This is a genomic window from Pseudomonas entomophila (assembly GCF_013523125.1).
Taxonomy (GTDB): Bacteria; Pseudomonadota; Gammaproteobacteria; order Pseudomonadales; family Pseudomonadaceae; genus Aquipseudomonas; species Aquipseudomonas entomophila_B.
In genome coordinates, this window is the sequence record NZ_JAAMQJ010000042.1 from 1 (window position 1) to 40,409 (window position 40,409).

General features: G+C 63.5%; 37 protein-coding genes and 1 tRNA gene. 6 read left to right on the forward strand and 32 right to left on the reverse strand.

The window, feature by feature from the left end; all coding sequences use genetic code 11:
- Positions 1-211 precede the first annotated feature (211 nt).
- Together G7007_RS18265 and ilvA are read right to left on the reverse strand one after the other, a co-directional pair.
- The gene (locus G7007_RS18265; protein WP_181104007.1) at positions 212-607 is read right to left on the reverse strand and encodes a DUF2269 family protein; all 396 of its coding nucleotides are present in this window, start codon (positions 605-607) and stop codon (positions 212-214) included.
- Between the two features lie 34 nt (positions 608-641).
- A complete protein-coding gene (gene ilvA, locus G7007_RS18270) occupies positions 642-2,177 on the reverse strand; it encodes a threonine ammonia-lyase, biosynthetic (RefSeq protein ID WP_308852312.1) in 1,536 nt (511 codons plus the stop codon).
- A gap of 122 nt (positions 2,178-2,299) precedes the next feature.
- Here ilvA and rpiA point away from each other — a divergent pair, with 122 nt between their 5' ends.
- Positions 2,300-2,980, forward strand: a complete 681-nt coding sequence (rpiA, locus tag G7007_RS18275; RefSeq protein ID WP_181104013.1) for a ribose-5-phosphate isomerase RpiA — start codon at positions 2,300-2,302, stop codon at positions 2,978-2,980.
- Between the two features lie 49 nt (positions 2,981-3,029).
- Here the strand turns inward: rpiA and G7007_RS18280 are convergent, their stop codons facing one another.
- The 3 genes from G7007_RS18280 to G7007_RS18290 form a co-directional block, all read right to left on the reverse strand.
- Complete coding sequence (locus G7007_RS18280) at positions 3,030-3,932, reverse strand: SdiA-regulated domain-containing protein (protein WP_181104016.1); 903 nt, start codon at positions 3,930-3,932, stop codon at positions 3,030-3,032.
- Between the two features lie 91 nt (positions 3,933-4,023).
- Entirely contained in the window at positions 4,024-4,950 is a 927-nt protein-coding gene (locus G7007_RS18285) for an SdiA-regulated domain-containing protein (RefSeq protein WP_181104019.1), read from the reverse strand.
- 157 nt (positions 4,951-5,107) lie between these two features.
- The gene (locus G7007_RS18290) at positions 5,108-5,773 is read right to left on the reverse strand and encodes a fumarylacetoacetate hydrolase family protein (RefSeq protein WP_181104022.1); all 666 of its coding nucleotides are present in this window, start codon (positions 5,771-5,773) and stop codon (positions 5,108-5,110) included.
- Positions 5,774-6,120: 347 nt separating this feature from the next.
- On the opposite strand from G7007_RS18290, the gene serA reads away from it, so the two are divergent.
- Both serA and G7007_RS18305 read left to right on the forward strand, forming a co-directional pair.
- Complete coding sequence (serA, locus tag G7007_RS18300; protein WP_181104024.1) at positions 6,121-7,350, forward strand: phosphoglycerate dehydrogenase; 1,230 nt, start codon at positions 6,121-6,123, stop codon at positions 7,348-7,350.
- Positions 7,351-7,635: 285 nt separating this feature from the next.
- Positions 7,636-8,124, forward strand: a complete 489-nt coding sequence (locus G7007_RS18305; RefSeq protein WP_181104027.1) for a transporter substrate-binding domain-containing protein — start codon at positions 7,636-7,638, stop codon at positions 8,122-8,124.
- A gap of 39 nt (positions 8,125-8,163) precedes the next feature.
- On the opposite strand, the gene G7007_RS18310 is transcribed toward G7007_RS18305, so the two are convergent.
- The gene (locus tag G7007_RS18310; protein ID WP_181104029.1) at positions 8,164-8,796 is read right to left on the reverse strand and encodes a 2OG-Fe(II) oxygenase; all 633 of its coding nucleotides are present in this window, start codon (positions 8,794-8,796) and stop codon (positions 8,164-8,166) included.
- Positions 8,797-8,909: 113 nt separating this feature from the next.
- On the opposite strand from G7007_RS18310, the gene G7007_RS18315 reads away from it, so the two are divergent.
- On the forward strand, positions 8,910-9,662 hold the full coding sequence (locus tag G7007_RS18315) for a DUF2059 domain-containing protein (RefSeq protein ID WP_181104031.1): 753 nt from the start codon (positions 8,910-8,912) through the stop codon (positions 9,660-9,662).
- On the opposite strand, the gene G7007_RS18320 is transcribed toward G7007_RS18315, so the two are convergent.
- The 25 genes from G7007_RS18320 to G7007_RS18440 all read right to left on the reverse strand — a co-directional run bounded on the left by G7007_RS18320 (position 9,663) and on the right by G7007_RS18440 (position 37,130).
- The gene (locus G7007_RS18320; RefSeq protein ID WP_181104034.1) at positions 9,663-10,598 is read right to left on the reverse strand and encodes an alpha/beta hydrolase; all 936 of its coding nucleotides are present in this window, start codon (positions 10,596-10,598) and stop codon (positions 9,663-9,665) included. It abuts the gene before it with no gap.
- 78 nt (positions 10,599-10,676) lie between these two features.
- The gene (locus tag G7007_RS18325; RefSeq protein ID WP_181104036.1) at positions 10,677-11,240 is read right to left on the reverse strand and encodes a sugar O-acetyltransferase; all 564 of its coding nucleotides are present in this window, start codon (positions 11,238-11,240) and stop codon (positions 10,677-10,679) included.
- Positions 11,241-11,391: 151 nt separating this feature from the next.
- Positions 11,392-11,799 (reverse strand): hypothetical protein, encoded by a 408-nt coding sequence (locus tag G7007_RS18330; RefSeq protein WP_181104038.1) that lies wholly within the window; start codon positions 11,797-11,799, stop codon positions 11,392-11,394.
- Positions 11,777-13,216: a PAAR domain-containing protein gene (locus G7007_RS18335; protein WP_181104041.1), complete on the reverse strand. Its 1,440-nt coding sequence runs from the start codon at positions 13,214-13,216 to the stop codon at positions 11,777-11,779. Before G7007_RS18335 ends, G7007_RS18330 begins: the two co-directional genes overlap by 23 nt.
- Positions 13,217-13,504: 288 nt before the next feature.
- Positions 13,505-14,290, reverse strand: a complete 786-nt coding sequence (locus G7007_RS18340; RefSeq protein WP_181104044.1) for a MetQ/NlpA family ABC transporter substrate-binding protein — start codon at positions 14,288-14,290, stop codon at positions 13,505-13,507.
- Between the two features lie 139 nt (positions 14,291-14,429).
- Positions 14,430-15,371 carry a sigma 54-interacting transcriptional regulator gene (locus G7007_RS18345; protein ID WP_181104046.1) on the reverse strand — a complete coding sequence of 314 codons (942 nt, stop codon included), beginning with the start codon at positions 15,369-15,371 and terminating at the stop codon, positions 14,430-14,432.
- Between the two features lie 60 nt (positions 15,372-15,431).
- Complete coding sequence (locus G7007_RS18350) at positions 15,432-16,013, reverse strand: alpha/beta hydrolase (RefSeq protein ID WP_181104049.1); 582 nt, start codon at positions 16,011-16,013, stop codon at positions 15,432-15,434.
- A 448-nt stretch (positions 16,014-16,461) separates the two neighbouring features.
- A complete protein-coding gene (locus G7007_RS18355) occupies positions 16,462-16,863 on the reverse strand; it encodes an ExbD/TolR family protein (protein WP_181104052.1) in 402 nt (133 codons plus the stop codon).
- Between the two features lies 1 nt (position 16,864).
- Positions 16,865-17,587, reverse strand: a complete 723-nt coding sequence (locus G7007_RS18360; RefSeq protein ID WP_181104054.1) for a MotA/TolQ/ExbB proton channel family protein — start codon at positions 17,585-17,587, stop codon at positions 16,865-16,867.
- 39 nt (positions 17,588-17,626) lie between these two features.
- Positions 17,627-18,430: an energy transducer TonB gene (locus G7007_RS18365; RefSeq protein WP_181104057.1), complete on the reverse strand. Its 804-nt coding sequence runs from the start codon at positions 18,428-18,430 to the stop codon at positions 17,627-17,629.
- Positions 18,431-18,661: 231 nt separating this feature from the next.
- Positions 18,662-19,651, reverse strand: a complete 990-nt coding sequence (locus G7007_RS18370; protein ID WP_181104060.1) for a sulfate/molybdate ABC transporter ATP-binding protein — start codon at positions 19,649-19,651, stop codon at positions 18,662-18,664.
- A 3-nt stretch (positions 19,652-19,654) separates the two neighbouring features.
- Positions 19,655-20,527 carry a sulfate ABC transporter permease subunit CysW gene (cysW, locus tag G7007_RS18375; protein ID WP_181104063.1) on the reverse strand — a complete coding sequence of 291 codons (873 nt, stop codon included), beginning with the start codon at positions 20,525-20,527 and terminating at the stop codon, positions 19,655-19,657.
- A 13-nt stretch (positions 20,528-20,540) separates the two neighbouring features.
- Positions 20,541-21,359, reverse strand: a complete 819-nt coding sequence (cysT, locus tag G7007_RS18380) for a sulfate ABC transporter permease subunit CysT (RefSeq protein WP_181104065.1) — start codon at positions 21,357-21,359, stop codon at positions 20,541-20,543.
- 87 nt (positions 21,360-21,446) lie between these two features.
- Positions 21,447-22,454, reverse strand: coding sequence for a sulfate ABC transporter substrate-binding protein (locus G7007_RS18385; protein WP_181104068.1), 1,008 nt, complete (start codon positions 22,452-22,454; stop codon positions 21,447-21,449).
- A gap of 47 nt (positions 22,455-22,501) precedes the next feature.
- Positions 22,502-22,684, reverse strand: a complete 183-nt coding sequence (gene oscA, locus G7007_RS18390) for a sulfur starvation response protein OscA (protein WP_060395365.1) — start codon at positions 22,682-22,684, stop codon at positions 22,502-22,504.
- Positions 22,685-23,418: 734 nt separating this feature from the next.
- Complete coding sequence (locus G7007_RS18395) at positions 23,419-26,514, reverse strand: efflux RND transporter permease subunit (RefSeq protein WP_181104070.1); 3,096 nt, start codon at positions 26,512-26,514, stop codon at positions 23,419-23,421.
- On the reverse strand, positions 26,511-27,587 hold the full coding sequence (locus tag G7007_RS18400) for an efflux RND transporter periplasmic adaptor subunit (RefSeq protein ID WP_181104072.1): 1,077 nt from the start codon (positions 27,585-27,587) through the stop codon (positions 26,511-26,513). Before G7007_RS18400 ends, G7007_RS18395 begins: the two co-directional genes overlap by 4 nt.
- Entirely contained in the window at positions 27,584-28,687 is a 1,104-nt protein-coding gene (locus G7007_RS18405) for an efflux RND transporter periplasmic adaptor subunit (RefSeq protein WP_181104073.1), read from the reverse strand. Before G7007_RS18405 ends, G7007_RS18400 begins: the two co-directional genes overlap by 4 nt.
- Positions 28,688-28,884: 197 nt before the next feature.
- Entirely contained in the window at positions 28,885-29,772 is an 888-nt protein-coding gene (locus G7007_RS18410; RefSeq protein ID WP_060395369.1) for an ABC transporter permease subunit, read from the reverse strand.
- Positions 29,769-30,689, reverse strand: coding sequence for an ABC transporter permease subunit (locus tag G7007_RS18415; protein WP_060395370.1), 921 nt, complete (start codon positions 30,687-30,689; stop codon positions 29,769-29,771). Before G7007_RS18415 ends, G7007_RS18410 begins: the two co-directional genes overlap by 4 nt.
- Positions 30,686-31,831, reverse strand: coding sequence for a polyamine ABC transporter ATP-binding protein (gene potA, locus G7007_RS18420; protein WP_181104075.1), 1,146 nt, complete (start codon positions 31,829-31,831; stop codon positions 30,686-30,688). Before potA ends, G7007_RS18415 begins: the two co-directional genes overlap by 4 nt.
- A 59-nt stretch (positions 31,832-31,890) precedes the next feature.
- A complete protein-coding gene (locus tag G7007_RS18425) occupies positions 31,891-32,985 on the reverse strand; it encodes a polyamine ABC transporter substrate-binding protein (protein ID WP_181104077.1) in 1,095 nt (364 codons plus the stop codon).
- Between the two features lie 159 nt (positions 32,986-33,144).
- Positions 33,145-34,242, reverse strand: coding sequence for a polyamine ABC transporter substrate-binding protein (locus tag G7007_RS18430; RefSeq protein WP_181104078.1), 1,098 nt, complete (start codon positions 34,240-34,242; stop codon positions 33,145-33,147).
- 127 nt (positions 34,243-34,369) lie between these two features.
- On the reverse strand, positions 34,370-35,731 hold the full coding sequence (locus tag G7007_RS18435) for an aspartate aminotransferase family protein (RefSeq protein ID WP_181104080.1): 1,362 nt from the start codon (positions 35,729-35,731) through the stop codon (positions 34,370-34,372).
- 40 nt (positions 35,732-35,771) lie between these two features.
- Positions 35,772-37,130, reverse strand: a complete 1,359-nt coding sequence (locus G7007_RS18440) for a glutamine synthetase family protein (protein ID WP_181104082.1) — start codon at positions 37,128-37,130, stop codon at positions 35,772-35,774.
- Between the two features lie 655 nt (positions 37,131-37,785).
- Here G7007_RS18440 and G7007_RS18445 point away from each other — a divergent pair.
- Together G7007_RS18445 and G7007_RS18450 are read left to right on the forward strand one after the other, a co-directional pair.
- A complete protein-coding gene (locus tag G7007_RS18445) occupies positions 37,786-39,162 on the forward strand; it encodes a glutamine synthetase family protein (RefSeq protein WP_181092343.1) in 1,377 nt (458 codons plus the stop codon).
- 146 nt (positions 39,163-39,308) lie between these two features.
- A tRNA-Arg gene (locus tag G7007_RS18450) sits at positions 39,309-39,385 on the forward strand.
- Positions 39,386-39,504: 119 nt separating this feature from the next.
- On the opposite strand, the gene G7007_RS18455 is transcribed toward G7007_RS18450, so the two are convergent.
- Positions 39,505-40,302, reverse strand: a complete 798-nt coding sequence (locus G7007_RS18455) for a hypothetical protein (protein ID WP_181104083.1) — start codon at positions 40,300-40,302, stop codon at positions 39,505-39,507.
- Positions 40,303-40,409: the final 107 nt, after the last annotated feature.

A 40,409-nucleotide genomic window follows, 5' to 3' on the forward strand; every position in this document is an offset into this window, starting at 1 on the left:
GCATTCCTTATCGGCGCTTGGGTGAAGGGAGGAGGGGCGAAATCTCCCACGGTCTGTACTGCGCGAACAGTCAGAAGCGGATCTAGTCCCTCCTCCTCCCTTCAAGTCCTACCATACAAGCGGCCCCAGTGCCGCGATCGGCGCCGCAGGAGCCGTAAAGTCCGCCACGCCGAATCAACAGGTCCAACTCAGAGCCGTCAGCGCTCGACCCTCATACCGGGCCTATCACCATCAGCACGGCCATCGCCACGCAGCACCCGAGCAGGCCCACGGCCAGCACCCGCTGGGTACCCACACGCGTCGGCCGGCACAGGTACCACCCGATCACACCGCACAGCGCGACGGTGTACAGCACGCTGGACCCCAGGACCCAGGCCTGGCCCAGCGGCCAGCCGTTGAGATGGACCAGCCACCAGCCGGTGAACGGCAGCACGGCCAGGCTCACGAGCAGCACGAGCCAACTCGTGACACGCAGCCAACGCCTCGACCGCCCCTCATGATCGGCACGCCCCACGCCCCCTGGGGCACAGGCCAGGCCGAGTGCGCTGCCGATCGACAGCGCCATGGCCACGGCGTGCACGTGACCGAGCTCGGTCAGAAGGTCCATGCCGTCAGGCCTCGCGCATCAGCCAGATCGCCATTCAGCCGAGGAAAAGCCGATAGGCTGGGTTGTCGGTCTCGTCCCAGTAGGGGTAGCCGATCTTCGCCAGGGCCTCCGGGACCAGGTGGCGCTCCTCCTCGGGAACCTGCAAGCCGGCGACCACGCGGCCATCGGCAGCACCATGGTTGCGGTAGTGGAACATCGAGATGTTCCAGTGCCCGCCCAGCTTGTTGAGAAAGTTGAACAGCGCCCCCGGTCGCTCGGGGAATTCGAAGCGCAGCACCATCTCGTCGCCCGCGCCGGCCGAATGCCCGCCGACCATGTGGCGAATGTGCAGCTTGGCCAGCTCGTTGTCGGTCAGGTCGATCACCGGGAAGCCCTGCTCGCCCAGGTGCCGGACCAGGGCGGCGCGCGGGTCGGTGTCCGGGTGCGTCTGCACGCCGACGAAGATGTGCGCCTCGCCCGCGGCATGGTAGCGGTAGTTGAATTCGGTGATCTGACGCTTGCCGATCGCCTCGCAGAAGGCTTTGAAGCTGCCCGGCCGCTCGGGGATGGTCACCGCGATGATCGCCTCGCGCCGCTCACCCAGCTCGGCACGTTCGGCGACATGGCGCAGGCGGTCGAAGTTGACGTTGGCGCCCGACTCGATCGCCACCAGGGTCTGTCCGACGGCGCCCTTGAGCTCCACATAGCGTTTGATGCCTGCCACCGCCAGCGCCCCGGAAGGCTCGGTGATCGAGCGGGTGTCATCGTAGATGTCCTTGATCGCCGCGCAGATCTCGTCGGTGCTGACCGTGATCACCTCGTCGACGTAATGACGGCAGATCTCGAAGGTGTGCTGGCCGATCTGCGCCACCGCCACGCCGTCGGCGAACAGTCCGACCTGGGGCAGGACCACGCGCTCGCCCGCGGCCATGGCCGCCTGCAGGCAGTTGGAGTCGTCCGGCTCCACGCCGATGACCTTGATCTCCGGGCGCAGGTACTTCACGTAGGCAGCGATCCCGGCGATCAGGCCGCCACCGCCGACCGGCACGAAGATGGCGTCGAGAGCACCAGGCTGCTGACGCAGGATCTCCATGGCCACCGTGCCCTGACCGGCGATGGTATGGGGATCGTCGTAGGGGTGGATGTAGACGAAGCCTCTTTCCTCCACCAGCTTCAGCGAATAGGCCAGTGCCTCGGGGAACGAGTCGCCGTGCAGCACCACCTTGCCGCCCCGGGAGCGCACGCCCTCGACCTTGATCTCCGGAGTGGTCTTGGGCATCACGATGGTCGCCTTGATGCCCAGCTCCCGTGCCGCCAGGGCCAGGCCCTGGGCGTGGTTGCCCGCCGAGGCGGTGACCACCCCGCGCGCCAGCTCCTCGGGACTCAGCTGGGCCAGCTTGTTGTAAGCCCCGCGAATCTTGAAGGAGAACACCGGCTGCAGGTCTTCCCGCTTGAGCAGGACCTGGTTGCCCAGGCGCTTGCTCAGTTGTCCGGCGCTGTGCAGGGGCGTTTCGACGGCGACATCGTAGACGCGCGAGGTGAGGATCTTCTTGACGTACTGTTCGAGCATCGGGAAAGCATCACTGGCCACGGGACGAGAGCGGGCAGTCTACCGTAGCGCTCGCCGCGACGACCATCGCAAAGCCGAGGTTTTACCGACGCGTGGCGCTATAATGAGCGCCTTTGACAGACGCTTGCCCCACCGGAGCCCGCATGACCCAGGACCAACTCAAACAGGCCGTCGCCCAGGCCGCCGTCGACCTCATCCTGCCCCAGCTCGACGCCAAGAGCATCGTGGGCGTGGGCACAGGGTCGACCGCCAACTGCTTCATCGACGCCCTGGCCCAGCACAAGACCGCCTTCGACGGCGCCGTCGCCAGCTCCGAAGCCACGGCCGCCCGCCTGAAAGCCCATGGCATTCCGGTCTACGAACTCAACACGGTCAGTGAGCTGGAGTTTTACGTCGATGGCGCCGACGAGAGCGACGAGCACCTGAACCTGATCAAGGGAGGGGGCGCCGCCCTGACCCGCGAGAAGATCGTCGCCGCGGTCGCCCGCACCTTCATCTGCATCGCCGATGCCAGCAAGCTGGTTCCGGTGCTGGGCGCCTTCCCGTTGCCGGTCGAGGTCATCCCCATGGCCCGCAGCCACGTGGCCCGTCAGTTGGTGAAGCTGGGTGGCGATCCGGTCTACCGCGAAGGCGTGCTGACCGACAACGGCAACGTCATCCTCGATGTGCACAACCTGCAGATCACCGACCCGGTGACCCTGGAGCGCCAGATCAACGCCATCGTCGGCGTCGTGACCAATGGCCTGTTCGCGGCGCGGCCTGCCGATGTCCTGCTGCTGGGCACCGCGGACGGCGTTCGCACGCTGCGCGCGGACACGCACTGAAGCGCCACTGCGGGCCCTCGGATGCTTTCAGGCGCCAAGGGCCCATGGATCAAAGCTGGCCTGGCTCGAACACGTAGAACAGGTTCGGCTCGCTGACCAGGTACAACGTACCGCGCTCGTCCATGGCGATGCCTTCGGCCTGAGGTACGGTCCGCTGCAGCCCCTGGAACCCTCGACGCAACGACAGGGTGCTCAGGGGCTTACCCTCCTCGTCCAGCTCGATCACCAGCCCAGACTCATCGGACAGCGCCAGCAAATGACCGCTGCGCTCGTCGAACTGCAGGCTCGACAGGTCGCGCACGAACAGCCGCGCATCGCGCTTGCGGTCCTGAGCCACCTGCACGGCATAGGGCTGTGCCGGGTCCCGGTGCGGGAAGCCGTGGACCACGTAGATCAGCATCGGGTCGCGTTCCTTGGCGACGAACAGCCGTTTGCCCACCGAGTCATAGGCCAGGCCCTCGAACCCCTTGTTGCCGTTGAGGCCGATGCCCAGGGTCAGTTGCTCGGCCTGACTGGCGTCGAGCGTGTGCGTGTCATCCTGCAGTCGAACCTGAATCAGCCGTTGCTGACGCTCATCGGTGATCACATAACTGTCGCGCCCCACGTACTCCACGGCCTCCGGATCGCCAAAACCGACCAGTGCGATACGCCGCAGGATCCGGCCGTCCAGTGCCAGCTCGATCAGCTCGGAGCGCTTGTTGGTCACGGTGAACAAGGTCTTGCGGTCGGGATCGTAGGTCAGCGCCGAGACATCGTCGTCCAGGCCTTCGATGACCTTGCCCTCCACGGTGACGCGATAGTGCTGCAAGGCCATGCCCTGCTCGGCCGGTCGCCACCAGGTCTTGACGTTGAACCAGCCGCGTTCGAACAGGCGAAACTCCTGGGCGGTGAAGATCAGGACCAGTAGGCCAAGACTGGCAAGCAGCAGCAAAGGGCGGGACAGACGGCGCATGGAAAGTCAGACTCGAGTTCGGAAAGACGAATCTAACCACGACTGCTGAAATAAAGCTTAATGCCATCATCCGTAAAATCTGATGATAGGGTCAGTCTTTACTGAAGCGATAGAACAGATTGGGCTCGCTGACCATGTACAGGGTGCCCTGTTCGTCCATGGCCACGCCCTCGGCGCGCGGCAACGTCTGTTGCAGACCGTTGAAACCGCCCAGCAGGGTCATGAAGCTGACCTGCCCGCCCTGCTCGTCGAGCTCCAGCAGCATGTTCGAGTTGGCCGACAGTGCCAGCAGGTGCCCGGTGCGCGGGTCCATGCCGGTGGCCGACAGGTTGCGCAGGTCGAGCTGGTCGCTGGGCAGCGGGTATTTCTCGCCGACCAGGTTGCCATGCCCGTCGCTGTTCCAGGCGAACAGCCGTGGCGGACGCTCCTCACCGATGATCAGGCGTTGCCGACGCGGGTCCCAGACGACGGCCTCGAAGCCCTTGTTGCCCTTGTCTGCGTCGCCCAGGTCATGGGCCTGGAAATCGGCACGGTCGAGGGACGTGGTCTGCGCGTCGACCCGCACCACCACCAGGTCGTGTCGGCGCTCGTCGACGATGGCCAGGCGGCCGTCCTCCAGGACCGCGACCCCTTCCGGGTTGCTCCAGCCCACCAACGGAATCTTGCGCAGGACCTCGCCGTCCAAGGTCAGCTGGACCAGGAACGGGTTCTTGCCCATGACCGAGAACAGCGTTCGCGTGGTCGGGTCGTAGGCCAGGTCGGACGCTTCGTCGTCCTCCATGCCCGGCAGGACCTTGGCGTCGATGTCGACCTGGTAATCGGGCAGCCAGGTGCTTTCCTGGCGCTCGGCTGGGCTTTCGAAGTACTCCTTGGCCCAGAGCAAGGCGCGATCGTCCCAGTGCATCGTCACCGCCAGGCCGCCGGCGATCAGCGCCACGAGTCCCAGCCCGAGCGGCCAGCGCAGGGCCGTTCGAGCCTTGGCCTTGGACGAGGAAAGGGCGCGGGTGAAAACGGGCATGGACGTGTTCCTGGGAGCTTGCCGAAGACGCTGCACAAGGGCAGCGTGAAAAGTCTGCCGCGTGATTATCCGCAAACGATGTGAAAAAAACGGCAAAACCGACGATTGGCCGTGAAGCCGGCGGTGACGAACGTACACCGTCACCGCCAGGAGGGAATCAGAGCACACGGCTCTCGAAGCGGCTGACGCCCGGCAGTTCCAGCACCAGCGTATCGCCCACGTTCAACGGGCCCACACCCGCCGGTGTACCGGTCAGGATCACGTCGCCGGCTTGCAGGGAGAAATGGGCGGCCATGTGCTGGATCATCGGCACGATGGGATTGAGCATCAAGGCGCTGCTGCCGTCCTGACGGACCTCGCCGTTGATGCTCAGGCGAATGCCGATGTCGGTTAGATCACCGAAGGCACTGGCCGGGACGAACGGCGGCAACACGCAGCCACCGTCGAAGCTCTTGGCCAGCTCCCAGGGCAGGCCCTTTTCCTTGAGCCTGGCCTGTAGGTCGCGCAAGGTCAGGTCCAGCGCCGGGGCGAAACCGGAAATGGCGTCGCGTACCTCCTCTTCGCTGGGCTGGGTCGACAGTGACTTGCCAAGCAGTACGGCGATTTCGGCCTCGTAGTGCACCGAGCCGCGCTCGGTCGGGATGCGGAAGCCGCTGTTCAACGGCACTGTGCAACTGCCGGGCTTGATGAACAGCAGCGGCTCGCTCGGCACCGGGTTGTTCAGCTCCTTGGCATGCTCGGCATAGTTGCGACCGATGCACACCACCTTGCCCAGCGGGAAATGGATGGGGGTGCCGTCCACGTACGCGTGCTTGTAGCTCATTGCTGACTCCTGTGCCGACGCGGCTGTCATTCGGGAGCAAAGATCTTACCCGGATTCATGCCGTTCGGATCGAATACGGTCTTGATCACCTTCATGCAGGCGACTTGCATCGGAGAACGGCTGTCACGAGGCCTGTAGGGTCAGGTTTGCCTGCGATGGCGTGAGCGTGGAGGCTGGGCGGAACCCTCGAAACATTCATGGCCAGCCTGAGCACGCTTCACCTGTCGGAATCGGCTCAGAGCAGGTCGCGTATGCTAGCATTGCGCTCCCGCTGTTCGTGCTAAGGCCGATGCCGCGCCGCTTCACCTCCCTGCCATTTTCTATCTCCGGGACACAGGTTTACGCAGATGAGCAAGACTTCTCTCGACAAGAGCAAGATCAGGTTCCTTCTTCTCGAAGGCGTCCACCAGAACGCAGTGGACACTCTCAAGGCTGCCGGGTACAGCAACATCGAGTACCTCACCGGCTCGCTGCCAGAGGCTGAGCTCAAGGAAAAGATCGCCGATGCGCACTTCATCGGCATCCGCTCGCGCACCCAGCTGACCGAAGAGGTCTTCGACTGCGCGAAGAAGCTGGTCGCGGTCGGCTGTTTCTGCATCGGCACCAACCAGGTGGACCTGGGCGCGGCCCGTGAGCGCGGCATCGCCGTGTTCAACGCCCCTTACTCCAATACCCGCTCGGTGGCCGAGTTGGTGCTGGCCGAAGCCATCCTGCTGCTGCGCGGTATCCCTGAGAAGAATGCCTCGTGCCACCGTGGCGGCTGGATCAAGAGCGCGGCCAACTCGTTCGAGATCCGGGGCAAGAAGCTGGGCATCGTCGGCTACGGCTCGATTGGCACGCAATTGTCCGTGCTGGCCGAAAGCCTGGGGATGCAGGTCTACTTCTACGACCCGCTGACCAAGCTGCCGCTGGGCAACGCCACCCAGGTCCCGAGCCTGAACGAGCTGCTGGGCCTGGCCGACATCGTGTCGCTGCACGTGCCTGAACTGCCGTCCACCCAGTGGATGATCGGTGAAGCGCAGATCCGCGCCATGAAAAAAGGCAGCATCCTGATCAACGCCGCCCGTGGCACCGTGGTGGAGCTCGAGCACCTGGCGGCCGCGATCAAGGACAAGCACCTGATCGGCGCAGCCATCGACGTGTTCCCGGTCGAACCACGCTCGAACGACGAAGAGTTCGAAAGCCCGCTGCGTGGCCTGGACAACGTGATCCTGACCCCGCACATCGGTGGCTCGACCGCCGAGGCCCAGGCCAACATCGGTCTGGAAGTGGCGGAGAAGCTGGTCAAGTACAGCGACAACGGCACCTCGGTCTCGTCGGTCAACTTCCCCGAAGTGGCCCTGCCGGCGCATCCGGGCAAGCACCGTCTGTTGCACATTCACCAGAACATCCCGGGCGTGCTCAGCGAAATCAACCGGGTCTTCGCCGACAACGGGATCAACATCTCCGGCCAGTTCCTGCAGACCGACGAGAAAGTCGGTTACGTGGTGATCGACGTGGACGCCGAGTACTCCGACCTGGCGCAGGAGAAGCTGCAACAGGTTAAGGGCACCATCCGTTCGCGCGTGCTGTTCTGATCTGCGGCCCCTCGCACGAGGGGTTGCCTGAAGGGCCGGGTGGTCGATGACCCCCGGCCCTTCGTCGTCAAGGCCTGGGCACCGGTGCCGATCGGCCGTTCTTCGCACCTTTCATCTGCTCGCCCACTGCCTCCGTCGGCCGTTTCCCGGCCCTGCTTCGACAAAAACGCGTGTCGCCCTCAAACATTGCGCTTAACTTGCGGTCAGACCCAGCGCTTGACCGGGGCGAAGGATAAAAAGCCTCGGCAACCGTCATCTATTTGCCGAACACGAAGGGGCCTTCTCATGCGATTGACCACAGCCTTGCTGTTGACCACATTCATCAGCCCACTGGCGCAGGCCGAACTGCTGGACGAAGTGAATGACCGGGGCGAGCTGCGCATCGCCGTGCAGGCCGACACCCCGCCGTATGCCTTCAAGCAGGCGCAGCGACTGACGGGCTTCGAGGTCGAGCTGGGCCAGGCCCTGGCCCAGGAACTGGACGTGCGCGCCTCGATCATCGAAACGCCTGCGGACGCGATGCTCGGCGGCATCGAGAGCGGCAAGTACGACATGGCCCTGAACCAGGCCAAGCCGGCGACGACCGAGGGCTCGGCCGTGGACGTCAGCCAGCCCTACGATGATCAGGCCTTGGCCATTCCGTTCCAGAAGGACAACCCGGCCTTCGAGTCGGCCGTCACCAATGCCATGCAGCGAATCAAGGCCGACGGCCGCCTGGCCGCGCTGGAAGCGAAGTGGCTCAAGGTGCCGCTCGAGGTCACCGCCGAGCAGTGACGCGCTCTAGGGGGCCAATGACAGGAGCGCCCCCAGGGCTCAGAACGGCTCTTGACCGCGCCGCCTGAACCAGCCGGTCAGGGACAGGCGATCGCGCGTGGCAGGCAGCACCTCGTGCGGAATCGCGTCCGACATGAACACCACCAGGCACCCTGCCGTCGGGAACACATCGTGCTCGCTGCCGCCTGGCAGAACCATGCGCAACTGGCCGCCCTGCTCTGTCTGCCAGTCCTGGTTCAGGTAGAGCACGGCGGTGACCATGCGCCGATCATCGTCGAGAAAGCGGTCCAGGTGCTGCTTGTAGAAGGCGCCTGGCGGGTACAAGGCGAAATGGCACTCGTACTCTTCCAGCCCCAGGAACAGGTGCCGGTTGAGCGCCTGGCGCAGATGGTCCATGACGTCCAGGTACTGGTCGCAGACGCTCGACTGGCCCGGCTCGATCCATTGAATCTGATCCCCCCGAATCCCCTCGCGCACTTCCTGCGCCGCACCGCGCCCGACACCGGCGGGCAGCAACGCTCCGTCGGCCGCGCGTTGCCTGCACTCGAACGCCAGCCCCTCGAGCAGGTCGAGAGTCACAGGCAGCTGCTGCTGCGACCAACCGTGTTCGACCAGGTCGTCGACGATCAGCGAAAGGGTGGGATGATCCGGAGAGATGTGCATGCCGCGCATAGTATCCAGAAGCCAGGTAAACCAACAGTGCTACTTGGCGCCACCGCACGCGGACATCTCGACAAAGCCGGGCCGTGCCACGGACAATAGCGCCCTGCCGACAGGAGTCCTGAATGCGCCGCGTGTTTTACTCGTTTCTGCTGATGATCTGCATGACGTCTGCCTGGGCCGACAGCCTCGCCACCTTGTACAAGGCGGCCGGCTGGCCAGAGCAGCGCGCGCATTTCACCGATGCGCTGGACGCCGCCCAGCAGCGTTACCGTGACAGCCTGCCACCGGCGGTGTACCAGGCCTTGATCACCAACAGCAGCCAGCGCTTCGAGCCCCAGGCCATGGACAGGCGCGCCCAGGCCCAACTGCGCGCCCACCTGCCCGATCCGGCGCCGGCCCTGGCTTTCTTCGAGTCGCCGTTGGGCCGCAAGATCGTCGCCGCCGAGCGGCTGGCCACGCGCAAGGACCAGTTGGCCCGCAACGCCCAGGGCCTGCCCAAAGTTCAGGCCAGCGACAACCGTCTGCTGACCATCGGCCACCTGATCGACGCCCTGCCCGCTCGCGAAGCCGGGGCCGAAGTCAGCCTGGCCATCGCCGGGGTCGCCGCCGACAGCCTCAGCTCGATGATCCCTGGCCTGTTCGGCGGTGGACAGGCACAAGGGCTGCTGGACGGGCAGCGGCAACGGTTGATGCAACAGATCGGCACGGACCTGCCCAATACCCTGTTGTACGTCTACCGGGACCTGTCGGACGAAGAGCTCGAAGCGTTCTCCACCTTTGCCGAATCCAGCGACGGCCAGGCGTACTACAAGGCCGCCCTGGCGGCGATCCGCGCCGGGCTGGCGGTCGGCCAGGCGAACGGCGACCTGCGCTGATCAGCCCAGGCGCTGGCCGATGAAGGTGAAGTAGCGCTCCCGGATGTCTGGCAGCTCGTTGACCAGGTGATGCCGCGCCTCGGGCAGCATCAATACCTGGGCGCCTTCGAACTTGCGCCTGAGCACCTTGAGGTTGTACGCCCAGTCCACCGTGGCGTCGGCCTGGCCCTGGACGATCAACGGCGTACGCAGGCTGCTGGGCGCGGCCTCGATGTACCTGACCCAGTTGAACATCGCGCCGACCCAGGCCGTCGGCAGACGGCGCGGCTGCAACGGATCGGCCTGGAGGAACGGCAGGAAGGCTGGGTCGTTGCTGTTGGCCGTGAAGCGCCGGTCGATGCCGTCGACGAAATGCCGCAGCACGCTGTAGCTCAACCGTGAGCGGTGCCACGCCGAAGGCCTGACCAATGGCGCCAGCAACACGACCTGCCCGTCGATCGGACTCGAATCCCCTTGGTGCAGCACATGGTCGATGGCGATCGCACCGCCCGTGCTCTGCCCGCAGACGTGCCAGGGGCGTGGCAAGTCCAACCGCCGCGCCTGTTCGAGCAAGCCGTCCAGGACCTGCTGGTAGATGGCGAAATCGGCGATGCTGGCGCGCGCACCGCTCGACAGGCCATGGCCCGGCAGATCACAGCTGATCACCGCCTGGCCCCGGGCCAGCGCCCACTCGATCACGTGTCGGTAGAGCCCCATGTGGTCGTAGAAGCCATGCAGGACGAATACCGTGCCAGCCGGCTTGACCGGCGCGACCGGCAGCCAGACCTGCCCGACCAGCTCGAACCCTGCCACCGTGAACCCGCCCAGCCAGCTCTGCCCCGGCAGCGCCAGACCGTAGAAGCGTCGGTAGGCTTCGGCATCGCTGAACAAGGGCTGACCCTCGGCCAGGGGCGCCAGGCTCGCACGGAGCAGATCAGGCTGGAACGAGGGCGACATCGGGCACATCCACGGACGGTGAAGCGGCCATCTTCGGCGGTCGGGCGCGCGATGGCAAGGCGCAGGTCGGTGGTGTAGCTACGCGTCTTCCGCCGTCCGAACACGGGCCGGATTGCCCATGACCACCGAACCCGCCGGCACGTCATGGGTCACCACGCTGCCCGCCCCGACCACGGCGTCATCGCCGATGGTGATGCCCGGCAGGATGATCGCCCCGCCACCGATCCAGACGTTGTTGCCAAGGGTCACGGGTTTGCCGCTTTCCAGCCCTGTGCGGCGGATACCGGCCTGCTGAGGGTGGTCGACCGTGTAGATGTGCACGCCTGGGCCGATGTGGCAGTCCTCGCCGATGTGGACCGGGAGCACGTCGAGGATCACGCAGCCGAAATTCAGGAAGCTGCGCGCGCCGACGCTGATGTTGTAGCCGTAGTCGCAATAAAACGGCGGACGAATCGTCACCGCCTCGCCGACCGCCGCGAAATGCGCATCGAGCAACCCGTTGCGCAGGTCTTGGTTGGCCACGTCGCTGGTGTTGTAATGCTGCATCCACTGGGCATTGGCGGTCTGCTCGGCCAGCAATTCCGGGCAGGTCGGCCGGTAGAGCAGGCCACTGAGCATTTTCTGTTTTTCGGTCAACTGCATGGGGGATCCTTCAAGGCAGGGCTGGGCGCGACAGGCGTCGAAGATCGGACCGTGGAGAGGGGGAGAATGCACAAGGATTTTGCAGGTATGTGGTTTGGCAAAAGGGCCTCAGCTCGAACGCATCGTCAAACGACGAGCGCTTGGCTGCCGTTCATAACCGCGTGATCTTCACGGCGCCGCCTGCCAGGACGAGCCATACACATCCGATCGTATTGAGCCATGCGGAGATCAGTATCTTACGTCTTAGGCCTACCGGAAATGAGTCATGATCCTGTACGTCCAGCCACCCTCTTTCAATAAAGTACTTAGGCCATATGAATAACGCGCTGACCATAGAAATAAGCATGACCTTCGACCGCAGACTGTTTCCACGCCACACCCCCTGAAAGCTTGACAGTGCTGGACTTCTTGCCAATGCACGCAACATGATATTGAAATCACCTGACAGAACAATATGCACATCCATCCCTAGCGCGACCACGATAAAGACGAAAGGCGCTGCAACAAAGGCAAGCCCCCAAAGCGAATGTAGAAAATCAGTCAATAAATGTATGATCATAGATAATCTCTCCTGCGTAATCGCCCATGTGTCCGCCTGCCCACTCCCCTACCGAAGCACCTGTCCAAGCGCCTGCGCCTACGACAGCCACGCTACAGACAAGGGTGCGCATTGGTGAAACACTGAGGCACAGTCTGCCGGCAGCTAGGGTTGATAGTCTGCTACCCGTTGCGCCTCCAAACAGACCAGCGCCGAAACTCGAAACCTCGGTGATTGTTATCCTCTTACAGGCTTCATCGCGCCCGGCGGCGCAGACTTCTTTTATTTTAAGTGCAGACGAAGCACCACCTACACCTATGCCGATATAACCTCCTGCATGCAGATATTTACTCATCGCCGTCACCTTATCCATATGCGTTGCATAGCCCGGTATCTCACCTGCCACACCTGCCTTGCTCCAGTGATGCACGAGACTTTTCGAGGAAATACCCAGATCACGGCGTAGCGTGTCATAGCTCCCAAGCTCCATCCGCTTGTTCAAAAACCCAGCTTTCAACTGAGCTTCCAGATCCTTGAGTACTGCCTTGCGCTGGTCGAAAAACGCCTGGCTTTGAAGCTTGCCCGTCTGGTTAAACTCATCCCTGTGCAACTGCGATAACGCCTTCAGACTTCGCGACACGTCGTCCAGAATCTTTCCAGCCATCGCCTCCACCACACCCATGGCGCTACTCGCCTTGCCCAAGAGTGCGGCGATTTCAGGCAAGTTGCGTGTCATGAAGTCCGCCTCCTCGACATTCAGCGAAGACATGTGTCGCCGTACACGCTCTGCCGCGGCCATCAACTGCGCCTCCATCCGACTGCATGCCTGCTGACTGTCGGGATCGGCCAGCACGAACATCTCGCCCGCCTTGAAGCCTTCGTCGTACGTCGGATTCAGCCGCTTCACGTACTCGATCGGCATCTTCAACTGCCGGTCCGACAGATAGAACAGAACGTCTGGACCCGACATGCTGCGCGGAACGATGAAGAACCCTGGCTCTAGCGTGCCCGGTGGCGCGACGAGCATGGGTTCGGAAGAGGTAGGTTGAAAGGAAGCGGGTTGGGACAATCGAGGCTGGAGAGATCGAGAGGTAGAGGTGGCTGGCCCCGCATTGGCAGTGCTTGCCTCGAAAGCCCGCCCGTTGCCAAGGCTCTCGTGCAGCGGCGCGACGACGCGATTGGCACCGGACGGGCACCCACACGCCACCAGCGCTCCGTCGGTCGCGACCATGCGATCGTCGCTGAGAAAATGGGGACAACCCTCGACGATGACGCCAGGCTCGCCACATTCTGGACAGGCGGTGGTGGTGTCGCCCTCACGCAGGACATCCCGGCCACCCGCTATATACGATCTGCCACTGGCGATGCAGAGCGCGCCAGTGGTAGTGAGATCTCCATCGACCGCCTGGCCTTTGCCATCCAGACTCACACGCGTCATGCGCAAGTTCCCTGTGCTAAACGCTGGAAACTAGCAGGCTAGAGAGGGAGTTTCTTCAGAAGTGTGAAGCTTGGGAAAGGAGCCACAACACTTTAGGAAATTTCTACGCAACAAGTGTCAGGCACTACCGTTTTGACAGGCAACGTCGTTTTATAGCCTCTAACGCCACCGCCACTCACTGATCGACGATGACGCGACATACGCCTAGGTTGGAACCTACCGCTGTGCTTGAACAATCAGGGCCGCATGGCGGCCCCGATCATTCATTCGACAGGTGTCACACAACCATCAGAACGCCGGCAGCACCGCGCCGCTGTATTTCTTCTCGATGAACGCCTTCACTTCCGGGCTGGTCAGCGCCTTGGCCAGTTTCTGCATGGCGTCGCTGTCCTTGTTGTCAGGACGGGCGACCAGGAAGTTCACGTAAGGCGAGTCGCTGCCTTCGATCACCAGGGCATCCTTGGCCGGGTTCAGACCAGCCTCGAGGGCGTAGTTGGTGTTGATCATGTCCAGGTCGACCTGATCCAGCACGCGCGGCAGCATGGCCGATTCCAGTTCGCGGAATTTCAGACCCTTCGGGTTCTCGGCGATGTCCTTCGGCGTGGCCAGGGCGTTCTTTGGATCCTTCAAGGTGATCAGCCCGGCCTTCTGCAGCAGAATCAACGCGCGGCCGCTGTTGCTGCCTTCGTTGGGAATGGCCACGGTCGCGCCATCCTTCAGCTCGTCCAGGCTCTTGACCTTCTTGGAGTAGCCGCCGAAGGGTTCGACGTGCACGCCGACCACGGTTTCCAGGTGGGTGCCCTTGCCGTCGTTGAAGCTCTTGAGGTACGGCAGGGTCTGGAAGTAGTTGGCGTCCAGACGCTTCTGGTCGACCTGCACGTTGGGCTGGACGTAGTCGGTGAAGACCTTGATCTCCAGATCCACGCCTTCCTTGGCCAGGGTCGGCTTGACCAGTTCGAGGATCTCGGCGTGCGGCACGGGGGTCGCGGCCACGATCAGCTTCTCGGCGGCCTGGGCCAGGGAACTCAGGGACAGCGCGGCAGCGAGGGCGGTCAACAGCAGGGTGTTCTTCATGGGAGATCCTTGCACAACGAATGCCGCTGAGGCGGCGAGCCAAAGAAGGGTGTGCGGACAATACCTGTAATTTTTATTACTCAGTAATATCTTTTAGTTGGCTACATATTCCTTTTTGATTTATCAAAACTCGCTTGCCTCATGCCGCTGGCAGACGTGCCAGAGCAGCCTCCAGTACACGGCGTACGCCCTCGACCGCGAACGGCTCGCGCACTTGTGTCAGCTGCTCGAGGGCGGTTTCCAGACTGGCCAACGGCGCGGTATCGGGCAGCCCAAGGTGCTCGGGCAACACCTCGTCGCCCTGGCCGACCAGCAATGCGAAGTGAATGACGTTTTCCAACTCCCGCGTGTTGCCTGGCCAGGCATGGGCTTCGAGTGCCAGCTGCGCGGCCTCGCCGATCAACGGTAGGGGGCGGCCCAGGCGCGCGCTGTAGATGCCGACGAAGTAGTCGGCCAACGGCAGGATGTCGCCGACCCGCTCTCGCAGGGCCGGCAGTTCGAGCTCGCCCTCGTGCAGGTACTGGTACAGCCGTTCGTTGAAGCGACCCGCTGCGACGGCCTTGGACAGGTCGATGCTGGAGGCGGCCACCAGGCGAACATCGACGGGCAACGGGTGGGCGGCGCCCACGCGCGTGACTTCTCGGTGCTCCAGCGCGGCCAGCAGCTTGGCCTGGATCGTCAGCGGCAGGTCGGCGATCTCGTCCAGGTACAAGGTGCCGCCATTGGCCGAGCCGAACCAGCCGGCCCGGCTGCTGGCCGTGCCGCCCTGGGCGCCAGCCGTGTAGCCGAACAGCTCGGCATCGGCGTAGGTCGGGCTGCTGGCCGCGCAGTTGACCGAGACGAACAGCCCGGCGCGATCGCTGGCGCGGTGAACCTGCCGGGCCAGCAGCTCCTTGCCGGTGCCGGTCTCGCCGCGAATCAGCACGGGGAGCGGCAAGCGCGCTACGTGCTCGAGCCGCTCGCGCAACGCACGGGACCGTGGATCGACGAACACCAGGGCCTTGGCGCGAATGCTCAGCGGGCTCTTGTCCAGCTCGGGAAAGGTCAGCAAGGGCTGACCGAAAACAGGGTGCACACTCATGACAGACTCCCGTGCTGATCGCGATGACCAGGCGTTGTGGCATCGACGGATGAAAACGCCTCAGGCACGACGCAGACCGCGCTGTTCGATGCGGCCTTGCAACCGGTAGAGGTAGGCAAAGCCCTGTTCCCAGCGCTCATGACCCGACGTGACGTTGATGTGACCGGCGTTGGACAGCAGTCCGGTTTCCGCTCCCCAGGCGCGCGCCAGGTACAGGGCACGCGGGACGCTGACGGCCGGATCGTTGTCGGAGCTGACCACCTGACTGGGAAAAGGCAGCCGCTGCAAGGGAATCGGCGCGAAGTTGCGCAATGCCGGTGCACAGGCCGGGCGCTCGACATCGGCCGGCGCCACCAGCAAGGCGCCGCGCACCTGGCGCAGCAGACGCGGACTGGCCTGGACCGCCCACTGCGCGACCGTGATGCACCCGAGGCTGTGGGCGATCAGGATCACGGGGGAGGGATCGGCATCGATGGCCTGCTCCAGCGTTCGTACCCAGTCGTGGCGCTGCGGTGTGAGCCAGTCGTGCTGTTCGACGCGCAGGCTGTTGGGCAGGCTGCGTTGCCAATGACTTTGCCAATGATTGTCTGGCGATCCTTGCCAACCCGGCACAATGAGGTAGCGAATGGATTCGTTGCGCATGGGAGACGCCTCCACTGAGGTTTTGCGTGCTTGGTGGTCAGTATAAAGAGGCTGTATTGAGCGTAAAGGAATAATAAGCTATTTGTTAATAACATAAAGGAACATGACGATTGCCATCGCAGGTCGATGCGTCTATGGGCACGGCGGTGCATGTATGGTTGGCCTGATGCTGCGAGTGGTTGATTTTGTGGGCCCTGCGGGCCCAATCGCGGCGCAGGGGCCGCTCCAACACTCACCGCTGTGGTACAGGTGATCGCGGTCCATGTGGGGGCCCCAGTGCCGCGATTGGGTCCGCAGGACCCATAGATCAGCCGTTGGAATGAGAAGCCATAGACGCCGGCTGGCCAACGCTAGGACCCGATCCGTCGACGCCCGGACTGCGGGCAAAAAAAGAGGCCATGCCGCACCGCGACCCTGGCCCCAAAACCCTGCCTTGAGAACACGCCCTTCACCGTGCAGTGATCACCGCCAGCTTGGTGATCCCGGCCCGTTCGATGGCGGCCATCGCTCGGGCCACTTCGCCATAATTGACGCCATCGTCGGCCTGCAGCTGTACGCGCACCTCGGCATCCTTGCCCTTGGCTGCCTTGAGCCGGGTCTCCAGCGCATCGGGCTGAATCTGGTCCTTGTCGATGAACAGCGTGCCGCTGCCATCGATGCTCACCACCAAGGGTGCCTTCTGCTCCACCGGCGCCACGGCCTCGGTCTTGGGCAGGTTGATGGGGATGGCGTTGGTCAGCAGCGGCGCGGTGACGATGAACACCACCAGCAGCACCAGCATGACGTCCACCAGGGGCGTGACGTTGATCTCGCTGAGGACTTCATCGCTGTCCTGGGTCGAAAAGGCCATCTCAGGACGCCTCCTTCACAGGTTGGGTGAAGCCTGCCTGGGCACGGAGCGCGGCGGGGTGGACCAGTACGCGGAAGGCGCTCTTCTGGGCCAGGCTGTAGAAGTCGTGGGCAAAATCGTCGAGGTCGGCGGCGGTCAGCTTGAGGCGGCGCAGGAAGTAGTTGTAGACCAGCACGGCCGGGACGGCGACCGCGATACCGACACCGGTGGCCACCAGTGCCGCACCGATCGGGCCGGCGACGGTCTCCAAACTCGCCGAGCCGGCCGCGCTGATCCCCTTGAGCGCCTCCATGATGCCCCAGACCGTGCCGAACAGGCCGATGAACGGCGAGGTGCTGCCAATGCTGGCGACCACGGCGAGGCCCGTTTCCAACGAGCGTCGTTCGCGGACGATCTGCTGGCGCAGCGCGCGCTCCAGACGGTCCTGATGATTGATGGCCTGGCTCAGGTCACTGCCATGGGCAGTTTCGCCGACGGCAATGGCGGCATAGCCGGACTGCGCCACGCGTGCGGCAGGCCCTGGCAACTCATGGCTCGGCTCGGCAGCGGCGTCGAGGCTGGACGCGGCCCAGAATTGCTTGTGGAAGCGCTTGTCCTGGTTCTTCAGGCGGGCGAACTGCACGACCTTGATCAGGGCCAGTGCCCAGGTCGCAATAGAGAAGACGATCAGCAGCCAGATGACGGCGCTTTCGACAGACGCGAGGGGGGATGCCAGTACACTCATGATCATGATGCTCCGAAGGGTCGTTCCAAGGGGTGCGAGTTAACGAAGGGTGAAATCGATGGGCACGCTGACCCAGCCGACCTGGGCGATCTCGCCCTGTTTGGCAGGCACGAAGCTCCAGCGCTTGACGGCGGCCAGGGCAGCCTCGTCCAGCACGTTTCGACCGCTGCTTTTCTGGACCTGGATCTGGCCTGGCTTGCCACTGGGCAATACCTCGACCCGCAGGGTCACCGTGCCCTCCCAACCGCGACGCTGCGCCAGCTGCGGATAGTCGGGTGCTGGATTCTTCAGGTAGGCCGCATTGGCCGATGCCGGGGTAACAGGGGCCGGCTTTGCCGGTGCCGGTGGTACAGGCGCAGCCACGGGCGGCGGTGCCTGGATGGGCTTTGCAGGCGGCGGTGTGGGCTTGTCCACAGGTTTGGGTACGGGCTTGGGCACAGGTTTAGGTTTGGGGACCGGCTTGGGCGCAGGCTTGGTAGCCAACTCATCGACCACAGGCGGTGGCGGCGGCGGTGGCGGCTCGACGGGCACAGGTGGGGGTGGCTCGACCACAGGCGGCGCTGGCGCGGCGAACTCGATGGTCATGGGTGGAATCTTCGGCGGTTCGACGGGCAGCGGGGGCGTCGGCGCCTGATAGACCCAGTAGGCGACCGCACCGTGCAGCGCCAGCACCAGCAGGCCCAGCACGATGACGTCACGCCGTTTCATGCCGCTGTTCGGCGTGCGTTGCAGACGCAGGTGCAGCAGCGGTACACGTAGCGTACGTCCCAGCTCGACCAAGTCACCAGGCGCTGGGCGCCTCGGTGGGTCATAGGCCCTGATGGCCGACTGGACATTACCCATTGATCAAACTCCCGGGGTTCGTGATGCAGTTCATGGAAGGCCGTGAAGGCCTGCGCATGGCTGAATCATCAACGCCAACAGCTTATCCCTGGAAGGAATATTTAAACTTATATCTAGGCTTTTTAGGAATATATGAAGACGAGCCTTTTGCCTGCTTTCGGCCCAGCGAAGCGTTCGTCACATCGCACCTGGAGCCCCCGTGCAAGGGCTCCAGGTACCCTGGAAAGCGCGTCAGGCGCCCGTCAGCTTCTGCCAGACCTTCGGCTTGAAGAACAGCATCTCGCCCCGAGCGAGCCCGGTGAGGCTGTCATGGTCCTTGACCACTTCGGCCTCGATCAGCTCGCTCTGCCCTTCGACCTTCAGGGTGACCCGCGTGGTGGCCCCCAATGGGCGAATGTCACGCACCTCGGCCGGGTGGTGGCCTTCGAGTTCATGACGTGACAGAGAGACTTCGTGCGGCCGGAACAGCACGTGGTGACCTTCGCTCAGGTTGAGGCGATTGGAATCCCCCAGGAAGTGGTAGACGAAATCGTTGGCCGGCTTCTCGTAGACCTCCCCTGGCGAGCCGATCTGTTCGATCACACCCTTGTTCATCACCACGATCCGGTCGGCCACCTCCATCGCCTCCTCCTGATCATGGGTCACGAACACCGAGGTCAGGTTGATGTCCTCGTGCAGGCGCGCCAGCCAGCGCCGCAGCTCCTTGCGTACCTTGGCATCGAGCGCGCCGAACGGCTCGTCGAGCAGCAGGACCTTGGGCTCGACCGCCAACGCACGAGCCAGGGCGATACGCTGGCGCTGCCCCCCGGACAGCTGCTCGGGGTAGCGGTCGGCCAGCCAGTCGAGCTGCACCATGCCCAGCAGTTCATGGACCTTCTCGGCGATGCGGGTCTCGTTCGGGCGCTCGCCCTTGGGCTTCATGCGCAGGCCGAAGGCCACGTTGTCGAACACGCTCATGTGACGGAACAGCGCATAGTGCTGGAACACGAACCCGACGTTGCGATCGCGCACGTCATGGCCGGACACGTCTTCGCCATGGAACACGATGCTGCCCTGGTCCGGGGTCTCCAGACCCGCGATGATCCGCAGCAGGGTCGTCTTGCCGCACCCGGAAGGGCCGAGCAAGGCCACCAGCTCGCCGCTGTTGATGTCCAGGTTGATGGCGTCCAGGGCCTGGAAACGGTTGAAACGCTTGCTGACGTTACGCACTTCGATCGACATGGATTAGTCCTCCGCTGCGGCATGGCGCAGACGGTTGATTCGGGATTCGCTCCACTGCTTGAGCAGCAGGATGAACAGCGCCAGGATCAGCAGCAGGCTGGCCACGCTGAACGCCGCGACGTGGTTGTATTCGTTGTAGAGGATCTCGACATGCAGCGGCAAGGTGTTGGTCACGCCGCGGATGTGCCCGGACACCACCGATACCGCGCCGAATTCGCCCATGGCCCGCGCCGTGCACAGCACCACGCCGTAGATCAGGCCCCACTTGATGTTCGGTACGGTCACATGCCAGAACATCTGCCAGCCATTGGCACCGAGCAGGCGCGCGGCCTCCTCCTCCTGCGTGCCCTGCTCCTGCATCAGCGGGATCAGTTCGCGCGCCACGAACGGCACGGTGACGAAGAGGGTCGCCAGGACGATGCCCGGCAGGGCGAAGACGATCTGGATGTCGTGGTCCTGAAGCCATGGCCCGAGCAGGCCTTGGGCGCCGAACATCAGTACGTACACCAGGCCGGCGATCACCGGCGAGACCGAGAACGGCAGGTCGATCAGGGTCACCAGGATGCTCTTGCCGGTGAACGTGTACTTGCTCACGCACCAGGCGGCGCAGACGCCGAACACCAGGTTCAACGGGACGGAAATGGCTACCGCGAGCAGCGTCAGGCGCAGGGCCGCCAGCGCATCGGGCTCGAAGATCGCCTCGAAGAACGTGCCGAAGCCGTTCTTCAGCGCCTGGGAAACGACGATCACCAGCGGCAACGCCAGGAACAGCGCGAACACCAGCCAGGCGAGGAAGATCAGGATGCGCCGTGAGGTGGCGCTGCCGCGCCGGGCGGCATTGGCCGCCGTGGCGGCGTTCAGGGTCGAACGGGACATGGCCGGGCCTCCTTCAAGGGGTTTCGATGCGACGCTGCAGCAGGTTGATCAGCAGCAGCAGGATGAAGGACACCACCAGCATCAGCACGCCGATGGCCGTCGCGCCGGTGTAGTCGTACTGGTCGAGCTTGACCATGATCAGCAGCGGCAGGATCTCGGTCTTCATCGGCATGTTGCCGGCAATGAAGATCACCGAGCCGTACTCACCGACCCCGCGTGCGAACGCCAGGGCGAAGCCGGTCAGCCAAGCCGGCAGCAGGGCCGGGGCCAGCACGTGGCGGAAGACCTGCAGAGGCCGTGCACCGAGGCACGCGGCGGCCTCCTCGACCTCACGCGGGATGTCGGCCAGCACTGGCTGCACGGTACGCACCACGAACGGCAGGGTGACGAAGGTCAGGGCCAGGGTGATGCCCAGCGGCGTGTAAGCGATCTTGAAGCCCAGGTCGGTGGCGAACTGCCCGACCCAGCCTGCTGGTGCGTACAGGGCCGTGAGGGCGATGCCGGCGACGGCGGTGGGCAAGGCGAACGGCAGGTCGATCATCGCGTCGATGATCTTGCGACCGGGAAAGGTGTAGCGCACCAGCACCCAGGCCAGTAGCGTGCCGATGACGCCGTTGATGAGCGCGGCGCACAGCGCAGTGCCGAAGCTCAGCTTGAGGGCGGCGATCACCCGGGGCGCACTGATGATGGCCCAGAACTGGTCCCAGGTGAGCTGCGCGGCGTGCACGAACATGGCCGCCAAGGGAATGAGAACGATCAGGCTGAGATACACCAAGGTGTAGCCCAGTGTCAGCCCGAAGCCGGGTATGACAGGGGAAATGCGTCGTGACATAAGAGTCCCTGGTTGAACGCACGAAGCCCGGGAACATTCCCGGGCCGGTGCAGGCTACTGAAGGGTATCGCGTGGATCAGGCACGGCTCATTGTGCCTGGTAGATCTGGTCGAAGACCCCGCCGTCGTTGAAGAATTTTGGCTGGGCCGTCTTCCAGCCGCCGAAGTCCTTGTCGATGGTCACCAGATCGAGTGTCGGGAACTGCTTGCCGAACGCGGCAGCGACCTTTTCTTCACGCGGGCGGTAGAAGTTCTGCGCGGCGATGGTCTGGCCAGCCGGGCTGTACAGGTGCTTGAGGTATTCGGTGGCGATCTCGGTGTTGCCCTTCTTCTCGGCATTCTTGTCGACCACGGCCACCGGTGGCTCGGCCAGGATCGACAGCGACGGCACGACGATCTCGAACTTGTCGGCGCCGCCGTCTTCCTTCAATGCCAGGAACGCTTCGTTCTCCCAGGCCAGCAGGACGTCGCCTTGACCGTTGTTGACGAAGGTGATGGTCGAGCCACGCGCGCCGGTGTCCAGCACCGGAACGTGCTTGAACAGCTCCTGGACGTAGGCCTTGGCCTTGTCTTCGCTACCTCCGCTCTTCAGGCCGTAGGCCCAGGCCGCCAGGAAATTCCAGCGGGCGCCGCCGGAGGTCTTCGGGTTCGGGGTGATCACCGAAACGTCCTTCTTGACCAGGTCGCCCCAGTCCTTGATGCCCTTGGGGTTGCCCTTGCGGACCAAGAACACGATGGTGGAGGTGTACGGCGTGCTGGCATCCGGCAGGCGTGTCTGCCAGTCGATCGGCAGGGTCTTGCCGAGCTTGGCGATCTCGTCGATGTCGCCGGCCAGGGCCAGGGTCACCACGTCCGCCCGCAGACCATCGATCACCGCCCGGCCCTGCTTGCCCGAGCCGCCATGGGATTGCTGGATCTTGACCGTGTCGTCCGGGTGGCTCGCCTGCCAGTGCTTGATGAACTCGGCGTTGTACTGCTGGTACAGCTCACGGGTCGGATCGTAGGACACGTTCAGCAGTTCGTAGTCCTTGGCGATGGCGGACCCGGCAAACACGACACTGGTCAAGGCGGCGAGCGCATAACGGCGGATGGACATGGTGAAGCTCCCGGATGGCGTTTGTTCTAATTGGGTAGGGGGCAGGATCAGCCGGACTTGTTGCCGGGCTGTTGCAGACGGAATTTTTCCTTGCGCTCGATCTGCACCACCTGGGCGTTGTGCACGGTGATCTCCACCGCGCCGAACCGCAGGTCCCGCAGCGCGTTCTGGATCTCGCGCAGGAGGGTGGCTTCGTCCTGACCGTCGACGCTACGCAGTGATGCACTCATGCTCGTTCTCCCTTTGAGTCGAAGTGCCAGGCAGCATGAGAAAGAGCGGCCTGGCGTGAGCGAATAGTAGCCAGCAGGATTTATTCTTAAAAATACTGTTTAAGAATTTTTATATAACCGAAATATAGGTTTGGGAGGAGGCAGGGAGGCGCTGCAAGCGATTAGCCGCAAGCAGCAAGCTGATCGCGTTGAGTATTCGTTCCCCGCCCGACAAGGCCGCTCCATAACCACGCTACGGCGAGACCCGCTGTCACACGGACCAGTGGGGCTTGCGCAGCATGCAGGCGGCGCCTGACAGGGCCCTATCGCTGGCAAGCCAGCTCCCACACCTAGATCTCCAGCCTGTCGGTGTATGCATGGCTGCGCAAGCAGCTTATGGGGACTTGCCCGCGACGCAGGCGGCGCCTGACAGGGCCCTATCGCTGGCAAGCCAGCTCCCACACCTAGATCTCCAGCCTGTCGGTGTATGCATGGCTGCGCAAGCAGCTTATGGGGGCTTGCCCGCGACGCAGGCGGCGCCTGACAGGGCCCTATCGCTGGCAAGCCAGCTGCCACAACCTAGATCTCCAGCCTGTCGGTGTATGCATGGCTGCGCAAGCAGCTTGTGGGCTTGCCCGCGATAGGCCCTGTCAGGCGCCACCTGCGTCGCGGGCAAGCCCGCTCTCACAAGGACGTCGGCGCGGATCGATACCCGTCAGGCCGATATCGATCCGCTCTCGCTTGCAGTTCGCCGCTTACGACTTACCACTCGCCGGTTGCGACTGGCTGTCCGCAGCGCCTTTCTGATCGCCGTCGTCTTCTTTGATGCGGTACCAGGCCACATACAGGGCCGGCAGGAACAGCAGGGTCAGCAGGGTGGCGCTGACGATGCCGCCGATCATGGCGTAGGCCATCGGGCCCCAGAACACTTCGCGGGCGATCGGGATCATGCCCAGGCTGGCGGCAGCGGCCGTCAGCAGGATCGGACGACGGCGGTGGTTGGTGGCTTCCAGCACGGCCTGCCAGGGCGTGTAGCCATCTCGCTCGTAGGCGTCGATCTGGGTCACCAGGATCACCGAGTTGCGGATGATGATACCGATCAGCGCCAGGATGCCGAGGATCGCCACGAAGCCCATCGGCGTGCCGGTCGGCACCAGCGCCAGCACCACGCCGATCAGGCCGAGCGGCGCCACGCTGACCACCAGGAACAGCTTCTGCACGCTGTGCAGCTGGATCATCAGGAAGGTCGCCATCAGGAACAGCATCAGCGGAATCACTTGCGCGATCGGCCCCTGGGCCTTGCCGCTTTCCTCGACGGTACCGCCGGTGGCGACCTCGTAGCCGGTCGGCAGCTGGCTGGCGAACTCATCGATCTTCGGCTTGAGCTCGGCCACCAGGTCGGTTGGCTGCATGTCGCCATTGACCGACGCCTTGAGGGTGATGGTCGGCTTGCGGTCACGCCGCCAGACCAGCGGCTGCTCCATCTCGTAGCGGATCGTGGCGAACGCCAGCAGCGGAATGGACACGCCGCTGGGGTTGACGATTTGCAGGTTCTGCAAGGTTTCCGGTGAGCCACGTTCGCTATCCTGGGCCCGCGCCACGACGTTGATCAGGTAGATCTCGTCGTTGACCTGGGTGACCGGCGCGCCACTGACGATGCTGTTCATCACGTTGGCTACATCCTCGGACGACAGCCCCAGCTGGCGGGCCTTGTCCTGGGCGATGTCCACGCGCAGCACTTTGCCCGGTTCGTTCCAGTCGTAGATCATCTCGCCGACGTTGGGGTTGTCGTCGAGCAAGGTGGCCAGCTCGATGGCGTGCTTGCGCACCTGGTCGATGTCCTTGCCGCTGACCCGGTACTGGATGGGGCGGCCCACCGGCGGGCCCATCTCCAGGGACTGGACGTTGGTACCGATGCCGACGAAGTCCTTGCGCAGGCGTTCCTTGAGGCGAGCGATGAGTTCGTTGCGTTCTTCGAGGCCCGTGCTGACGATCACCAGCTGCGCGTAGTACGGGTTCTGCAACTGCTGATCGAGCGGCAGGTAGAAACGCACCGCGCCCTGGCCGATGTAGGTGCTCCAGTGGGCGATCTGCGGATCGTCCTTGAGCGTCGCCTCGAGGCTGTCCACCACACGGCGGGTTTCCTTGATAGAGGCGTTCTGCGGCAGGTTCAGGTCGACCAGGATTTCCGGCCGGTCGGACGAGGGGAAGAACTGGTTCTGCACGAAGCGCATGCTGAACAGTGCCAGGGCGAACAGCACGATGGTGCCGATGATGGTCAGCCAGCGGTGACGCATGCACCACACCAGGCTGCCTTCGAAGGCACGCCCGACACGGCCCGGCTTCTCGTCGGGCTTCTTCACGTTCTGGCTCAGGATGTGCACGCCCAGCACCGGCGCGAAGAATACCGCCACCACCCAAGAGACCAGCAAGGCGACGGCGATCACTGCGAACAGCGTGAAGGTGTACTCCCCCGCCGAACTGGCGTTCAGGCCGATCGGCACGAAGCCTGCGACGGTCACCAGGGTACCGGTGAGCATCGGGAAGGCGGTCGAGGTGTAGGCATAGGTTGCCGCCTGCGCCTTGCTCTCGCCTTTCTCCAGGCGTGTGACCATCATCTCGACAGTGATCATGGCATCGTCCACCAGCAGGCCGAGGGCGATGATCAGGGCCCCCAGCGAAATCCGCTGCATGGTGATGCCGCTGTATTCCATGAACACGAAGACCATCGCCAGCACCAGCGGGATCGAGCAGGCCACTACCAGGCCGGCGCGAATCCCCAGGCTGACGAAGCTGACCACCAACACGATGATCACGGCCTCGAACAAGGCACTGGTGAAGCCTCCCACGGCGTCCTCGACCACCAGCGACTGGTCCGACACGGTGTGCACACCCACACCGACCGGCAACTGCGCCTCGACCTGCTCCATCTTTTCCTTGAGGGCCTTGCCGAACGACTGCACGTTGCCGCCCTTCTTCATGCCGATCGCCAGGCCCAGCGCGGTCTGGCCGTTATAGCGGAAGATCGGGGCAGGCGGGTCCTCGTAGCCGCGCTCGATCTCGGCGATGTCGGCCAGGCGGTAGAAGCGGTCGTTGATGCGCAGGTTGACCGCTTGCAGGTCCTTTTCCGAAGCGAACTGGCCAGAGGTCCGCACCGAGATGCGCTCGGGTCCGGCCTCGATCACCCCTGCCGGCGTCACGGCGTTCTGCGCCTGAAGCGCCTGCATGACCTGGCGCTGGTCGATCCCCAGGGCCGCCAGCCGGCGGGTGGAGAAGTTCAGGTACAGCACCTCGTCCTGCAGGCCGATCAGCTCGACCTTGCCGAGGTTGTCCACTTCGCGGACCTCGGCGCGCACCTGCTCGACGTAGTCGCGCAACTGCCGCAACGACAGGCCATCGGCGGTGAAGGCGTAGATCGAGCCGAACACGTCGCCGAACTCGTCGTTGAAGCCCGGACCTTGAATGCCTTGGGGGAATTCGCCACGGATGTCGTTGATCTTCTTGCGCACCTGGTACCAGATCTGCGGAATGTCCTCCGCCTGGGTGGTGTCGCGCAGGTAGACGAAGACCGTGGATTCGCCCGGACGGGTGTAGCTCTTGACGTAGTCGAGCGAGTCCAGCTCCTCGAGCTTCTTCTCGATGCGGTCGGTGACCTGCAGCAAGGTCTCGTCCTGGGTCGCGCCGGGCCAGTTGGTCTGGATGACCATGGTCTTGATGGTGAACGAGGGGTCTTCCTCACGGCCCAGGTTCATGTACGAGAACACGCCCATCAACAGGGCGACGAACATCAGGTACCAGACGAAGGATTGGTGCTTCAGCGCCCACTCCGAGAGGTTGAAACTGCCTTTCATCGGGTGGATTCCTTCTCGACGATGACCTTCTGGCCTTGTTTGAGGCTGTTGACGCCGGCGGTGACCACGCGCTCGCCCGGCTGCACGCCGTCGGCCACGACGATGCTGTCGTCGTGCCGCTCGATCAGGGTGACGTCGCGCAACGAGACGGTGCTCTGTTCAGTGTCCACGACCCACACCCGGGTCTTGCCCTCACGTTCGAGCAGCGCCGTGCGGGGCAGCTCGCTGCGGGGGGACACCGCCTGGGTCAGGCTCACGCTGATCGCGGTGCCCAAGTGGAATTCGGCCGGCGTGTCGGCCAGGGTCAGACGCGCGCGGCGGGTCCGGGTGGAGGCATCGGCCCGGGGCTCCAGCTCACGTAGGGTGGCCGTGGTGCTGATGGACGGATTCAGCTGCGAGGCCACGGTGAAGACCAACGCCGGCGTCAGTTGCTCGGCCAGGGAGGTCGGCAGGTCGATGACCGCTTCCTTGACGTCGGGGCGGGCCAGGGTCACCACGGCCTCGCCGGCGCCGACGGTCTGCCCGGCTTCGGCCCGCCACTCGGTGACCACGGCCGCATGATCGCTGCGCAGCTCGCTGTAGCCGAGCTGATCACGTGCCTGGCTGACCGACGAGCGCGCCTGCTCGAGCGAGGCCCCTGTGGTCTTCAGGTCGGTCTGCGCGATGTCCAGCTGCGCCTGTGCACCGACCCCGCGGTCGTACAACTGCTGCTGACGGTTGGCGTTGGCCTTGGCATTGATCCACTGGGCCTGGACCCGTGCCAGGTCGCCTTCGGCGGCGCGTAACTGGTTCTGCTGGTCGGTAGGGTCCAGCGACGCCAGGACCTGCCCGGCCTTGACCTGGGCACCGACGTCGACCCAGCGACGGGCGATGCGCCCAGGTACCCGAAAGCCCAAGGTACTCTCATAGCGCGCCTGGATGGTGCCGGCGAAGCGGCCCAGTTGCGACTGCAACTGGGGTTGGACTTGCACCGACAACACCGGGCGCACCGGGTCGGGTTTTTCCTCCTTGTCGGAGCAGCCGACCAGCGTCAACACGGTACCCACGCACAACGTCCATGCCAGACGCATCATGGCGCCAGCCCTCCCGGCTTCTCGACAGCTTTCTTCACGGCGACCTTCTCGACCTGCATGCCAGGGTGCAGCAGTTGTGCTCCGGTCACGACCACGTCCTCATCACCCTTCAAGCCTTTGTCGATGACGATGCTGCCGGTCAGGTAACGGGCGATGCTGACCTCTCGCAGGTCCACCTTGTCACCCTCGCCGACCACCCAGACCGCCGGCGTGTGCACGGTCTTGCTCAAGGCCGACCAGGGTAGTTCGATGCTCGGCGTGCCCTGGCCCTTGGCTGTGGCGGTGACCAGCGAACCGAGCTGCATGCGCTCGGGCACGTTGCGCAGGGCGACCTTGACCTGGACGGTACCCGTCTGTTGGGAGACCGTCGGGGTGATCTCACGCACCTGGCCTTCTGCGACCACGGTCGGATCGTCCAACAGCCGTACGGTGAGGCGCTTGTCACTGTCGGGCGTGCCCAGCAGCGACTCGTAGACGTTGAACACCGCATCGCGCTCGCCATCGCGGGCCAGGCTGAAGATCGGCACAGTGGCCTGCACCACCTGGCCGACTTCGGCCTGGCGTGCGGTGATGACGCCATCGGCCTCGGACACCAGGGCGGTGTAGCCGAGCTGCTCCTGGGCGTTGGCCAGTTGCGCCTGGGCGGCCTTGAGCGCGCTCTGGCTGCTGCGTTGCGAGGCTTCGGCGGTGTCGTACTCGCTCTGGCTGGTATAGCCTTTGGGGAGCAGCTTCTGCTGGCGCACGAACGCCGCGCTGGTCTGGGCGACCCGTGCCTGGGCGGCGAAGACTTCCGCCTTGGCCGAGGTGACGTTGTTCTGCAGGTCCTTGGGGTCCAGTCGCGCCAGCACCTGGTTGGCCTTGACATGGTCACCGACGTCGACGCTGCGCGAGATGATCTTGCCGCCCACGCGGAACGACAGGTCGGTCTGCACCCGTGCCTGGATGTCGCCTGTCAGTGTGGTGCTGGCCGCGAAGGCTTCGGACGTCGCCCGTTGCACCCCGACCCGCGGGTGATGCGGCTCGGCGGTCTGCTTGTCGCAGCCGGCCAGCACGAACAGCACTCCGAGGCCCAGCCCCCCTAGCGCACGCGCTACTTTCATGCCGGCTCCTTGCGTATGTCGAATTGATCAGATCATGGACTGATGGCCCAGGTGAGGGTTCCATGATGGGCGGCGGGATTCAAGAGGGATGTGGAGAAGTGGGAGAAGGCGCGGCTGGAGAGGCGATATCCCTGCTCGAGATCAATCGCCACTGCTTGCAAGGGGGGCGCGTTCGAGCCCCCCAGGGTCATTCAGGCTCAGACTGGCGCGATACTGGCGCGCTTGACCGACGGTGCTGCAGCGTTGGCCGCCGCCCCTTCCTCGATGGCCTGCTGGATCGCCTTGCGTCGGCGCTCTTCGGCACGGCGGCTGAAGAACCAGACGCAGAAGGTCACCAACGACACCGACAGCAGGATCAGGCTGGCCACGGCGTTGATCTCGGGCTTCACGCCCAACCGCACGGCGGAGAACACCTCCATCGGCAAGGTGGTCGAGCCGGGGCCGGACACGAAGCTGGCCAGCACCAGGTCATCCAGCGACAGGGCGAACGACATCATGCCGCCTGCGGCCAGGGAGGGCGCGATCATCGGGATGGTGATCAGGAAGAACACCTTCCACGGCCGTGCGCCCAGGTCCATGGCCGCCTCCTCGATGGACAGGTCCAGCTCGCGCAGGCGTGCCGACACCACCACCGCCACGTAGGCCGAGCAGAACGTGGTGTGGGCGATCCAGATGGTCATGATGCCGCGCTCCTGCGGCCAGCCGATCATCTGTGCCATGGCCACGAACAGCAGCAACAGCGACAGACCGGTGATCACCTCGGGCATGACCAGCGGCGCGGTCACCAGGCCGCCGAACAGCGTGCGGCCCTTGAAGCGGCGGATGCGAGTCATGACGAAGGCGGCCATGGTGCCCAGCGCCACGGCGGCGACGGCGGTGTACAGGGCGATCTCCAGCGAGCGCATGACCGACCCCATCAGCTGGGTGTTGTCGAGCAGGCCGACGTACCACTTCACCGACCAGCCGCCCCAGACCGTCACCAGCTTGGAGGCGTTGAACGAGTAGATCACCAGGATCAGCATCGGCAGATAGATGAACAGCAGGCCCAGCACCAGCATCAGCTTCGAGAAACCAAAGCGCTTCATGCCTTGCCCTCCATCTCTTTGGCCTGGCTGCGGTTGAACAGCAGGATCGGCACGATCAGGATCGCCAGCATCACCACCGCCAGCGCGGACGCCACCGGCCAGTCACGGTTGTTGAAGAACTCCTGCCACAGCACCTTGCCGATCATCAGGGTTTCCGGGCCGCCGAGCAGCTCGGGGATGACGAATTCGCCCACCACCGGAATGAAGACCAGCATGCAACCGGCGATGATGCCGTTCTTCGACAGCGGCACGGTAATTTTCCAGAAGCTGTTGAAGGTGCTCGAACCCAGGTCCGAGGCCGCTTCGAGCAGGCTCTGGTCGTGCTTCACCAGGTTGGCGAACAGCGGCAGGATCATGAACGGCAGGTACGAATAGACCACACCGATGTACACCGCCAGGTTGGTGTTGAGGATCTGCAGCGGCTGGTCGATCAGCCCCAGCCACATGAGGAAGCTGTTGAGCAGGCCGTTGTTGCTGAGGATGCCCATCCAGGCGTACACCCGGATCAGGATCGCCGTCCAGGTCGGCATCATGATCAGCAGCAACAGGACGGTCTGGGTTTCCTTGCGGGCGTTGGCGATGGCATAGGCCATCGGGTAGCCGATCAGCAGGCACAGCAAGGTGCTGACGAACGCCATCTTCAGCGAGCCCAGGTAGGCCGCCAGGTACAATTCATCCTCGCCGAGCAGGCCGTAGTTGGCCAGGTTCAGCACCACCTGCAGCTTGTCGTCGAGGTAGCTGAAGACCTCGGTGTACGGCGGAATCGCCACGTCGGCTTCGGCGAAGCTGATCTTCAAGACGATGAAGAACGGCAGCAGGAAGAACAGGAACAGCCAGAGGAACGGCACGCCGATCACCAGCTGCCGCCCGTCCGGGGTCAGGCGCTTGAACGCTCGCTTGAGCTTGCGGATCTTCATGAGCGCAGTACCACGCCGCTGTCGTTCTCCCACCACACGTAGACCTGGTCACCCCAGGTCGGGCGCGCGCCCTGGCGCTCGGCGTTGGCCACGAACGACTGGACGATCTTGCCGCTGGGCAGCTGCACGTGGAACACCGAGTGACCGCCCAGGTAGGCGATGTCGTGCACCTTGCCGTGGGACCAGTTGTAGTCGTCGGTCGGTTGCACGGTGGTGACCAGCAGTTTCTCGGGCCGCAGTGCGTAGAGGATGTGCTTGTCCTCGACCGAGGTGGAGACCCCGTGCCCGACGTAGATGTTGCGCTCCAGCTCGGGGCTGGCGATCAGGGCATGGCCTTCGGCATCGTCGACCACCTCGCCCTCGAACAGGTTGACGCTGCCGATGAACTCGCACACCAGACGGCTGGTGGGGGTCTCGTAGACGTCCACCGGGCTGCCGATCTGGGCGATCCAGCCCAAGTGCATGATGGCGATGCGCTGGGCCATGGTCATGGCCTCTTCCTGGTCGTGGGTGACCATCACGCAGGTCACGCCGACCCGCTCGATGATTTCCACCAGTTCCAGCTGCATCTGCGAGCGCAGCTTCTTGTCCAGCGCGCCCATGGGCTCGTCGAGCAGCAGCAGCTTGGGCCGCTTGGCCAGCGAACGCGCCAGGGCCACCCGCTGGCGCTGGCCACCGGACAACTGATGCGGCTTGCGCCGGGCGTACTGGGTCATGTGCACCAGCTTGAGCATCTCGGCCACGCGAGCCTGGATCTCGGCCTTGGGCATCTTGTCCTGCTGCAGGCCGAAGGCGATGTTCTGCTCCACGCTCATGTGCGGGAACAGCGCATAGGACTGGAACATCATGTTAATCGGCCGCTCGTAGGGCGGCAGGTCGGTGATGTCGACGCCGTCGAGGTAGATGCGCCCTTCGGTCGGCCGCTCGAACCCGGCCAGCATGCGCAGCAGGGTCGACTTGCCCGAGCCCGAACCACCCAGCAGGGCGAAGATCTCGCCCTTGCGGATCTCCAGCGACACATCGTCGACCGCGACGGTCTCGTCGAACTTCTTGGTGACCCGGTCGATCTTGACCAGCACCTGCTTGGACGGCTGGACACCACCGTCGAGGGGGGGCTTGGAGGCGCCGGAGGCAACTGCCATGAATGAAACTCCCAACAAGATTGGCTAAGGCCCGCGCCTGTGACGGTGGGCCTGGATGATTATTTGCCCGACTTGACCTTGGTCCAGCTGCGGGTCATCAGTCGTTGTACCTTCGGGGGCAGCTCGGCGTTGACGAACATCCTGTCCAGCACGGCTTGCGGGGGGTAGACCGCCGGGTCCTTGTACACGTCCTGGTCCATCAGTTCGCCGGCCTTGAGGTTGGGGTTCGCGTACCCGACATAGTCGCTGACCTGCGCGATGACCTCGGGTTTCAACAGATAGTCGATGAGGGCGTGCGCCTCCTTGGCATTCTTGGCGTCCTTGGGGATCGCCAGCACGTCGAACCAGAGGTTGCCCCCCTCCTTGGGAATGGCATAGGCCAGTTCGACGCCCTTCTTCGCCTCTTCGGCCCGGGCCTTGGCCTGGAACACGTCCCCCGAGAAGCCGGCGGCAACGCAGATGTCGCCATTGGCCAGGTCGGTGATGTACTTGGACGAGTGGAAGTAGGTCACGTAGGGACGGACCGCAAGCAGCTTCTGCTCGGCCTTCTGGTAGTCCTTGGGGTTGGTGCTGTTGGGGTCGAGGCCCAGGTAGTTGAGCACCGCCGGCAGCATTTCGTCCGCCGAGTCGAGGAAGGCCACGCCGCACTGGGAGAGCTTCTTCATGTTCTCGGGTTCGAATAGCACGGCCCACGAGTCGATCGTGTCCACACCCAGGGCGGCCTTGACCTTCTCGACGTTGTAGCCGATGCCGTTGGTGCCCCAGAGGTAGGGCACGGCATATTGGTTGCCAGGATCGTTCTTCTCCAGACGCTTCATCAGCGCCGGGTCGAGGTTGGCGTAGTTGGGCAGCAGGGCGCGGTCGAGCTTCATGAACGCGCCGGCCTTGATCTGCTTGCCCAGGAAATGGTTGGACGGCACCACCACGTCATAGCCGGTACGACCGGCCAGCAGCTTGCCTTCCAGGGTTTCGTTGGAATCGAAGACATCTTGCACCGGCTTGATGCCAGTCGCCTGTTCGAAGTCCGCGAGGGTGTTGGGCCCGATGTAGTCCGACCAGTTGTACAGGTGCACCGTGGGCGCCGCTTGGACGCCGAGAGCCAGCGTCAGACCCGCACTGGCCACCAGGGCCTTGCGAAATACAGAAATGGACAAGGGTTGGTCCTCACAATTAGTGCCTGTGGTCGCAACGCACGCTGCCGCATACGCCAAACCGGGGCGCAACTTACCTTCGCAGCTCCGCTGTCGCAAACTTATTTGTACCGGTGATCCACTTGGCCCGGGATGGCCAGGCCAGGTGGACCTTTCGAACGGTTACTTGCCCGACTTGATCTTGGTCCAGCTACGGGTGATCAGGCGCAGGGTGCCTGGCTCCTGGTCACTGATCGCGTAGAGCTTCTTCTTCACGTCATCGGACGGATAGATGCTCGGATCGCCCGAGATGTCCTTGTCCACCAGCGGCGTGGCGGCCTTGTTGCCGTTGGGGAAGCGCACGGCGTTGGTGATCTCGGCCATGATTTCCGGCTGCATGAGGAAGTTCATGAAACTGTAGGCGGCCTCGACGTTCTCGGCGTCCTTGGGCACGGCGACCATGTCGTAGAAGGTGCCGGCACCTTCTTTCGGGATCACGTAGTCGAGCTTGACCTTGCCACCGGCTTCGGCAGCACGGGCCTTGGACTGTTCCAGGTCGCCCGAGTAGCCAACGGCGACACAGATGTTGCCGTTGGCCAGGTCCGAGATGTACTTGGACGAGTGGAAGTAGGCCACCGATGGACGGATGCTCAGGAACAGGTCCTCGGCGGCCTTCAGGTCGCCCTTGTCCTTGCTGTCGGTGGGCTTGCCCAGGTAATGCAGCGCGGCCGGGATCATCTCGGTCGGCGCATCGAGGAAGCTCACGCCACAGCTCTTGAGCTTGGCCATGTTCTCGGGCTTGAACACCGCGTCCCACGAGTCGATCTTGTCCACGCCCAGCGCGGCCTTGACCTTCTCGGGGTTGTAGCCGATGCCGATCGAACCCCACATGTAGGGGAAGGCGTGCTTGTTGTCCTTGTCGCTGGCGTCGCCAACGGCCTTGAGCAGGTCCTGGTCGAGGTTCTTCCAGTTCGGCAGCTTGGACTTGTCCAGCTCCTGGTAGACGCCAGCCTTGATCTGCTTGGCGAGGAAGTTGTTCGACGGCACGACGATGTCGTAGCCGGACTTGCCTGCCAGCAGCTTGGCTTCCAACGTCTCGTTGCTGTCGAAGACGTCGTAGACCACCTTGATGCCGGTCTGCTTCTCGAACTTGGCGACCGTGTCCGGAGCGATGTAGTCCGACCAGTTGTAGACGTGCAGGACCTTGTCGTCAGCCTGAACGGCGGTGGCCACTGCACCTGCGAGGGTGGCGGCCAGCAGCGTCTTGCCCAATTTCTTCATGCGTTTGCTCCGGTTTGTTCGTGAGTTCGTCTGTTCAGCGGCCAGGCCAGTGGGTGCAAGCGCTGGAACACCCGTTAGTCTGGCAAGTTACCGACCGCTGTTACAACACGCGTCGGCGTTCAATCGCTCATCCGAGCGACTGCAAGGTCAGGTCCAGACACCGACGGGCCTTCTCCACCAGTTCGTCGATCTCGTCGTGGCTGATCACCAAGGGCGGCGCGATGATCATGGTGTCCCCCACCGCACGCATCACCAGCCCGTTGGCGAAGCAGAAGTTGCGGCAGATCATGCCCACGCCCTGCCCTTCGTAACGACTGCGCGTCGCCTTGTCCTTGACCAGCTCGATCGCGCCAAGCATCCCAAGGCCGCGCACTTCGCCGACCAGCGGATGGTCCTGCAGCTCGCGCAGACGACGTTGCAAATAGGGTGCCGTTTCCGTCTTGGCGCGCTCGATGATGCGTTCCTCACGCAGGATGCGCAGGTTCTCGAGCCCGACCGCCGCAGCCACGGGGTGGCCGGAGTAGGTGAATCCGTGGGTGAACTCGCCGCCTTCGGCCAGTACCTGGGCCACCGAGTCGCGCACGATCACCCCACCCATGGGGATGTAGCCGGAGGTCAGCCCCTTGGCGATGGTCATCAGGTCCGGCTTGAGGTCGTAGTAGTCCGAGCCGAACCATTCACCGGTACGGCCGAACCCGCAGATCACCTCGTCGGCGACGAACAGGATGTCGTAGCGGGCGAGGATCTCCTTGATCTTCGGCCAGTAGCTGTCCGGCGGAATGATCACCCCACCGGCGCCCTGGATCGGCTCGGCGATGAAGGCCGCGACCTGATCCTCGCCCAGCTCCAGGATCTTCTGCTCCAGTTGCTCGGCCGCCCAGATGCCGAAGGCCTCTGGTGTCATGTCGCCGCCCTCGCCATACCAATACGGCTGGGGAATGTGCGCGATGCCGGGGATCGGCAGCCCGCCCTGGGCATGCATGCCGCTCATGCCGCCGAGGCTGGCACCGGCCACGGTCGAGCCGTGGTAACCATTGATACGGCCGATCAGCGTCTGCTTCTGCGGTTTGCCCTTGAGCGCCCAGTAGTGGCGGACCATGCGCAGCACGGTGTCGTTGCCTTCGGAGCCGGAGCCGGTGAAGAACACATGGCTCATGCCTTCGGGCGCCACCTCGGTGATGGCGTGGGCCAATTCCAGCGCCGGTGGATGGGCCGTCTGGAAGAACAGGTTGTAGTAGGGCAACTCGCGCATCTGCCGCTGCGCCGCGTCGACCAGCTCTTCGCGCCCGTAGCCGATGGCCACGCACCACAGCCCGGCCATGCCGTCGAGGATTTTCTGCCCTTCGCTGTCCCACAGGTGCACGCCCTGCGCGCGAGTGATGATGCGTGGGCCTTTTTCCTTCAACTGGCCATAATCGCTGAACGGCGCCAGGTGGTGCTCGCCGCTCAGGGTCTGCCAGTGCTGGGTTCGTGAATCGTTGACGCTCATGGGGTTCTCCAAGGTCGGTCGGCCGCAGGGCGGCGATGGGTCACACCGCGAACAGCAGGAACTCACGCTCCCAGGAACTGATCACGCGTTTGAAGTTTTCGTGCTCGGCGCGCTTGGTGGCCACGTAGCCGCTGATGAATTTCTTGCCCAGGTACTGCTCCAGCGCGCGGCTCTGCTCCATGCGCTCCAGGGCATCCTCGATGGTCAGCGGCAGGCGCAAGTTGCGCCGCTCATAGCCCCGCCCCTGCACGGGCGCACTGGCAGCGATGCCCTCGACCATGCCGATGTAGCCGCACAGCAGGCTGGCGGCGATCGCCAGGTACGGATTGGCGTCGGCGCCCGGCAGGCGGTTCTCGACGCGGCGGCTCTGCGGACCGGCGTCCGGCACGCGCAGCCCCACGGTCCGGTTCTCCTCGCCCCATTCGACGTTGACTGGCGCCGAGGTATCGGGCAGGAAGCGGCGGAACGAGTTGACGTTGGGCGCGAACAGCGGCAGCGCTTCGGGGATGAACTTCTGCAAGCCGCCGATGTGGTGCAGGAACAGGTCGCTCATGCTGCCATCGTCGTTGGAGAAAATGTTCTTGCCCGTATTGACGTCGACCACGCTCTGGTGGATATGCATGGCGCTGCCCGGCTCACCGGTCATGGGCTTGGCCATGAAGGTGGCGGCGACGTTGTGCTTGAGCGCGGCCTCGCGCATGGTGCGCTTGAACACCAGGATCTGGTCGGCCAGGTCCAGGGCGTCGCCGTGACGGAAGTTGATCTCCATCTGTGCGGTGCCGTCTTCGTGGATCAGCGTGTCGAGGTCCAGCTGTTGCAGCTCGCACCAGTCATAGACGTCCTCGAACAGCGGGTCGAATTCGTTGGCAGCCTCGATGGAGAACGACTGGCGACCGGTTTCCGGGCGTCCGGAACGACCAATCGGCGGTTGCAGCGGAAAATCCGGGTCTTCGCTGCGCTTGGTCAGGTAGAACTCCATCTCCGGCGCCACGATCGGCTGCCAGCCACGGTCGGCATAGAGCTTGAGCACCTTCTTGAGCACGTTGCGCGGCGACAGCTCGATCGGGTTGCCCTTCTTGTCGTAGGTGTCGTGGATCACCTGTGCGGTCGGCTCGATCGCCCAGGGCACCAGATAGACGGCGTTCTCGTCCGGGCGGCAGATCATGTCGATGTCGGCCGGGTCGAGCAGCTCGTAATAGATGTCGTCGTCGACGTAGTCTCCGGTCACGGTCTGCAGCAGCACGCTCTCGGGCAGGCGCATGCCCTTTTCCGCAATGAACTTGTTGGTCGGCGAGATCTTGCCGCGGGTGATGCCGGTCAGGTCGCTGATCAGGCATTCGACTTCGGTGATTTTGTGCTCTTTCAACCAATCGGTGAGCTGGTCGAGGTTGTTACTCATAAATACCTCAGGAGGTCATGTTGATCCGGGCTCAGGACCGGGATGCGGCTGACGGCAGACGCCGACCGGCTCGGTCAGCGCGCGCGACGCGGCATGGACGAGCCCGCCGTTCGATTCTGGATGGAGCGCGTGACGAAAGCAAAGTGCCCTCGAATGCAGGCATGAGCCACAAGGCCGATCGATGCGGAAGGTGTCTGGAGCGCCTCGTGAGGCTGCGCGCGGCGCAAGCGTCGCGTGGGAAGCGAGGGGCATGCAGGGGCCAACCCGTCAATTATTCCGGTCACGGCAGACCTTGCGTGAAGCGTGCCAGGCCGAGTGCCTGCGCGGGGCTTCGAACGAGCATGGCCTATGGCGTGGCCAGGGATGGCGCGCAATGACGGGCGTATCATTCAACCCTCGCTATTATGACTATTATGGGTTGAGTCGCAGCTTAGCCTTGTTCATTTTTTTACACAACGTGTCCATAAAAAATAGACGACGCCCTTCGTATGTGTGTTGAGATAGGCCTTGCAGGCGCCCTGAATTGCAGCAAAAATGCCCGCTGCATGCCATTTTGGGGCATCCCCCCGCGCGCTTGACTTGGCGCCCTCTTTCCGATTGACTGGGCTTGCAAGCCCCGTTTGATTGATATTTTTAACAACAAAGGTGTTGCATCATGTCGGTACCCCCGCGTGCCGTTCAGCTTAACGAAGCGAACGCGTTCCTTAAGGAACATCCTGAGGTTCTCTACGTTGACCTTCTGATTGCAGATATGAATGGTGTGGTGCGTGGCAAGCGCATCGAGCGCACCAGCCTCCACAAGGTGTACGAGAAGGGCATCAACCTGCCCGCCTCGCTGTTCGCATTGGACATCAACGGCTCGACGGTCGAGAGCACGGGCCTGGGCCTGGACATCGGCGACGCCGACCGGATCTGCTATCCGATCCCCGATACCCTGTCCAACGAGCCCTGGCAGAAGCGCCCGACCGCGCAGCTGCTGATGACCATGCACGAGATCGAGGGCGCACCGTTCTTCGCCGACCCGCGCGAAGTGCTGCGCCAAGTGGTCAGCAAGTTCGACGACCTGGGCCTGACCATCTGCGCCGCGTTCGAGCTGGAGTTCTACCTGATCGACCAGGAGAACGTGAACGGCCGTCCGCAGCCACCCCGCTCGCCGATCTCCGGCAAGCGCCCGCAGTCGACCCAGGTCTACCTGATCGACGACCTGGACGAATACGCCGATTGCCTCCAGGACATTCTGGAAGGCGCCAAGGAGCAGGGCATTCCGGCCGACGCCATCGTCAAGGAAAGCGCCCCGGCACAGTTCGAAGTCAACCTGCACCACGTGCCCGATCCGCTCAAGGCCTGCGACTACGCGGTGCTGCTCAAGCGCCTGATCAAGAACATCGCCTACGACCATGAGATGGACACCACCTTCATGGCCAAGCCCTACCCTGGCCAGGCGGGCAACGGGCTGCACGTGCACATCTCCGTGCTGGACAAGGATGGCCACAACATCTTCACCAGCGAGGATCCCGAGCAGAACGCCGCGCTTCGTCACGCGGTCGGCGGTGTGCTCGAGACCCTGCCCGCCTCGATGGCGTTCCTGTGCCCGAACGTCAACTCGTACCGCCGGTTCGGTGCGCAGTTCTACGTCCCGAACGCACCCAGCTGGGGCCTGGACAACCGCACCGTGGCCTTGCGCGTGCCGACCGGTACACCCGATGCGGTACGCCTGGAGCATCGTGTGGCAGGCGCCGATGCCAACCCCTACTTGATGATGGCGGCGGTCCTGGCTGGCGTGCACCACGGCCTGACCAACAAGATCGACCCAGGCAAGCCGATCGAGGGCAACTCCTACGAGCAGCTCGAGCAAAGCCTGCCGAACAACCTGCGCGATGCCCTGCGCGAGCTGGACGACAGCGAGATCCTCAACAAGTACATCGATCCGAAGTACATCGACATCTTCGTGGCCTGCAAGGAAAGCGAGCTGGAAGAGTTCGAGCACTCGATCTCGGACCTGGAGTACAACTGGTACCTGCACACGGTCTGAGGCCGTGGCTGGGTCGGTTTTGGGGTCATCGGCTGCTCGCGAAGGGCTGCCAATGACCCTGAGGGTTCGAGGCGGTTGCGAAGAAACCGTATGCCCATCAAGGCGATGGACGTCGCCCGCCAAGATGGGTATCATCGTGCCCCGTTGCACTCGTAGCTCAGCTGGATAGAGTATTGCCCTCCGAAGGCAGTGGTCGTGGGTTCGAATCCCGCCGAGTGCGCCATCTTCTTCCCTTTCGGGACAAGGTCAGTGGATACCTGCGTACCACTTGCCTTTTCTCGCACCCCGACGCGAGTCGTGGGTACTGGAATAAAAAACCGGCCTATGGCCGGTTTTTTCATTTCAGGGCATCTCATTCACTTCGAGATAGCGCCACAAGATCTTGTTACGTCCTTCACTGTCTTTTTCGGGCATCTGACGTCCATAGAGCTTGGCGATATCGCAAATGAAGTACTTTTCCCCATCCCAGCACCCCAATGGCTCGGGCGAGGCACATAGGATCAAACTGGGTATATAGCGCTTCGGCAAGCGTTTGCTCTTGGGTATTTGCTGAACCACGCTGTGCCATACCGCCTCGGACGCGCGCTGTGTCCTCTTGAGATGGAGTGTCATGAAAAGCCAGAACAGCGACGCGACTACAAAGCCCGCGATGGGCATGACACGAATATAAAGACCTGACTGAGTCGCACTATTGGCGCCCGTTAATACGATGGCGAGCAGTGTCAGTGTCCAAATACCTGCAAGCACGCAACTGTTTTGGATTTTGCTCAACTGACTTCTTGCATATAGATTCTTCTTTACAGGATCACGCTCGATTGCTTGGATTTCCGCCGGAGTCGTGAACCACGTCCGGATCTGCTCGCCCGCCAGAAACTCCCTGACGTCCTGGTCACCCCGATAGTAGAACCATGCTGACGAGAGGAGCAGTATCACCAGATCCACAATGACGATCACGTTCGCGAGAGCGGCCTCTGGATCTGTCGATAATCCATCCCAATATTTCCAGGACAACACGGCTGCTGCTAAGTTGATCACCCACATCCAAGGGTTTTCAACACAGCTCCGAAGGGTGCAGCTGGCTTTCGATTCCTGTTGCTTGAAGACCATATTTTCCTCTGAATCGGCGGTCTCAGTGACCAAGTGCAACACCCGAGGTAAGGTGCTGCATGACTACTCACTACACCCACTTGACCATCGAAGAGCGCGTAACGCTAATGATCATGCGTATGCAAGGCGCCTCGCTGCGA

Bases quoted from the DNA above. Each gene is read 5' to 3' on its own strand.
- G7007_RS18345 (WP_181104046.1), bottom strand. From the start codon at position 15,371: ATGAGTGTGCACCCTGTTTTCGGTCAGCCCTTGCTGACCTTTCCCGAG.
- G7007_RS18365 (WP_181104057.1), bottom strand. From the start codon at position 18,430: ATGGGTAATGTCCAGTCGGCCATCAGGGCCTATGACCCACCGAGGCGC.
- G7007_RS18285 (WP_181104019.1), bottom strand. From the start codon at position 4,950: ATGCCCGTTTTCACCCGCGCCCTTTCCTCGTCCAAGGCCAAGGCTCGA.
- G7007_RS18405 (WP_181104073.1), bottom strand. From the start codon at position 28,687: ATGAAAGTAGCGCGTGCGCTAGGGGGGCTGGGCCTCGGAGTGCTGTTC.
- G7007_RS18340 (WP_181104044.1), bottom strand. From the start codon at position 14,290: ATGAAGAACACCCTGCTGTTGACCGCCCTCGCTGCCGCGCTGTCCCTG.
- rpiA (WP_181104013.1), top strand. From the start codon at position 2,300: ATGACCCAGGACCAACTCAAACAGGCCGTCGCCCAGGCCGCCGTCGAC.
- G7007_RS18290 (WP_181104022.1), bottom strand. From the start codon at position 5,773: ATGAGCTACAAGCACGCGTACGTGGACGGCACCCCCATCCATTTCCCG.
- G7007_RS18305 (WP_181104027.1), top strand. From the start codon at position 7,636: ATGCGATTGACCACAGCCTTGCTGTTGACCACATTCATCAGCCCACTG.
- G7007_RS18385 (WP_181104068.1), bottom strand. From the start codon at position 22,454: ATGTCCATCCGCCGTTATGCGCTCGCCGCCTTGACCAGTGTCGTGTTT.
- G7007_RS18280 (WP_181104016.1), bottom strand. From the start codon at position 3,932: ATGCGCCGTCTGTCCCGCCCTTTGCTGCTGCTTGCCAGTCTTGGCCTA.
- G7007_RS18330 (WP_181104038.1), bottom strand. From the start codon at position 11,799: ATGATCATACATTTATTGACTGATTTTCTACATTCGCTTTGGGGGCTT.
- G7007_RS18415 (WP_060395370.1), bottom strand. From the start codon at position 30,689: ATGAAGATCCGCAAGCTCAAGCGAGCGTTCAAGCGCCTGACCCCGGAC.
- potA (WP_181104075.1), bottom strand. From the start codon at position 31,831: ATGGCAGTTGCCTCCGGCGCCTCCAAGCCCCCCCTCGACGGTGGTGTC.
- G7007_RS18435 (WP_181104080.1), bottom strand. From the start codon at position 35,731: ATGAGCGTCAACGATTCACGAACCCAGCACTGGCAGACCCTGAGCGGC.
- G7007_RS18325 (WP_181104036.1), bottom strand. From the start codon at position 11,240: ATGCAGTTGACCGAAAAACAGAAAATGCTCAGTGGCCTGCTCTACCGG.
- G7007_RS18360 (WP_181104054.1), bottom strand. From the start codon at position 17,587: ATGAGTGTACTGGCATCCCCCCTCGCGTCTGTCGAAAGCGCCGTCATC.
- G7007_RS18335 (WP_181104041.1), bottom strand. From the start codon at position 13,216: ATGACGCGTGTGAGTCTGGATGGCAAAGGCCAGGCGGTCGATGGAGAT.
- G7007_RS18320 (WP_181104034.1), bottom strand. From the start codon at position 10,598: ATGTCGCCCTCGTTCCAGCCTGATCTGCTCCGTGCGAGCCTGGCGCCC.
- G7007_RS18400 (WP_181104072.1), bottom strand. From the start codon at position 27,587: ATGATGCGTCTGGCATGGACGTTGTGCGTGGGTACCGTGTTGACGCTG.
- G7007_RS18445 (WP_181092343.1), top strand. From the start codon at position 37,786: ATGTCGGTACCCCCGCGTGCCGTTCAGCTTAACGAAGCGAACGCGTTC.
- oscA (WP_060395365.1), bottom strand. From the start codon at position 22,684: ATGAGTGCATCACTGCGTAGCGTCGACGGTCAGGACGAAGCCACCCTC.
- G7007_RS18310 (WP_181104029.1), bottom strand. From the start codon at position 8,796: ATGCGCGGCATGCACATCTCTCCGGATCATCCCACCCTTTCGCTGATC.
- cysW (WP_181104063.1), bottom strand. From the start codon at position 20,527: ATGTCCCGTTCGACCCTGAACGCCGCCACGGCGGCCAATGCCGCCCGG.
- G7007_RS18430 (WP_181104078.1), bottom strand. From the start codon at position 34,242: ATGAAGAAATTGGGCAAGACGCTGCTGGCCGCCACCCTCGCAGGTGCA.
- G7007_RS18370 (WP_181104060.1), bottom strand. From the start codon at position 19,651: ATGTCGATCGAAGTGCGTAACGTCAGCAAGCGTTTCAACCGTTTCCAG.
- G7007_RS18440 (WP_181104082.1), bottom strand. From the start codon at position 37,130: ATGAGTAACAACCTCGACCAGCTCACCGATTGGTTGAAAGAGCACAAA.
- G7007_RS18315 (WP_181104031.1), top strand. From the start codon at position 8,910: ATGCGCCGCGTGTTTTACTCGTTTCTGCTGATGATCTGCATGACGTCT.
- serA (WP_181104024.1), top strand. From the start codon at position 6,121: ATGAGCAAGACTTCTCTCGACAAGAGCAAGATCAGGTTCCTTCTTCTC.
- G7007_RS18410 (WP_060395369.1), bottom strand. From the start codon at position 29,772: ATGAAGCGCTTTGGTTTCTCGAAGCTGATGCTGGTGCTGGGCCTGCTG.
- cysT (WP_181104065.1), bottom strand. From the start codon at position 21,359: ATGTCACGACGCATTTCCCCTGTCATACCCGGCTTCGGGCTGACACTG.
- G7007_RS18350 (WP_181104049.1), bottom strand. From the start codon at position 16,013: ATGCGCAACGAATCCATTCGCTACCTCATTGTGCCGGGTTGGCAAGGA.
- G7007_RS18265 (WP_181104007.1), bottom strand. From the start codon at position 607: ATGGACCTTCTGACCGAGCTCGGTCACGTGCACGCCGTGGCCATGGCG.
- G7007_RS18355 (WP_181104052.1), bottom strand. From the start codon at position 16,863: ATGGCCTTTTCGACCCAGGACAGCGATGAAGTCCTCAGCGAGATCAAC.
- G7007_RS18395 (WP_181104070.1), bottom strand. From the start codon at position 26,514: ATGAAAGGCAGTTTCAACCTCTCGGAGTGGGCGCTGAAGCACCAATCC.